Source organism: Facklamia sp. P13069 (genome assembly GCF_050409405.1).
Lineage (GTDB): Bacteria > Bacillota > Bacilli > Lactobacillales > Aerococcaceae > Facklamia.
In genome coordinates, this window is record NZ_JBNUPN010000006.1 from 1 (window position 1) to 57,671 (window position 57,671).

The window sequence follows — 57,671 nt, forward strand, 5'->3', positions numbered from 1 at the left end:
ATTTTTAGACATAAAAGGACCCCCAAAAGTTAGTTTTTAACTCGAACTTTTGGGGTCAATTCATAAGAATAGTTTTGAGTTAGTTTTTAATTTGTAGAACAAACTCCATACTTTTTAATAAAGTAGTAAAGAGCTCCCATTCTTCCAGCTTCATTACTATACTTTGCAGCTAGGATAGCTTTAGGCAGAAAAATATTATTTTCAATTTTTGCAGCCAATTTTTCTAAAATAATTGGTAACAATATTTTATGTTGATTCATAATACCGCCTCCTAAAACAATGTACTCTGGATTTATCAAATAAATAATTGGAAGTAATCCTTCTGAAAAGTTTTCAGCAAACCAGTTAATTGTTTCGATTGCGGCTGGATGATTAGTTTTATAGGCTTCAAAAATTATTTTTCCATTAGTATTACTTTCTCCAGTGAGCTGTTCAAAGTATTGACGCATAGCAGTCGTCGATGCTACATCTTGAAATCTTTTACCATTAACAGGTAAGTAACCAACTTCGCCGGCAGAAAAACCTTCTCCATGATACAATTGACCATTAAGGATTAAAGCCCCGCCAACACCCGTGCCAATAGTCAAACAAACTAATGAACTATTGCGTGCAAAAGCTCCAATTGAAAATTCAGCAAAAGCTGCCGCATTGACATCATTTAGAACAACACAAGGTAAATCAAAGTGATGGTTAATGGCTTGCTTAAAATCAGTTCCTACATAGTCAGGAATTGTATAACCTGCATAAACTATCTTTCCTTGTTCAGGATCGACTACCCCTGCTGAAGAAATAGCAACACCCTCTAACTTTTTGTTGATTTGCTTAAGACTTTTAATCGTTTCACCAACTAAATTTAAAACATATTCCATAATATGATTTGATTTTTTTAAGGAATCTATCGGTGTTTCCTCTTCTTTAAAATAATTAAAAGAATGTCCCTTTTCATCATAAACATCACTTTTTATCGTTGTACCGCCAATATCAATCGCTAGTATATGCATTTTTTCACTTCCTCTTATACAAAATTACAGTGATAGAAATAATATATCTTATTCTATTTTTAGAGTAGTCATCATTTAATGGCCTTATTACTAATTATTCATTTTTTTCCTTACCTACCACCTTAAAAATAGGGAAAAGACGCTTAGCCCTTTCCCTACTTAAAATGTTACACATTTTATATTTCCCCTTAAAAACAGCTTTTTTAATTGTTTCTATCTGTTCAACAATTTTGAACATCTTCACGATCAAAAACTAAGATTTGTCCAGGCTGAATGATTCATTCCGATAATGGTTGAGCGTGAGGTTTTAGCCAGCCATCCTTTTCTACATAATCTTTTCATTGAACATTTCCATTAAAGTTATGCCAAATTTTTTCCTGACCTTTAATAGGAACAAATACATCAAGATAGCTAGGATAACTTTGCCAAACTCTATGGTCATCTGTCGTAATCTCCTATTCTAAGATATTAAAATAAAAGTCATCGGAAATCATATGGGGCCAAGCTGGCAATCACTTAAGTCATTATTTTCTTTTAAAAGTTAATGACTCTTAGTATCGCTTCTCGCTTGATTTGATCTATTTGATTTAAATCATAAAGTTTCATTAATGTCTTACCAACCAGTCATTATTCGCTTTAATCTCAGAAATATCATAGACAGTGGTGAATTTTGGAGCAGTCGATGTCTCATCTTTAACCATTATCGATACAAGATAACCGACAATTAAAGATACGCCTATTGAAATAAGCGAATAAACCCAAATGCTTACCTTTTCTGCAGGAAGACCGTATTTAATGAAAATCATTACTAAACTTGAAACAATTAGTGCAGCATAAGCACCAATTTTGTTAGCTTTTTTAGAGAATACACCTAGCATAAAGACTCCGCCTAGAACCCCTAAAACGAGTCCCATGAATCCATTAAACCATTCATAGGCTGATTTAATATCAGAGTGTGCAAGAATAATTGAGATAATAATGGAGAAAATTCCAACGCCTAAAGAAATCCAACGCGCAATTTGAGTTCGTTTGGCGTCATCTAAATTCTTAGAAATCACCTCTTGTATGTCCAATGTCCATGAGGTAGCGACAGAGTTCAAACCTGTCGATAGAGTTGATTGACTGGCAGCAAAAATAGCTGCTAAAAGAACACCGGTAATACCAACTGGTAAACGATAGGCTATATAGTAAGTAAACACTTGATCTTGAGCTACTAAAGCGCCAGGATCACTCGGATTTTGTAATTGATAATAAGCGAATAATCCCGTCCCAATAAGATAAAACATAGTCGCAATAAAAATAGATAAGACACCATTGGTAAACATCATTTTATTCAATTTTTTAATATCTTGAGTGGTAGTGAACCGTTGCACGATATCCTGACTTGAAATATAAGATGACAGTGTATTAAAGCCAGCGCCAACAACTAGTAAAAAGATAGAAGATTTTAAAAGGTTCGGATCAAAAATCGGTTCGTGAGGGGCAATAAATTTGTCTTTAGCTAACAAATTCATGATTGGTTGGAAACCGCCGTCTAAGTCCTTGACTAAAAAGCCTAGAGTCACAGCAACACCTACTAACAAAACAGATCCTTGAATAAAATCGGTCCATAAAACTGATTTAATCCCACCAGTATAAGAATAAATAATCGCAATTACACCCATTACCACAATTAGCCAATTGACTGAGATTCCAGTTAATGTGGCTAAAGCAGCAGAGGGTAGATACATAATAATAGACATACGACCAATTTGATAGATAATGAACAAAATAGCACCGATTGCTCGCAAAAGTCTAGAGTTAAACCGTTGCTCTAAATAATCATAAGCAGTATCAATATCCATTCTGGCATAAATAGGCAGGAAAAATTTTATAGCAAAAGGAATTGCAATAATCATCCCTAATTGCGCAAACCACAATAACCAAGTTCCCTTATAGGAGTTACCTGCTAAAGTCATGAAAGAAATCGGACTTAACAAGGTTGCGAAAATAGAAACCGAAGTTACATACCAAGGGATTGAGCCATCTCCTTTGAAAAACTCTTTACCAATCATATCTTTCTTAGAAAACAGTAATCCTGCAAACAAAACAGCTACTAAATAAATAACTAAAATAATAAAATCGATTGTTGTAAAGCCTTCTTGTGCCATTATTAAACTCCTTTTCAATTTTACATGCTTCGTGAAGCATAACGCTATATAAAATATTCTTTAATTACCTAAGTCTTTTTAATTAATTATAAATAATTTTTAAAAATTCGTTCTGCTTCTTCTTTTTGGTCGGCTGTCATCGAAGCCATCGGTTTACGACTTAAAAACTCCCCTTTATTCGCACCCTGTAATTGTAAAATTCTTTTAAGAGTTGGATATAAACCGTTTGCTAGCACTGCTTCAATTAAATCATTACTCTCATTTTGTAGCTTAAGTGCTTTCTCATGGTTGCCCTCATTGACAGCTTCTAAAATGCCACGAGCTCGCAAACCATTTACGTTATATGTCGATCCGATTGCTCCATCAACATGATAGATAGCAGCTGGATAAAGCATCTCATCAAAACCTGAATAGATTAGTACATCTGGAAACGCTTTACGTAATCGTTCTAATAAGAAAAAGTCTGCAGCAGTAAACTTAACACCAACAATATTGTCTAATTCAAATAATTCCTTAAATTCTGCCATCCCCATATTAATACCTGTAAGAACTGGGATTGAATAAATAATTAAGTCATTATCAACAGCTTCTGTAATATCTTTATAATATTGTTTAACCTCAGCGAATGAAAACTTATAATAAAAAGGAGTTACTGCTGAAATTGCGTCATAATCCAAATCTGTCGCAAATTTACCGAGTTCAATTGCTTCATAAACATTGGGACCACCAACTTGTGCAATGAGTTTCACTTGGTCTTTCACTTCATCTTTAACAATTTCAAAAATTTGTTTTTTAATGGCCATATCTAATAAGAAATTTTCACCAGTTGAGCCTCCTACATATAGCCCTGCTACCTTCATATTATCAATATTATGACGGACTACTTGACGTAGCCCTGCTTCGTTAACTTTGCCCTTTGAATCAAAGGGTACCAAGAGGGCTGAGATAATACCTTTGATTTCTCTAGCTGTTTTTTTTGTCATTTTATTTCCCCCTATTAATCTATTGGTTATGAATAGCTTCGACAAATTTTTTTGTAATTAATTGAGGTCTAGTGATAGCTGAACCAACTACTACACTATATACCCCAAGCTCTAAAACGTGTCTTACTTTTTCAGGAGTATCAATATTACCTTCAGCAATAATTGGTTTGTTGATTGTTTCAACCGCTTGACGGATGAGTTGAAAATCATTGCTTTCTATCTTATCTTTCTTACTTTGTTGAGTATAACCTACCAAGGTTGTACCAATATAATCAAAACCAATTTGTTCAGCCATTTTCATTTCTTCTAAGGTTGAACAATCAGCCATCAGCTTTTGTTGGGGATAGTTTTCTTTAATCTTTACCATTAAATCACTTAATGATTCTCCGTATGGCCTCGTAGATGCAGTTGCATCAATTGCTATGATTTCCGGCCTTGCTTGCATTAACTCATCCACTTCAGTCATCGTAGGTGTAATAAAAGCATCAGCTCCATCATAAACCCGTTTAATAATGCCAATAATTGGCAAATCGACTTGTTCTTTAATTGCTTTAATATCTTCAACTGAATTCGAACGAATACCTTTAGCTCCACCTTCTTTAGCAGCTAAGGCCATTCGTGACATGATAAAAGAACTGTGCAAAGGTTCATCTTCTAAAGCTTGACAAGAAACAATTAATTCCCCTTTTATTCCTTCAATCATTCAATAACCTCCTTTATCAAAGCGCTTTCTAATTTAAAATTATACACATCACTTTGTAGCATTTCAATATTTTATGAAAAGACAGTGAGTTTTCTGAAAACAAAAACTTTTATTATACTTATTTAAAAAGATTTTAATTGATTATTTATCATAAAAGTAGCTTACTTACGTTCTCTAAAAGAGGTTGGTTCAAAATGAAAATTAATATTGCTTTATAGTAATAAGAAAAACCCATCTTTGAATTCTCAAAGATAGGTTTTTATGAACCGTTATTCTTTTATTCTTCATCCATTTGTAAGACAGCCATGAAAGCTTCTTGTGGAATTTCAACGTTACCGACTGATTTCATCCGCTTTTTACCTTCTTTTTGTTTTTCTAATAACTTCTTACGACGGGAGACATCCCCACCATATAATTTAGCTGTAACATCTTTTCGATAAGCCTTAATGGTTGTTCGTGCGATGATCTTATGTCCAATAGCTGCTTGGACAGGTACTTCAAACATTTGACGTGGGATAATCCCTTTTAGTTTTTCAACTAAAGCACGACCGCGATTATAGGCAAAATCTTTATGCACTATAATCGAGAAGGCATCAATGACATCAGAATTAAGTAAAACTTCTAATTTTACTAGATTAGACTCTTTATAGCCAATTAATTCGTAATCTAAGGAAGCATAGCCTTTGGTTGATGATTTCAACTTATCGAAGAAATCATACACAATTTCAGCCATTGGTAGTTCATAAATTACATTTACCCGGAAATCATCCAGATAATCCATCGTAATAAAGTTACCACGCTTGCGTTGAGATAGTTCCATTACAGCGCCCACATAATCATTTGGTACCATAATAGTCGCTTTTACATAAGGTTCAAAAATCTTATCAATCTCTGTTGGATCTGGCATTTCAGATGGGTTGTCAATCAAAAGCTCTTCCCCATCCGTCTTTTCAACACGGTAAATAACTGACGGAGCAGTGGTAATTAAATCAATATCAAATTCACGCTCAAGTCTTTCTTGAATAACATCCATATGCAGTAAACCTAAAAAGCCTGTTCGGAAACCAAAGCCTAGGGCTTGCGATGTTTCTGGTTCAAAGTGTAAAGAAGCATCATTTAATTGTAACTTTTCAAGTGCTTCCCGCAAGTCATTATAATCGGCCGAGTCAACCGGATAGAGACCGGCAAAAACCATTGGATTTAATTTGCGGTAACCATCCAAGGCCTCCTCAGCTGGATTATCCGCTAGGGTTATAGTATCTCCTACACGGGTATCTTGAATGGTCTTTATACCTGCGGTTAGATAGCCAACATCTCCTACCATCAAGAAGTCTCTTTTGAGAGGACTCGGTGAGAAAATTCCAACATCAATCACTTCAAACTCTTTACCATTACTCATTAGACGGATGGTGTCACCTGGTTTGACCATACCATTCATCACTCGAATATTTAAAACAACCCCACGATAAGCATCATAAGCAGAGTCAAAAATAAGAGCCTGTAAGGGGTCTTCTATATCTCCCATTGGTGCAGGAACTTTCTCAACTATTTGCTCTAAAATCTCATCAATACCGATGCCTGACTTGGCAGAAGCAAAAACCGCTTCTGAGGCATCGATGCCGATAATATCTTCAATTTCTTTTTGAACCCTTTCAGGATCGGCTGAAGGCAGATCGATTTTATTAATAACAGGCAATATTTCTAAATCATTATCCACTGCTAAATACACATTAGCCAAGGTTTGGGCTTCAATTCCTTGTGCTGCATCGACTACTAGAATGGCTCCTTCACAAGCAGCCAAAGATCTTGAAACCTCATAAGTAAAATCGACGTGACCAGGGGTATCGATTAAATGGAAAATATAATCAATGCCATCTTTAGCCCGATAAGTCAGTTCCACTGCATTCAATTTAATGGTAATTCCTCGTTCTCTTTCCAAGTCCATGGAATCTAACAATTGCTCTTGCATATCACGATCAGCCACTGTATGTGTTTGTTGTAAAATACGATCAGCTAGTGTGGATTTACCATGGTCAATATGCGCAATTATCGAAAAATTACGGATTCTTTCTTGTCTATTCTTCATTTCTTCTATATTCACTTGACTTCACTTCCTTTTCAAGCCTCTTATCAATAGCTAAGGTCTATCTTATCAAAAATGAGTGATTTTGAATAGTTTTCTTTCACTATGGTATTTTAATAAATGAACTACTCAATAAAATCTTTATTTATTCTTTAAAATTTCCTATCTAGAAGCTAATCAATCTTATTTTGATTCCAATTGATTTAAAACTTTTCTAAGCAAGTAAAAAGCATCAGAGCATATTGAATACCCTGATGCTAGCCTATTTTTATTCACCATGAAAAATATCACGCATCTTATTAAAGAAGCCACCTTCTTGCTCTTTAACATTAGCACCCATTTCTTTAGCTAACTGTTTAAATAATTCATGCTGTTTGTCAGTCAGTTTAGAAGGAGTAACGACTTTAACCGTTACTTGTTGATCTCCCGTATAACCTGAGCGAACACTCGGTGCTCCTTTGCCTTTTAAGCGGAAAGTGGTCCCTGTTTGTGTGCCAGCTGGAACCTTTAACTTCACCTTACCATGTACCGTTGGAACTTGGATTTCATCACCCAAGGCCGCTTGAGAGAAAGTGATGGGTAGCGTGTAATAGATTTCCGTACCATCTCGTTTAAATTCCTTACTTGGTTCAACATGGAAAACTACATAAAGGTCTCCATAAGGTCCACCATTTGAACCCGCCTCACCTTGTCCTGAAAGGCGAATTTGATTACCTTCTTCAACACCTGCTGGCACAGTCACTTTAACAGAATGACTAACGGATTCTATACCAGAACCATGACAAGTGGTACATTTTTCTTTAATTTCTTTACCTGTCCCACCGCAGACATCACATGTGGTTTGCGTCATCACACGACCAAAAGGAGAGTTTCGTTCTACCTGAATAGTCCCTGTGCCATGACACTTGTGGCAAGTAACGGGCTCAGTGCCTTCCTTGGCACCTGTTCCGTGACAGGTATGACATTCCTCATTACGATTATATTTTATGGTCGTTTCTTTACCAAAAATAGCCTCTTCAAAGGTTAAATTAATACGATATTGTAGGTCATTACCCTTACGAGGAGCATTGGCTCTTCGTCCTCCTCCAGCAGATCCACCAAAGAAAGTATCAAAGATATCTTCAAAGCCAAAGCCTGCACCACCAGAGAAGCCACCAAAACCACCACCGCCAAAGCCGGCTCCAAAGTTAGGATCCGTTGAAGCATGGCCGTATTGATCATAAGCAGCCCGCTTTTGACTATCACTTAGGACCTCATAAGCTTCTGCAACTTCTTTAAACTTTTCGTCAGCTCCTGCATCTTTATTAATATCCGGATGGTATTTTTTGGACAGTTTACGATAAGCCTTTTTAATGTCAGCATCACTGGCATCGCGAGATACACCTAAGACATCATAATAGTCTCTTTTATTTGCCATTTTGTCCCTCCTTACACATTTTAATTCTCCTGATAAAAGACAAGAGTCGAGGACTTAGCCTAGACTCTTGCTAAAGTATGTCTTAATTACTCGTCGACTTCTTCAAAGTCAGCATCGACAATATTATCATCAGAAGATGATTGAGCATCAGAGGCATCTGTTTGATTTTCTTGAGCAGCTTGAGCTTGTTGAGCAGCTTGCTCGTAAAGTTTAACGGATAGATTTTGAATCACTTCATTTAATGCATCACGTTTTGTTTTCATTTCTTCTAAATCATTTGCTTCAACAGCTGCTTTCAATTCATCACGAGCTGTTTCTGCTTTAGTCAATTCATCTTCAGAAATGTTATCATTATCTTTCAATTCATCGATAGTCTTATTAGTTGTAAAGATCATTTGATCGACTTCGTTGCGTAAATCAGCTTCTTCACGACGTTTCTTATCGGATTCAGCATTTGCCTCAGCATCTTTAACCATACGCTCGATTTCTTCATCGGATAAACCTGAAGAAGATTTTATAGTAATCGTTTGTTCTTTTTGAGTACCTAAATCTTTGGCTGAAACGTTCACAATACCGTTTTTATCAATATCAAAGGTAACTTCAATTTGTGGAATGCCACGAGGTGCTGCTGGAATATCAGTTAATTGGAAACGACCTAAAGTCTTATTATCTGCTGCCATTTCACGCTCACCTTGTAAAACGTGAACATCTACTGCTGGTTGATTGTCAGCTGCTGTAGAGAAGACTTGTGATTTAGAAGTTGGGATAGTAGTGTTACGGTCAATTAATTTAGTGAATACACCACCCATTGTTTCGATACCAAGTGATAATGGCGTAACATCTAATAGAACGATGTCTTTAACATCACCAGAGATAACGCCACCTTGGATAGCTGCACCCATAGCAACTACTTCGTCTGGGTTAACCGATTTGTTAGGATCTTTTCCAGTTTCTTTCTTAACGGCTTCTTGTACAGCAGGAATACGTGTCGATCCTCCTACCAAGATTACTTCGTCAATTTCAGATTTGCTTAAACCAGCATCTTTCAAGGCTTGACGAACTGGCCCTTTAGTTCTTTCTACTAAGTCATGCGTTAACTCATCAAATTTAGCACGAGTTAAAGTTGTTTCTAAGTGTAATGGCCCATCAGCTGTCGCTGTAATAAATGGTAAGCTGATTTGTGTAGAAGTCACACCAGAAAGATCTTTCTTAGCTTTTTCTGCAGCGTCTTTCAGGCGCTGTAAAGCCATTTTATCTTTAGAAAGGTCAATAGAGTTTTCTTTTTTAAATTCTTCAACTAAGAAGTCGATAACTTTATTATCAAAGTCATCTCCACCTAGTTTATTATCCCCTGCTGTAGATAATACATCAAATACGCCATCGCCTAATTCAAGGATTGAAACGTCAAAAGTTCCTCCCCCTAAGTCAAAGACTAGGACTTTTTCTTCAGCATCGGTTTTATCTAAACCATACGCTAAAGCTGCAGCGGTTGGCTCGTTAACAATACGTTCAACTTCTAATCCTGCAATACGTCCAGCATCTTTAGTTGCTTGACGCTGAGCATCGTTAAAATAAGCAGGAACAGTGATAACTGCTTTCTCAACCTTATCGCCTAAGTAATCTTCAGCAAATGATTTCAAGTGTTGTAAAATCATAGCTGAAATCTCTTGAGGTGTATAGCTCTTTCCACCCATTTCAGTCTTAAAGTTATCTTCTCCAATATGACGTTTGATGGAAGCTACTGTGTCAGGGTTTGTAACTGCTTGACGCTTAGCTACTTCACCCACTTGAATCTCATTATTTTTGAAAGCTACTACAGATGGAGTGGTACGGTTTCCTTCTGGGTTAGTAATAATCTTGGCTTCTCCACCTTCTAAAATGGAAACAGCAGAGTTTGTTGTACCTAAGTCAATACCTATAATTTTAGACATATAATCTACTCCTTTAAAAATTTATTTTGGTTAAAACTAAGTGCTTAATAATTAGGCGGACACAATTACCATGGCCGGGCGAATGATGCGATCATTAAGGATGTATCCTTTTTGTAGAACATTCACTACAATATCAGTGTCTTGTCCTTCAGCCGCTGGTTGGGTGGTTACCGCTTGATGATAATTTGGATCGAATGTTTCGTTTAAGGGATTGATCACTTCAATTTTTTCTTCTTTAAATGCTTGTAAGATTTGATCATACACCATTTGGATCCCTTTGTGGATTGCTTGACTCTCTTCTGAACTTGCTTTAATTTGCAAAGCGCGTTCAAGATTATCAATTGCATCAATTAATTTATTAGCTAAAGATTGAGATCGATATTTAGCAGCCTCTTGTCTTTCACGACTATTAGATCGTTGCATATTAGCAATTTCAGCCTGTAGGCGTAAATTTCGATCCTCCAAATTCTGAATACTTTCTCTTAATTCATCTTCAATGGAAGAAACTTCCTCTACTGGTGCTGCTTCAGTTTCTTCATTTACATCATTTACATCATTATTCAGACTATCCTGATTTTTTTCTGCTGAACTTTCAATGACTTCATCTTCTACTAACTTTTCTTTTTCATCGTTAAGTTCTGCAGAAGATTGCTTGTCATTCCTCTTTTTATTTTCTTCTGTCACTTGATGACCTCCTTTATTGATTAAATTCTTTTAATATCTGCTCCATAAGGACAATCATGCGTGAATAATGCATCGTCGAAGGTCCTAAGATACTTAAAGACATTTTGCTTAAGTCTTGTGTGAAGGTTCCCGTCACTAAAGATAATTGACGCATCCCTTGCGGAGCAAACTCTTGTCCGAAAAGAACTTCGATTCCATCTTGACGTTGTTCAAAGAGATCAAATAATTCATTCGATCCATCAATTAAATTGAATAATTTTTTGAATTCATTGTTGGAATAACGCTGATCCAAACAATCAAAAAGATTATTCTTGCCAGAAACAAAATAACGCGTTCCTTTAACTTGTTGAATTGACTTCTCAACTAAAGGAGAAAAATCAATCGAAGTTGACAATTGTCTTTGCATAATCATCGGAATAGTTAATTTAGTCCGCTGATAAGCATCTTCTAATGTAATACCTCGCAATTCTGAATTAAGAATTGAACGCATTTGACGTAAATCATCTTCCTCAACCGGATATAAGGTTTGGAACATTTTATTTTCCACATGTCCTTGATCCGATAATAAAATAGCCATTATTTGATGGTTACTTAAAAGCACTAACTTAAAGTCAGCCACTCGATGCTCTTCATTATTCTGTCCAAAAACCAAGCAAGGTAATCCAGTTAATGAGACCAATAAATCCGCAGCAATTTTCGCCATCTTAAAATTCTCTTGTCGGCGATTTAAGAAGATTTCGCTAACTGCTTTGAGATCTGCTTCATAGGATTGCTCCCATGAATCATTCTCAATTTTAGTGATCAGACGATCTACATAATAACGATAGCCTTCATAAGAAGGTATTCTACCACTTGATGTATGTGCCTTAACCAGAAAGCCGTTTTTTTCTAAAACAACCATCTCATTACGAACAGTTGCCGGACTTATATCAAGAAAACTCTCCTTGAGTAAAGTCTTTGACCCGATTGGTGCCTCTAAATTTGCATAAAGGCGAACAATTAATTCTAAGATTTGGTGTTGTCTGGCTGTTAATATGATCAATCACCTCACATTATTAGCACTTATTCATATCGAGTGCTAACTGTCTCTATCTTACTATCCTCCATCACTTTTGTCAAGGGAATGTGCCCATAAAATTAAAAAAATTAGCACTCTCAATTCGAAAGTGCTAATTATATCTATCGATCCGTGATTATTTAAAATAAGCCCGTGTGTGGTCTTGATCCTTTTCAAGTTGATTAATCAAACCTTCAATACCATCAAATTTAATCTCTCCACGCAAGTAATGATGCCACTTTATACGAACCTTTTCCCCATAAATCATGCGGTCAAAATCTAAAATATAAACTTCAATGGAGAGTTCTTTCACATCATCAAAGGTAATATTATATCCAATAGATGCCATGCCCATATACCATTGGCCTTGAACACAAATTTCGACAATATACACCCCTATGCCAGGTGTTAACTGACCATAATCCATTGCCACATTCGCTGTCGGAAAACCTAGTTTTCTCCCTCTTTTTAAGCCATTGATGACAAGTCCTCTGGTTTCATAAATGTAACCTAATTCTTGATTAGCTAAATCAATATTACCATTTGATAGCTGGTATTGAATTTCACTTGAAGAAATCTTATGGTCACCGATTGTCTTTTTAGGAATTTCGCTAATTTTAAAGCGTCCTTGACTATGGTCAACCAGAGTTTGCATATTAGCTATCTCTTTCAGACCGTAGGTATAGTCAAACCCCGCCACCACATGAACGGCATTCAAATTAACCATGTAGTTGTCCACGAACTCTTGTGGACTCTGAGCTCCCATGGCTGAAGTGAACTCAGCAATATATAAAATATCTACTCCATTAACCTCCATCAGTTCTATTTTACGAGGGTTATCACTTAAATAAAAGTAGTGATTCGGATGGATCTGTTGATAAACAAGACGAGGAGTATGGTTAAAAGTTAAGACGGCTAAAGGGACTTGATAATGATCTGCTAATTCGCGCCCCTTTTTGATAACTTCTTGATGGCCTAAATGAACACCATCAAAAAAGCCTAGAGCTAAAACGACTGGTTGGTCATATAGTTGTTCTTGATCGTAAGGATGTGCTAAATAAATTGTCTGCAAGGCTTAAACTCCTTCCATTGGAAACATCTTAATAGGTTTTATTAAATTCTCTTTGCTAGGATGTGGGCCGTAAATTGCTAACAAACGGTCTTGATAAAATAAGGCAGTTGGTTCAATAAGCCTGTCATTAAAATAATTAATGTCTAAAACTTTTCCATGTTTAATGTCTGTAAACTGTTCTGGATTTAGTTGGATTTTTGCATAGTCAGAAACTGCCGTTTCAATGGGGTGAACAGCTGTATTTAAGGAGTCTTTTTCTGCTAATTGCCTTAATTCATCTAAGCGATAACTATCCGCTTGACGATAACCCGCTGCTTGAGTTCGCACTAATTGGGACATGTGGCTAGGATATCCTAATAACTTACCGCAATCTACCGCTAAGGTTCTGACATAGGTCCCTTTACTGCACTTTACTTCAAAGGAGAAAGTTTGCCTTTTTTCACTGGTGTGATATTGTGACGGAGCTAAACGCTTGAAGTAGTCGATAGATACTTGACGTTCAGGCCTTTCTACTTCAATACCTGCTCGGGCATATTCATAGAGTCTTTTCCCTTTGACCTTGACCGCCGAGTAATAAGGAGGAATCTGCCTGATTTTGCCTGTTAATGAAGCCATAGCTTGATCAATAACTTGATCATCAACGGCTTGTTCTACTAATTTCTTTGCAATAACTTGTCCCTGGGCATCTTCCGTATCGGTGGCTTGACCTAAAGTGACTTCTCCTTGATAGATCTTTTTGCTATCCATTAGTATTTCAACTAACTTGGTTGCCTGTCCTAAACAGACAACTAAAACGCCCTCAACTTCAGGATCCAAGGTCCCACAATGGCCTACACGCTTCATTTGAAAAATCTTACGCATTTTAAATACTACATCATGACTCGTCATGCCCTTTTCTTTCCAAACAGCGACAATTCCGTTCATTCAAGCCAACCCCTTTATTAATAACAATTATGATTATACTTTAATTAGCACTTGCTTCCAAGCAAGATTCTTAATTCTACAAGAATAAAAGAGCTGTTTTACCGCCTCTCATTTAATGAGAGCAGTGAAAAAACAGCTCTTGATTTGTGAAAACTTAAGATTATTGCTCCGTCTGAACTGAGCTTGCTTCATCAAAAGATTCAGATTCATGTAATTGATTTAATAATGAATCGATTCGACTACCATAGTCTACTGATTGGTCTCTTTCAAATTTAACTTCAGGAACCTTATAAAGACTTAAACGACTTCCAAGTTCCGAGCGAACTTTACCTGTTATTGCTTTCAAACCATCACTTGTTTTTTGTCTTTCTCCGGCTTTATCACTTAAAGTAGAATAAAAAATTGTAGCATTTTGTAAGTCGCCTGTAAGCTCTACATCAGTAATAGTAACCCCTTCAACACGAGGGTCTTTAATCTCTTTTAGAAGAATATCATTAACTTCTCGCATTATTTCTTGACGAACACGTCCTATACGATATTTAACCATTTCATACTCCTTTATTTACGTTCAACTTCGACCATGCGATAGGCTTCAATAATATCATCGACTTTGATATCATTATAGCCTTCAATCATAATTCCACATTCTAATCCTTTGTTTACTTCTTTAGCATCATCTTTAAAACGTTTCAAACTGGCTAGATCTCCTTCGTAAATAACGATGTTATCACGTATCAAGCGTACCTTGCTCGTGCGTTGAATGAAGCCATCTAAAACAAATGAACCAGCGATGGTGCCTAATTTAGAAACAGAATAGGTTTCACGTACTACTGCTTGCCCTGTTACTTCCTCAACATACTCAGGGTCCAGCATTCCTTTCATAGCTGTTTCAATTTCATCAATTACATTGTAAATAATATTATGGAGACGAATATCTACTTGCTCTTCTTCTGCTTGTTGTTTTGCTTGAGGAGTTGGTCGAACATTAAATCCTACCACAATTGCTGATGAGGCATTAGCTAAAGTAATATCAGCCTCATTAATTGCTCCTACCGCCTGATGGACAATATTAACTTTTACTCCCTCCACATCTATTTTCATCAATGAAGCAGCTAATGCTTCTACTGAACCTTGTACATCTGCTTTTAGGATTACGTTAACTGATCTTAACTCACCTTCTTGTAAGGTTTCGAAAAGATTATCCAAAGTAACTTTCTTCTTAAGGTCTCTTTGTTGTTCTTGAGCCTTCTGAGCTCTTTCTTCTCCAACTTGACGAGCTGTTTTTTCATCTTCAAAGACCACAAACTGGTCTCCTGCTTGAGGAGCATCATTCAAGCCTGTAATTTCCACCGGCATGGATGGACCAGCTGAGCGAATACGACGCCCTTGATCATTGACCATTGTTCTTACTCTACCATAGGTGTTACCCACAACAATTGGGTCCCCTATATGTAGGGTACCATGTTGAACTAATAAAGTCGCAGTGGCACCGGTAGCTTTATCTAAGCGCGCTTCAATGACTGAACCTAAAGCTAAACGGTCTGGGTTAGCTTTTAATTCTTGAACTTCTGAAACCAGAAGAATCATCTCTAATAACTCATCCAAATTAGTCCCGTATTTAGCTGAAATATTAACAAAGATATGTTCGCCACCCCAGTCCTCAGAAATAATACCATGTTCAGATAATTCGGTCATTACCTTATCTGGATTGGCTTCAGGTTTATCAATTTTGTTAATCGCTACAATTATCGGTACATCTGCAGCTTTGGCATGATTAATCGCTTCAACCGTTTGAGGCATCACGCCATCATCTGCTGCAACAACAATAATTGTAATATCAGTCACATCTGCACCACGTGCACGCATGGTTGTAAAGGCAGCATGTCCTGGCGTATCAAGAAAAGTGATTGGCTTATCATTTAAAACAATTTGATAGGCACCAATATGTTGAGTAATTCCACCAGCTTCTCCTTCAGTCACTCTCGAATGGCGGAAGGAGTCCAAGAGACTGGTTTTTCCGTGGTCAACGTGACCCATAATTGTAACAACTGGTGGACGAATGCTTTGATTATCATCAGCAGCAGCTTCTTCAAAATAATGATCTAAGTCTGAAACTTCAACAACAACTTTTTCAATAGGTTCAACGCCATATTCTAAACAGATAATTTCAATCACTTCTTTAGAAAGTGCCTGGTTTTGATTGACCATTACCCCTTGTAGCAATAGTTTTTTAATAATTTCAGTTGCATCTCGGTGGAAGCCTTTAGCAATATCTTGTACATTCATTCCTTCAGTATAGTAGAACGCTTCTGGAAGGTCTTTATGCTTACGAGCTGTTAAGCCTTTAGACTCTTTTTGATAGTTACTATTTTGCTTACCACGACGGCCACGACGGCGATCGCCACGACTTCTTTTGGATCCACCAGTGGATTTATTTGAAGAATTACTTTGATTGCTTTGATTTGCTTTTTGACCTTCTACAGCTTGTTTACTATCAGTTGATTTCTTTTGCTTAGAAGCTGCCTTTTCATTAGGATTTTTAGACTTAGTGTTAGGGTTTGTATTATGACCTTGTGCTTGAGAATCTTTTTGAGAAGAAGGCTTTTTAGAAGCTTTCGACTTGTCTTCATCCTTGCGCTGCTTGGCATCTTTGTGTTGATTGTTTTTTTGATTTGATTCTTTAGTAGCTTCCGTCTTCTTAACATCCTTTTTGGTTTGTTTACCACTAGTCTTCTTATTTTGTAAAGCTTTCTTTAATTGTTCTTGTTGTTCTTGCGTTACCGAGGACATATGGCTATTAAATTCAAAACCATTATTTTCAGCAAGCACTAAGACTTCTTTTGAAGTCATATTGTTTTGTTTAGCAAATTCATATATACGAATAGTACTCATACAAACACCTTCCTATCTTGTATTATTGATTATTCATTGTATTTTCTCCTGTCACATAAGATAAAAATTTTTCAGCCATTCCTCGATCGGTTATGCCGCAAATTGTGCGTGATTTGCCGATTGCATGGCTGATTTGATATTTTGTAAAACGATGATTAATGGCTATTTTTTTTTCACTAGCCAAACGATGGTAGCGATCACTAGTGGAATCACTGGCATCAATCGCTAAAATCAAAAGTTTAACTTTTTTGTTCTTTGTGGCTTTAGTGACTAAATCGTCACCGGAAATTAACTTAGAGGCTCTTTGAGCCAAACCTAATAAATTGAGTTGTTTTTCTTCTGGGCTCATAGTAGTTCTTTTCGCGCCTTTTGGTGGTCTAGAAAGCGATAAAGTTCTTGATAAAACTCTTTATCAATCTCCATTTCAAATGTTCGATTAAAAACTTTTTTCTTTTCCGCTTGTATGGCTAACTCTGGATCCAAGGAGATATAGGCTCCTCGTCCATTCTTTTTACCAGTTGGGTCTATTTCAATGGTACCTTCTGGGGTTCTCACAATACGGATTAAATCTTTTTTGGGATGAGATTCACCAGTAACAACACATTTGCGCATGGGAACTTTTCTTTTTTTCGCTTGGCTCATTTCCATCCTCCTTTGATGTTAATAAATTAAGTGCTTATTCTTGCTCTGATTCTTCAGTTTCTTCAAACGCTTGCTCCAGCTCTTCATCAAGTGATTCCTCTGCCGATTCACGATATTCTAAATCAGCTTCTGCTGGATCGTCATCTAACTGGCTGGAAGTCTCTTGAAGCATTTCTTCAAGATTATCTAAATCCTCTGCAAGATTTAATTCTTCTTGTCCAGTTGATTCAACTGCTTTTTGTTCAATTAAATATTCTTGATAGCTAGTCTCAGACTTAATATCAATCTTATAACCAGTTAAACGAGCTGCTAAACGAGCGTTTTGTCCTTTTTTACCGATGGCTAAGGATATCTGATAATCTGGTACCACAACAATACAAGAATGATTATCTTCATCAAACACAACATTAATCACTTCTGCTGGATTCATAGCATTTTTTATGAAGGTAGAGGGGTCTTCATCCCATTGAATGATATCCATATTCTCACCATTTAATTCATTGACAATACTTTGAACTCGAGAACCTCTCGGACCAACACAAGTTCCAACTGGATCAATATTAGAATCACGCGAAGAAACTGCAACTTTCGAACGGTCGCCCGCTTCACGAGCAATTGAGATTATTTCCACAACACCTTCGTAGATTTCCGGAACTTCTTGCTCAAATAATCTTTTAAGGAAATCAGCATGTGAGCGTGAAACAACAATCTGTGGCCCCTTGCTAGTTTTATCTACCTTGACTACGTATACTTTTACCCGTTCATCCATTTGAAATTGCTCAGTTGGAATCTGTTCACTAGCCGGCATTATGGCTTCAACTTTACCTAAGTTCACATAAACATTGCGAGCATCTGAACGTTCGATGATTCCTGTTAAAATTTCATCTTGATGCACAATAAATTCATCATAAATAATATCTCTTTCAGCCTCACGTATTCTTTGCATAACGACATGTTTAGCGGTTTGAGTAGCAATTCTTCCGAAATCTTTAGGAGTCACTTCAAATTTAATCTTGTCTCCTATTTCATAGGCACGATTAATCTTCAAAGCTTCTTCTAGAGAAATTTCTAAAGTAGAATCATAATTGATATCCACAACTTCCTTAACTGAATAAACTTTAATATCGCCGGTTTCTTCGTTAAAAACAACTTCCACATTTTGTGCTTGATCATAATTTTTTTTGTAGGCCAAAATCAAAGCAGACTCTAAAGCTTCTTTAATAACTTCAGGCTTTATCCCTTTTTCTGCTTCAAGAACCTTCATGGCATTTACTAATTCTTTGCTCACACTTAACTCTCCTATCTCATCTTGCTAAAACTTAACAGCAAGTCTTGCCTTAGCGACACCCTTCTTATTAATTTCAAGTTCTTTAGTGACTGTTTTAATTGGAACCTTCAATAGATAATAATCCTCCGTCACATCTAAAAGAACGCCCTCATGTTGTTTTTCACCGTATTGAGGGGCATAGTAATCAAAGTGGACATATTCACCAATGGCTGACCGAATTTGATCTTCATTTTTCAAAGGTCTTTCAGCTCCTGGTGAGGAAACTTCTAAAAAGTAAGCTTCCGGAAAAGGATCTGGTTGCATAGTGTCTAAAACTTCAGAAATTTTTTCTGAAATTAAAGCACAATGATCTAAATCAATGCCCCCTTCCTTATCAGCATAGATACGGAGAAACCAATGCTTTCCTTCTTTTAGATATTCAATATCAATAAGTTGACAATCTAAGGATGCGATAATTGGCTCCACTAGCGGCTGAACTTTGTCTATCACAATACTCATCAATTCACCTCTTCATTTTTATTTTGGTTGAATAATAAAAGAGCGAGCGTTTCCGCCCACTCCTCCTCGAATAATTTGCTAAATAGAGTATATCATATTATCTATTCATCAACAAGTTAGAAGAGTGACAGCTGGTCTTCATCTGGTAAATCAGCTAAAACACCATTCTCTTCTAAATATTCCATAATTGTTTTTGAAACTTTACCACGTTTTTGTAAGTCTTCTTTAGAAATAAAGGCCGCTTGCTCTCTAGCTTCTACAATCGATTTAGCGGCCCCTATTCCCAAACCAGGAATTGTTCTAAAAGGAGGGATCAAACTCTCGCCATCGATAATAAATTTAGTGGCGTCTGATTTTTCCAAATTAATCATTTGGAAAGTTATCCCTCTTTCTAGCATTTCATTCGCTAGTTCTAAAACAGTTCGCAAGCTATTTTCTTTTACTGAAGCATCCATTCCCTTGGCCATAATTTCTCTTAAGCGATGTTTAACCATTTCCTTGCCTTGATGCATGGCAATGATATCAAAGTCTGATGCCCTTACCGAAAAGTAAGCCGCATAATAGAATTTAGGATAGTGAACTTTGAAGTATGCCACCCTCAGTGCCATCATGATGTATGCAGCCGCGTGAGCCTTAGGGAACATATACTTAATCTTCAGACAAGAGTCGATATACCATTCTGGAACATTATTCGCTCGCATTTCAGCTTGCCAGTCATCAGGAATTCCTCTTCCTTTACGAACATGTTCCATTATTTTAAAGGCTAAGGAATCTTCTAATCCATATTGCATCAGCGTCACCATGATATCGTCACGACAACCAATTACCTTAGCTAAGGGTACAATATTCTTTTGAATCAACTCCTCAGCATTGCCCAACCAGACATCCGTACCATGCGATAAACCAGAAATTTGTAACAACTCCGCAAAAGTTGACGGCTTGGTCTGAGTCAGCATCCCTCTGACAAAACTGGTCCCAAATTCTGGTACCCCTAAAGTACCTGTATCAGAAAAAATTTGCTCTTTTGTGACACCTAAGGCTTCAGGACCTGAGAACAAAGACATCACATCAGGATCAGAGAATGGAATATCTTGAGGATCAATACCTGAAATATCTTGTAAGAAACGTATCATGGTCGGATCATCGTGTCCTAATATATCTAATTTCAGCACATTATCATGAATAGAATGGAAGTCAAAGTGAGTCGTGCGCCATTCTGAATGAATATCTTCGGCTGGAAATTGTATAGGCGTAAAGTCATAAACATCCATATACTCAGGAATAACGATAATTCCACCTGGGTGTTGGCCGGTTGTTCGTTTCACCCCTTCAATTCCTTTAGCCAAGCGCTCTTTTTCAGCTTGAGGCACTTGGGTCATGGTATTTTCAAGATAACCCTTCACATAACCAAAGGCCGTCTTTTGTGCAACGGTGGAGATAGTCCCCGCACGAAAGACATGGTCTTCTCCAAATAAAACTTTAGTATAAGCATGAGCTTGCGGTTGATATTCCCCAGAGAAGTTAAGATCAATATCGGGTACCTTATCCCCTTTAAAACCTAAGAATGTCTCAAACGGTATATCCTGTCCGTCTCGCTTTAAATCTTTGCCACATGATGGACAGGCTTTAGGCGGTAGATCAAAACCTGATCCAACTGAGCCATCCTTAAAAAACTCGTTGTAATGACAATCCGGACAGTAATAATGTGGCACTAAAGGATTAACTTCGGTTATTCCAGTCATTGTCGCTACAAAACTAGAACCTACGGATCCCCTTGACCCAACTAGATAGCCGTCTTGGTTGGATTTTAGAACCAGCTTTTGCGAAATTAAATAAATAACAGCAAATCCATTAGAGATAATCGAATGTAATTCTTTTTCCAATCTTTTTTCAATTAATTCTGGTAAAGGATTTCCATACATTTCGTAGGCCTTGCCATAGGCCAAATCACGAATTTTTTGATCAGAGCCTTCAATATTTGGTGTGAATAGTTTTGAGTGGATCACTTCAATGTCGTCTTCGACCCAATCGGCTATTTTATTCGAATTAGTTACCACTAATTCATAAGCCAAATCTTCTCCTAAGAAAGAAAACTCTTCTAGCATCTCATTAGTCGTTCTAAAATGGAGTGGTGGGAAATGGAGGTCGCGATTAGCATTGCGTTTTAAAGACTTGAGTAATATTTCACGGTAAATCGAATCCCGTTCTTCTAGGTAGTGAACATCTCCAGTAGCCACTAGTAACTTGTTATGTTCATTGGCTAGCTTAACCATTCCTTGCATGATCTTAAATAAATCTTCACGAGATCTAATCAAGGTTTCTTCAATCAGGGTGTCATAGACAGAAGGGGGTTGAATTTCTAAATAATCATAATATCCTACTAATTCACTAGCTTCTTGATAACCCTTCTGCATCAAGGTTGTAAAAACTTCTCCATTGGAGCAAGCGGAACCGACAAGTAAATTTTCTCGATACTGATTTAAGACAGACCGTGGTATTCTGGGTTCGCGATAAAAATACTCCACATTGGAAATAGAAATCAATTTAAAGAGATCTTTGAGACCTGCTTGATTTTTAGCAATTAAAGTAGCATGAAAAGGTCTTATCTGTTTATATGCATCACCTTTACCCATCTCTTTATTCAACAGATTATGGTGGGTCATTTGATATTGCTCATTGGCTTGTTCTAGTAACTTAAACAAGATATGACCCGTTGTTTCCGAGTCATAAATAGCTCGGTGGTGTTGTTCTAAAGTTACACCGTAACGCTTGGCAAGATTGTTCAATCGGTGTCCTTTTATATTGGGGTTTACCAACCTTGATAGGGCAAGTGTATCAATCACTGGTAAATTATTCATAGCTATGCCATGACGCACATAGGCTTGATTAATAAAGCCCATATCAAAGGAAGCATTATGTGCCACCAAAATGGTGTCTTGTGTAAATGCTAAAAATTTGTCTATTACTTCTTTTTCACTTGGTGCATCTTCTAGCATTGCATCGGTAATGCCTGTCAGTTCTGTTGTAAAGGATGAAAGTGGATGACCAGGATTAATAAAGGCCTCGAAAGTATCAATTACATTCCCCTTGTGCATTTTAACAGCAGCTAATTCAATCATACGATCATAGACAGAGGATAATCCGGTCGTTTCCACGTCAAAAACAACATAATTAGCTTCTGAAAGATCATGATCACTTTCATTATAAGCAATAGCTTCACCATCATTAACAATATTAGCTTCAATACCGTAAATCACTTTAATATCGTTTTCTTTACCCGCATAATAAGCTTCTGGGAAAGCTTGAGCACCAGCGTGGTCGGTAATAGCTATAGCTGAATGTCCCCATCGAGCCGCTGTTTTAATATAATCTGAAACACTATTGGTCGCATCCATTTGAGACATATTAGAATGTAAATGGAGCTCTACTCTTTTTTGACCTTCAAAGCTATCTTGACGTTTTTTAGGATTTAACTTACGAATCGAACGAGGCCTAAAATCTAGTTCACCAGAATAATTATCTGGGACCATATCCCCTTCCATTCTCAGCCAGTCTCCTACTTGAAACTGATGAATTTGCTCCTTAGTTAAGCGTCGTCCAGAAATTAATTTGACAGCCACAGAGGAAGTATAATCCGTCACTTTCATGATGGATAAAATTTCTCCCGATCGTAAATCACGGATATCATTGGCGAAGACATAACCTTCGATTACTTGTTTGTATTGATTTTCTGGCAAATCAATAATAGGAGTAGCTGTGATATTAGGGATGTCTTTTCCTACTGGCTTAATTTCACTAATATTGACTGATTGTTTCTGCTTTTCTTGTTTTTTCTCTTCATTTTCAATCGCTTCTAGTAGGTTTTGATGATCCAATTCTTCTAAACGCTGTTTAGTTGTTAAATGAGTGGCATCGCTTAAGGATTGATCAACATAGTAAATGATTTTTATTCCTTTAAAGCCTACTTGATCAAAGTGTCTTTTAATTATGTGATCGTATTTATTATCAAATGTATCTACTTGACTCTGACTCGCTAAACCTATTTCAAATAGTTTTGTACTTGCATCATAAGAAATGGAGGCATCTTGTAAACAAACTCTTAAAAAAGGTGTCTCATTCATAATAACAGTTTTTATTTTTTCCCAATAATCCTCAATTAACTGACTATTATCAGTTTCAGCCTTATCAAAGTGCCACCATATTTCGGTTTCTACTATTTGAGCAAAAGCCTGTCGCATAGTAGTTAGTAATAAGTAATAGAGGTCTGGGTGAATCCGCTGTGGGAATCTCAAATGAAAAATCCAGCGTTGGCTGTCTGCTAAAACTTCCACTTGCTCAATTTGACCTCCTGCTAATGCACTTAGAATGTCTGGATCAGTAATGTTTAGTTGCTCCAATAAAACATCGAATAAAGTTTTTTCTTTGCTCATATGAATCCTTTCTTTTTACTTGTGTCGCATTTAATTTTACAATGCATCACTTAAAAAAACCCGTAAAAGACAGGGATTTTGTTCCTAGAAAAATGCTCGCATAATGTCATTCCAAGTAACTGCAATCATCAAAATCAATACTAAAACAACCCCTACCATGGTAACTAAACCTTCTTTTTCTTGGCTGAGAGCTTTACCTCTAACTAATTCAATTAAGTTCAGGACAATTTTTCCTCCATCTAATGCCGGTATCGGTAATAAATTAACAATTCCTAGATTGGTGGATAAGGAGGCAAGAAAAGCAACCATATCGATCAAGCCTTCATTAGCAACCGTGCTAGTTGCCTGAGCCATTGCCACAGGTCCTCCTAACATATTTAAATCAAAACCACGTGAAAATAATGTGGCCAAGGCCGAAAGGACCATGATGAAAGTTCGATAGGTAGCTGTAAAACCAAAAAACAAACGATCTTTAAGCGATGTCGATTGACTGACGGTAATTCCTAATGAACCATATCCCAATTCATTCTCCTCCAATTGGAGTTCTTTTTTAATGACTTGGTCTTGTCTTTGAATTTCTAATCGTACTGTCTCTTTAGGGTATTGGGCAATTAAATCCACTAAGCCTTGCCAATCTTTGGTCTCTTCTTCATTAACTTTAGTGATTCGATCCCCAGCTTGCAAACCAGCTCCTGCAGCAGGACTGCCCTCAACTACTTGACCTATTTGATTGGTAGTGGTAGGAATTCCTGGAAGCATTAAACCGACTATCGCAAAAGCAACAATCGATAAGATAAAGTTATTAAGTGGCCCACCAAAATTAGTGAGAATCTTATGCCAAACTGGAACTGATTCATAACGCGTTGCTAAGGGGGCTACACGAATAATGGTTCCATCTTTTTCAATGATTTCTGCTTGAGGATGGACATGATAAGTTTTAAGAAATTCTTCCCCTTGTTCATAAACTTCAAGAGTCATCTCATTTACCAAATCGGCCTTATCTAATCGAACAGGTAGTTCATTGATATCACTAGTCTCACTAAGGTTAATTTTAATAACCTTATTTTGTTCATTGAAAGTTAAACCTAAAGATTGTCCCGGTTGAACTTCAGCTTCTTCATTTAAACCAGCTAAACGAACATAACCTCCCATTGGTAAAGCACGAATAGTGTAGGTGGTCCCATCTTCGGCTTGTTTTGAAAAGATTTTAGGTCCCATCCCTAGTGAAAATTCTCTCACTAAGATGCCTGCTTTTTTAGCCCAATATAAGTGCCCAAACTCATGAATAATCACAATAATCGAAAAGATAATTAAGAAAACTAAAACTGTTTTTAACATCGCTTACTCCATTTCTAATTAAACACCTAAAAAGTTATTCCATACAACAAACATGATGCTGGCAAATATTGTTGAATCAAAACGATCCAATACTCCCCCATGTCCTGGAAGTAATTTGCCCGAATCTTTCACACCAAAGTCTCTCTTATAGGCGGATTCTACTAAATCACCGAACTGACCAGCTATAGAGATAAGAATGGTTAAAAAGCCAAGATATTGTGGGTTTTTTATTTCAACAGTAAAAAAGAGACTGTAAATACTAGCGACTACAAAAGCGGTTGCTACGCCACCCAAAGCTCCTTCTACTGTTTTGTTAGGACTTATTCTGGGAGCCAGCTTATTCTTCCCATACTTTCTACCTATTAAATAAGCTCCAGTATCCGTTGACCAAATCACCAAAAGAACATATAGAATAGTCGTTAAACCAAGGTCTCTAATCATTATTAAATAACGAAAGCCAAAACCTATATAAAGCGAAGCAAAAATTAAAGTGGATGCATCTACAAAATTAAAACGTTGATAATTATAAACCGTCAAAATCAACAATAACATTCCTGCTAAATAAAAAATCATCAAGGGGTCTGCTTCAGAAAAAATAGGACCAAAATATTTCTCTGGTAAGAGGACCGAGGCTAAGGCTAAAGTTGATATTAAGCCTATTTCATTTAAATAATCGATTTTTTTCATCTCAGCCATTTCGTACAAGGCTATTGCACCCAACAACATTATACAATAGCTAAACCATTTCCCACCCAAGATGACAAATGGTAGATAAATAGAGATCCCAATAATTGCTGTAATGATTCTTTGTTTCATTTTGATCCCTACTCCTTTCTAACATTTAAGAGATTTTACCGAATCTTCTCTGTCTTTCACTATAAGCTGCAATCGCTTGATCAAAGTCTTCAGTTGAAAAATCAGGCCATAAGACCTTTGTAAAATAGAATTCACTATAAGCTAATTGCCATAATAAGAAATTGCTGAGTCTTAATTCACCAGAAGTTCGAATCATCAAGTCTGGATTTGAGTATGAAGCAAGATCTTGAGTCATTAGAGACTGATCAACTAATTCTTCGGTAATTTCTTCTGGCTTTATTTCATTTTTTAAAACTGCCTGACTAATACTTTGAATGGCTTGAACTATCTCTTGACGTCCACCATAATTTAAAGCAATGTTTAAAATCAATCCACTATTATCCTGCGTTTTTTCTACTGCTCGATCTAAGATTTTCTTAGTTTCTTCAGGTAAACGATTAGCATTACCAATATAGGTAACTTTAACATTATTTTCCATTAATTGAGGCATGAAGGATTCAAAAAAGTCTTTTGGCAAAGACATTAAGTAATCCACTTCATCCTTGGGACGCGCCCAATTCTCTGTAGAAAAAGCATAAACCGTTAATACCTTGATTTTAAGTTGATGTGCACGAATGGTAATTTTTTTGATGGTCTCGACTCCCTTTTTATGCCCCATTACTCGAGGTAAAAAACGCTTTTTAGCCCAGCGACCGTTACCATCCATAATAATTGCAACATGGTTAGGGATCTTCATATTATCTAAATTCATGGTTGTTTCCTTTCAGTAGCATAAATACCTTTTAATTATAGCAGAAAGAAATTGTATATTAAAAGAAAACTAGAAGAAGTTGTTTAATCATAAAATTCTAATCATTCATAATAAAAAATCAAGTCAAGACTTCTTGACTTGATTTTTGGTCGGTTTTTAGTTATTTCTGATTTCATCTTCTTTAACTGAAGTTAGGCGATCAATTTCCTTAGTCGCATTATCAGTTATTTGCTGAATATCCTTTTCATAACGTTTTAATTCATCTTCAGTAATTTCACTATCTTTTTCAAGTCGCTTAGCTTCATCCATTGCATCTCGACGAATATTTCTTACTGAAACTTTTGCATTTTCTTGTTCTTTACCGATTACTTTAACTAATTCTTCTCGTCTTTCTTTAGTCAATGCAGGTATCACAAGACGAATAACTTCACCGTCATTTGTAGGTGTAATTCCCACATCACTCATCATGATTGCACGCTCAATATCTTGAAGCGAACTCTTATCATAAGGTGAAATTACTAACATTCTTGCTTCAGGTGTATTAATTGAAGCTAACTGGTTTAATGCCGTAGGTGTTCCATAGTATTCAACCATGACACGGTCTAAAATACTAGCATTAGCAACTCCAGCGCGAATAGTTCCTAATTCACGTTGAAAAGCTTCAATTGATTTTTGCATTCGGCTTTCAGTATTTTTTAATATATTATCAGCAGCCATTTTCTTCCTCCTATATGATCCATAGTTATTTTATTATACCATATTTAAGCATTGTAAGAAAAGTTAGAACTAATCATGATTAGTTCCAACAGTTGTTCCAATATTTTCACCAAGAATGACACGTTTAATATTCCCAGGTTCGTTTAAGTTAAAGACAACTAATGGAATGTTGTTATCCATAGACAAGGAAGAGGCCGTAGAATCCATTACTTTTAAGCCTTTAGAGATAACATCCAAGTGGGTTAAATTTTCATATTTAGTAGCTGTTTCATCCGTCTTTGGATCTGCACTGTAAACACCATCCACATTGTTTTTAGCCATCAGAATAACGTCTGCTTCAATTTCAGCCGCTCTCAAAGCAGCAGTGGTATCTGTTGTGAAATAAGGGTTACCAGTACCACCAGCGAAAATAACTACTCGACCCTTTTGAAGATGACGAATCGCACGTCTGCGAATATAAGGCTCAGCTACAGCACGCATTTCAATAGATGTTTGAACTCTTGAGGGGACATCCAGATTTTCTAATGCATCTTGCAAGGATAAAGCATTCATTACAGTTGCTAACATACCCATATAATCTGCTTGTGCCCGGTCCATTCCCATTTCAGCACCAATCGATCCACGCCAAATATTTCCGCCCCCTACAACAATAGCTATTTCAATGCCTAATTGATAAACTTCTTTAAGTTGTTGGGTAATTGAACGGACTGTCGCAGGGTCAATGCCAAATCCATTTTCACCTGCTAAAGCCTCTCCACTCAGTTTTAGAATTGCTCTTTGATATTTTGTTTTAACCATTATTCTCACCCTTCTTTTCCTTTAAAAAGACCCCAGCAAAAACTGGGGTCTCTATTAAATGTTGTAAATTACTTGCCCATTTGAGCGGCTACTTCTTCAGCAAAGTTATCTTTACGTTTTTCAATTCCTTCTCCAACTTCAAAACGTACATACTCAGTAACTTTACCCCCTTTAGCACCAACATAATCTGCAACTTTTTGATCGCCATCTTTAACGAAAGCTTGCTCGTTCAATACGATTTCGCCGTAGAACTTATTCATACGACCTTCAACAATCTTGTCGACAATCTTTTCAGGCTTGCCTTCGTTTAATGTTAGCTCGCGTTGAACAGTTTTTTCGCGTTCAATTACTTCAGCATCTACATCTTCACGATTTAGGTATTTAGGGTTGATTGCAGCAACATGCATCGCAACGTCTTTAGCTACATCTTCATCTTTAGAATCTGCAACGACAGTTAAAACACCAATCCGTCCTCCTTGGTGAGAATATTCACCGAAGACATCATTATCCCCTTTATTTAAAAGGGCAAAGCGACGGAAAGAAAGTTTTTCACCAATTACAATAGTTGATTCTGTAATTAATTCTGCGATTGTTTGTCCATTAACTTCCAAGGCATTGGCTGCTTCCATATCAGCTGGTTTACCTTCAGCAACAGCTTTTACAATATCATTAACTAATGTAATGAACTTGTCATTTTTTGAAACAAAGTCTGTTTCAGAGTTTACTTCAACTAATGCAGCAGTATTTCCATCAATATAGCTTGCAGTTAAACCTTCTGCAGCGATACGGTCTGCTTTCTTAGCAGCCTTTGCAAGTCCTTTTTCACGTAATAAGTCGACTGCTTTGTCCATATCTCCATCAACTTCAACTAAGGCTTTCTTAGCATCCATCATTCCAACACCAGTCATATCACGTAATTCTTTTACTTGTTTTGCAGTTACTTTTGCCATCTATAAAATCCTCCTTGGAAATATCATTCAATAATGTGCTACCTTAATTATTATATCAAAATTATTCAGCTTGCTAAAGCCTAATGTATGTATTTTCATAAAAAAGCTGTCTAAAGATGCTTGGCAACTTTTGACAGCTTTTCTTAATTTATTTATTCAGCTTCAGTCGCTGGAGAGCTTTCAGCTTCTTCTGATTCTGTATTTTCTTCCTTGTTGTCAAATAAGTTATCAAAGAATTGGCTATCCCCTTGCTCATCAGTGTCCACGTCAATTTGACCTTGATTTGCTTCAATTGTTGCTTCTGCCATAGAGCTTGTAATTAATTTAATGGCACGAATGGCATCATCGTTTGCTGGAATAACATAGTCAATCTCATCAGGGTCACAGTTAGTGTCCACCATCGCAACAATTGGAATATTTAATTTACGAGCCTCTTGAACCGCGATACGCTCTTTGCGTGGGTCTACGATAAAGATCACGTCAGGTATTCTTGGCATATCTTTGATGCCACCTAAGAATTTTTCTAATCGATCCCACTCTTTACGTAATTCACCGACCTCTTTTTTAGGAAGCACATCGAAAGTTCCATCTACTTCCATTTGCTCTAAAGCTTTTAGACGACGAATACGTCCTTGGATGGTATCCCAGTTTGTTAATAAGCCACCTAACCAACGGTGGTTAATGTAGTACTGACCTGCTCTTTCAGCTTGTTCTTCAATTGCTTGCTGAGCTTGCTTTTTAGTGCCTACGAACAAAGCAACGCCACCATCAGCAACTGCATCTCGCATGAAATTATATGCTTCATCTACCAACTTAACCGTTTTTTGTAAGTCGATGATGTAAATACCGTTACGTTCTGTAAAGATGTAACGTTTCATTTTAGGATTCCAGCGACGTGTTTGGTGTCCAAAGTGCACACCAGCTTCTAACAATTGTTTCATTGAAATAACTGCCATATTATAAACTCCTTTTGGTTTTGTATTTTCCTCCGCTAGTTTCATTTAGCTATTAGACTCATGAGAGCACCCTAGTAACTATCCACTAACGTGTGAATTGTGCCTAAGCACTCTTATAAATATAAGCTATTCGATCAAAAAATGCAAATGAATTTTTGCTTTTAAACTATTTTAATTCAACTTTACTTTTTTCACTCATACATTTGCTTTATAACGCTCCATTCAGCTAAACTAAGAGCTAGGAGGTGTCAGCATGTCATCATTATATACTTATTTAGAGCAATATGGTCAATTAAGCTTTCAAGAGGAACCCTTTAATGAACTAGATGCTGCGATTATCTTAGAACTAACCTACCTCCCTATCGATCGGTTTTTTACCGATTCAATGGATTTTAAAGATGGTTTAACTTTTAAGCATCTAGCTAGACTATACCAACCCTTTAACCAATATTTTCAAGAAACCGATCAAACAATGGCCAATCCTTTTAGGAGTCAACTGATTAAAAAAATCGCAGACTATCGTCGGTTTAAAAATTTAAGAATTAGTGGTTTTTTAAACTCAATAGACTTTAAATTAGAAACTCAGTCAGCCTTTCTATTAGTAGATTTAGGAAACAACTTCCTTTTCGTTTCTTTTCGTGGCACTGATGACATGATAGTAGGTTGGAAGGAGGATATCATCCTCACCTACCAATCATCCATTCCGGCACAAATTATTGCGAGCCAATACCTTGAAAAAGTCATTCAAGCTCATCCGACCAGTCATTTAATAATAGGAGGACATTCTAAAGGAGGCCACTTAGCTCTCTATGCAGCTAGCCAAATGTCTCTTGAAACTATTAGTCAGATTAAATTAATTTACACTTTGGATTCACCTGGCTTTCATACCGTTAACTTGCGTCAAAATAAGATGAAACGTGTGAACCAAAAGCATATCCGTATTATTCCTGAAGATAGTATTATTGGTAACTTGCTTTTCCATGATCAAAAAGCCATTATAATTAAAAGTAAAAAGCGTGGACTGATGCAACATAATCTAGCAAATTGGAAAATTGAAGGGAAACAATTTCAACGAGCGAAACAATTAACAATCACCAGCCAAAGTATCAATCAAATCAATAAAAACTGGATCTTGCGAAACTCTCCCGCTAGACGAAAACGTATTATCTCTGCTCTAATTGACTTAATTGATGCCTGTGAAGCGCAATCGATTAACCAACTCATTAATCAGCCAACCTATTATCTTAACAAAGTTCATTACCGTTTTAGACAATTTGACCCATCCTTGCAAAAGGATTTGCGTGATTTTGCTAAACAGTATATTCAATTTTTTAGAAATGATTTAAGACAATATCATTTAATAAATCTCAATCAATCGATTATCGAAGCGCGAAAGAACTTTAAACAAATGGTAAAAGTATTTTATAATGCCTTTGGCAGCGATAAAAAAAAATCCTATTCTGATAAATAACAGAATAGGATTTTTTTATTTTCTAGACCTAGGCGGTCCTAGAATTTCTGACCATATAATGGCTTCTTTTAACTGATTGGAATGGTTGGTAGAATCCTCTCGAGAGCTTAATCGTTGAACCTGCATTGGTTGACTAAACTCAGCTAACTCTTCCCCTTCAATAATGAATTGTTCCATTTCATAGTCCATATCAGAAAAATCATTAAAATCTTGGGTAACCGTTGAAGATTTAGCGATTAAATCTCCTTTGCTAGGATGCTCTTGAAATTCATTCACAAAATCCTCGTAGTATTTAGCAATTTCTAATAATTTTTCACGGTTAGGGTGATATGCCGACAATTGAATAGCTTTATCTTTAACTGCTTGAGGACCTTGCTCAATCAATTGATTTACTTGTTTTTTTAAATCGTTAGAAAAAGATTGTATATCCTTTCGATATTTTCTTTTTAAACGATCGATTGTTTGAGAATCTACATCAATCTTTCCTTCTTGAATTTTATTAACTTCTGATTCAAATTTTTTCTCTGATTCTTCATCGGTCTCAAAGAAATTATCGAGATTGGGATACTTTTCATGATAAGTAGTTATTTCTAATTGATCTAAACTTTGAAACATTTTATCCTTAATGGAATCAAAAGAACCATTCTGACGATTCATTTTTTTTATTTTTGAACCGAAATAGTTGATAATAAATCCCAGAATTATTATTTCAAAAAATCCCATTATAATCACTCATTTTCATTATTATGTGGCGTACCACTTTTTGCAATCGATTCACGCATTTGTGTATCTGATTGAATATTTTCTAAATCATAATAATCCTTAATACCGATACGCCCATTACGGAAGGCTTCAGCAACAGCTAGAGGAACTTGAGATTCCGCTTCAACCACCTTGGCACGCATTTTCTGAACTTCGGCAATATTTTCTTGCTCTTGAGCAACGGCTACTGCACGACGCTCTTCAGCCTTAGCTTGAGCAATCTTCTTATCTGCTTCCGCTTGATCGGTTTGTAATTTAGCTCCAATATTACGTCCGACGTCAACGTCAGCAATATCAATCGAAAGTATTTCAAAAGCAGTTCCTGAGTCTAAACCTTTTCTAAGGATTGTTTGCGAAATGGAATCGGGATTTTCCAATACAATGGAGTGGGTCGAAGCTGAACCTACAGTCGTTACAATACCTTCCCCTACACGGGCAATGATTGTTTCTTCACCCGCACCACCTACTAATCGTTCAATATTAGCACGTACAGTAACTTTAGCTTTGGCTTTAACTTCAATACCATCCATAGCTACACCTGCAATAACCGGTGTTTCAATAACCTTCGGGTTAACTGAAACTTGAACGGCTTCAAAAACATTTCGCCCTGCTAAATCAATAGCGGCAGCTTGTTCGAACTCTAAATCAATATTAGCACGCTGGGCAGCTATCAAGGCATCAACCACTTGGTTAACGTCTCCACCTGCTAAAAAATGAGCTTCTAATTGATCAGTTGTAATCGGTACACCGGCTTTGGTGGCTTTAATTAAGGGATTAACAATATAAGCAGGCTTAACTCTTCTTAAGCGCATCCCTATTAAATCACCTATTGAAACTTTAGCGCCGGAAAAATAAGCAGTTACCCATAAGCCAATTGGAACAAATCTTAAGAACACTGAAATCAAGAAAATCAGTAATAAAATAATAACTACAGTCATCACTATGGGTGACCCTTCATCCAGATAAAAATTATCCATTCATTTCGCTCCTTACATAAATTTTTTTGTCAACAACTTTGACAATTTTAATCGGTTGGTTAGCAGCTATCATCTCTTCTAGACTGTATGCTTCAAAATAATGATCATCGACTTTTATTTTACCAACCGGCCTCAAGCCTCCTACCGTTATTCCTTCTTTACCAACTAAGCTTGCAAGATAAGTATGATCCTTAGTCTCTGAATTGGAATTTGCATCTTTGTTAATTGCTTTATCCAAGATAAAATCGGGACTAAACTGCAAATTGTAACCCATCTTATTAAAAATCAAGAATAAAATGAGAACAATCGCTAAGCTAGCTAATACAATTAGAGTAACAGTCGATAAATCTTGAAACTTTAGCCATAAACCTAAAATAAAAGCGATTAAGCCAACTGATCCTGTTAAACCTAAATCTGGTATATACACCTCAAGAATCAGCAATATGACACCAATCATAAAGATTAAATAGTGCAATATTGCCTGGCCTTCTATCCCAAAAAACATGGCAAAAAGAACAGCTGCAATGGACCATAATAACCAAGTCCAGCGCGTATATAATGATACTACTAAAGCACTAATTGCTAGAAAAAAACTTATAAGCATGAAACCACCTCCTTTAGTTAAATTATATCATGAAATTGCTTTCATTAGTAGCAAAATCATGCGAACTAAAGTCTTATAATTTCATATTTAAATAAAAACTCCTAATTAAGGGTAGGCACTGCACCCCATAAATAGGACAGAATAAAAACACCTTTGTTAGGCTGCTTGTTGGCGTTTTAATTCGATTTTGAGTGGATTTATCTCGCTAAGTTCTTCGAATCCTTTGCCATAAGTCTATTGTTTACCGCCGGCTTGATTGAAGCGCTAGGTTTGACTTTAACGATCCCAAGGCCAGCAAATTTTTACTTGAGACGTGTTCTTAATGTTTCATTCATCTATTATTTGATTATTAGTCCGGCCTTCATTTTTCATTTCAATACATTTCGATTTTGTTTCTGCAGAGTAAGCTAGGTGATTAACCCTAATCAAACACCTCCATTAAATTCATTTCACACGAATTCAACGGAGGTGTTTTTATGTTTGCCTCACTATTTGGGGTCAGTGCCTAAATCAGGGAGGGAGTTTAATAAAATTAATTAAAATCTTGATTTGACTCTTGATTATCATCAGCTACTTGCTTAAAAGAGTCGTATTTAGCAATATGTAATAACTTTTGTCTTTCTTCGTAAGAATAAGTCTCACGCTCTAGGACATCGCGCTTAATTATTTTGTAGATAGCGGAAGCTATCGGAACTCCTAGCAACATACCAGCTACTCCGTATAGTCCCCCGCCAATGGTTACAGCGAATAAAACCCACATACCTGGCAATCCTATCGATCCTCCCACAACTCGTGGATAAATGACATTTCCTTCGAATTGCTGGATGAGAATGATAAAGATAATAAACCATAATGCCTGGGGAACCGATTGCACTGAAATTAATAAGGCACCAATAGCTCCTGAAATATAAGCGCCTAGCATAGGAACCAAAGCAAAGAAACCAGTTAGAGATCCAATCATTCCAGCATAAGGAAATCTAAAGATCCACATACCTACGGTAACTAAAAAACCTAATATGATTGCTTCAATCACAGATCCTGTAAAGAAATGTTTAAAAGAGTCATTCAATGTCGTTAACACATAAAATATTCTGCGTGATACCGGCTTACTAGTATAAGTGGTAACGATTCTTAAAAATTGGTCCATTAGTTTTTCTTTCGATAACAGTAAATAGATAGAGAAAATGAAGGCCAATACTCCATTAATAATAATAGAAGTTAAAGAACCGACCGTAGAGAGGGTGGTATTTACTACTCCAGTGATAAATCGATTTCCCATATCTTGAATACTTTTAAGAATATCAGCCCAATTTATTTCAAAACGGTCTAAGAATTCCATCGATTCTGCTGGTAACATTTTCTCAAGATTGGTAAGTGCTTCTTCTATGCGAGTAATTTGAAAGGGAACAGCTGTAATAAACTCTGTAATTACATTGTAAACTTGTGGTAAGACCAAGCCTAAGACAAATAACAATACTAAAATAATTGTTATAAGAGACAAAAGAATGGCGATCGGGCGTCGGTAGGGTTTAATCCAACTTTTATCTGAGACTTTCTTTAGCAAGTCTTCATAACGCACCATTAAAATATTTAAAACATAAGCAATCGCGAGGCCCGAAAGAATCGGTAAAAAAACTTGGCCTAAACGATTAATCCATGAAAAAATCACATCATAATTAAAGATTGCTAAGACTAAACCAGCAATTAAAAAGATGTAGCGAACAACAATTTTATCTAATCTATCAATTTGTTTCAAAAGCATTCCCCTTTCTCATGCATTCTATTCTAGCATCTTTTAGTCCTTTTTACACCATTTAGAAGGTATGTTTTCACTAGTTTAATTGTAAAAAAGGCCCTGATAATCAATCAGGACCCTAACTTATAGTAAAAGATTTAATTAGAAGATTTGGCAATTAATTACCGGATGCTAACCCTTCAAATTGCAAATGATCATTAGCTAAATCCACTTTTACAAGTGAGTTTGGCAGAATATCACCCGCTATAATCGCTTTAGCTAATGGATTTTCCAATTCTTTAGTAATAAAACGTAATAAAGGACGGGCTCCATAAATCGGATCATAACCTTTATCCGCTAGCCAATTGATGGCTTCTGAGGTTAATTGGAGTTCAATTTCTTGATAAGCCAAACGATGACGTAAATCTTTTAAGAATTTCTCTACTACACCTTGTAAATCTGCTCGAGTTAAAGGTTTAAAGAGAACGACATCATCAATTCGGTTGAGAAATTCAGGTTTAAAGTGGTTGCTTAAGGCTTGATTTACTTGTGTTTCTACTTCAGCTAGAATTTCTCCCTTATCACTCACTCCTTCTAATAATAAATGAGAAGCAATATTAGAAGTCATGATTAAAACAGTGTTTTTGAAATCTACAACACGACCTTTAGAATCAGTCAGACGGCCATCATCTAAAACTTGTAAGAGAATATTAAAAACATCTGGGTGAGCTTTTTCAATCTCGTCTAATAAGACAATGGAATATGGACTACGTCTTACAGCTTCTGTTAATTGGCCACCTTCTTCATAACCAATATAACCTGGAGGGGCCCCGACTAAACGAGAAACGGAATGCTTCTCCATGTACTCAGACATATCGATTCGAACCATGTGGTTTTCATCATCGAATAAGACTTCGGCCAAGGACTTGGCTAATTCTGTTTTACCAACACCGGTTGGACCTAGGAAGAGGAAGGAACCAATTGGTTTACGTGGATCTTGCAAACCAGCTCTTGATCTTAGGATAGCTTGTGTTACTTTTTCTACCGCTTCATCTTGCCCCATCACTCTTTGATGAAGCGTTTGATCCAAGTGCATTAACTTGGTTCTTTCTCCTTCAACTAAGCGACTGACTGGAATACCAGTTAATCTTTCAACTACTTTGGCTATTTCAACATCAGTCACACGTTCTTGAGTTAACCGTTCAGTATCAGACTGTAAAGTTTCTTCTGCTTTAGCCTCTAACTCTTTTAATTCTTGCTCTAAATGCGGAATTTCGCCATGCTGTAAGCGAGCCGCTGCTTCAAGATCATAATTACTCTGAGCTTCTTCTAACTGTCTACGCGCATTATCTAAGGCTTCTCGCTTATCTCTTAAAGCGTTAGAAGCTTCTTTTTCTACTTCCCAACGCATTTTCAGTTGATTGGCTTCTTCTCTTAAATCAGCCAATTCTTCTTGAAGATTTTCTAAACGTTTCTTAGAAGCCTCATCAGATTCTTTTTTCAAGGCAGCCTCTTCAATTTCTAATTGCATTAACCGTCGGTTGACAGCATCCATTTCAGTTGGCATAGAATTCATTTCTACGCGAATAGTAGCAGATGCCTCGTCAACTAAGTCAATTGCCTTATCTGGTAAGAAACGATCGGTAATATATCGATGTGATAAGGTTGCAGCGGCCACTAAGGCATTATCATGGATATTGACCCCATGGTGAATCTCGTAACGTTCCTTTAGACCTCTTAGGATAGAAATAGTATCTTCAACTGTTGGTTCTTGGACTAAAACGCGCTGGAATCGACGTTCTAAGGCCTTATCTTTTTCAATGTTTTCACGATACTCGTCTAAGGTTGTCGCACCAATACAGTGCAATTCTCCCCTTGCTAGCATCGGTTTTAACAAATTACCAGCGTCCATCGATCCTTCTGTCTTACCTGCACCAACAATGGTATGAATCTCATCAATGAAGAGTAAAATTCTCCCTTCGGATTCTTTTACCTCTTTAAGAACGGCTTTTAAACGTTCCTCAAATTCTCCACGATATTTTGCTCCTGCTATTAAGGAGCCCATATCTAAGGAATAAAGTTCCTTATCTTTTAAGTTTTCGGGAACATCTTTGCGAACAATTCGATGGGCCAATCCTTCGATAATGGCTGTTTTACCTACACCTGGCTCACCAATTAGAATCGGATTGTTCTTGGTTTTTCTAGATAAAATTCTGATAACATCACGAATTTCTTCATCACGACCGATTACTGGATCCAGCTTATTATTTTTAACCGCATCATTAAGATTCGTTGCATATTTATCTAGAGACTCATAAGTCTCTTCTTGGTTTTGTGATGTCACACGATCTCCCCCTCTTAATTTCTCAATTCTTTCTCTTAGTAGGGACTCATTAATAGCCTTTTGGTTTAACCATTTGGTCAAAGGATTATTTTTTTGCTTATATAAAGCTAGTAGAATCACTTCAGTGGCTAAGTATTCATCCTTATATTTCTTTGCTATTTGACTGGCGTCATTCAATAACTGAGTAAATCTTTGACTAAAGTGTTGGCCATATTGAATATTTTGACCGGCAACTTGAGGTAATTGATCAATTTCTCCTTCAATCACTGCTTGAAAAGCCGACCGATCAACACCTATATCTTCATATAATTTTGCAGCATAATGGTCTGCTTGAATAAATATACGCCATAAATGCGGGATATCAATCTCTTGATGCTGTCTTCTAATAGCAATTTGTTGCGCTTCAGCTATGGCGCTTTGCAAAGTGGTTGTCATTTTTTCTATCATATTCTCACTCCTTAAGGTCAGAATTGGTCAAATTATTTAATCTATATTAAAAGCTCTCTCAAAGAGCTTAAATTGAGTATAACCTATTGGTCAGGAATGGTCAATAGGTTGGGGCAAAATTTTTAGGAAAAAATAAACTTCTACTAAATTACTTAAATTATTTTAAAAAGTAATTAATTTCCACTTGTATAGAATCTAAATCAATCAATGAATGATCCTGATAATATTTCTTAATAGTCTTTTGACTCTGATCAATTATAAAATTTAATTGATGCCAGTCTGAGAGGTCAAGTGCATATTCTTCAATTAATAGAGAGATTCGTTGTAAGACTATATCCTTAATTCGATTCCTTTCGATACTGATTAAGAGAGGAAAGCCACTACGAATATCTGTGGCGATCATTGAGGAGGGTAAAAGAAGAATCAGTTTGAAAACCAATTGATTGATTTGGTCTTGGCTAACTTTTTCAATATAAGAACTTAAATCCACCCGATGGTCTAACCATTGTTTAGTTTTTTGCAAGCAATCACCTTTCTTATTATTCAAAAAAATCTTTTCTTTCTAAAGATAGCTTTTCTACGTACTCCCATATCTGATCGGACTCTTTAAGAGAAGCTGCCTTTAAAAAGCTGGCCATCTTAACAATTTCTTTAAATGGAACCCGATGATAAGCAGGTTCGTGGTTGAAGTATGTATTTTGACTATAGGGTTGATCGATGATGGATTCCACAAATTCTACCGTATCTTGATAAGGAACAAGCGGATCATTTTCGCCATGCCAAATATATAAAGGGCGATTGGCTATCTTTTCGGCTTGCTTACTTAAATCTGACTGATAAATAATGGCAAATTCTTTATGTGTTTCTTTTAAAAGTTGATTATTCGTTAGACTTTGATTAGATGATGACTGGTTATTAATAATATTTTGATCAATCAACTTAGAAATGTGCGCACTCCCCATTAAGGAAACGGCTGCTGAAAGAAATGGGTGTCTACTGAGTAAAAGTAAAGTGGTCATTGCTCCCATTGACATTCCCGAAACTGCCACAAAATTATCCTTAGTCGTCGATTTAAAATGGTCGAATAATAATGGAAATTCTTCTATATTAGCTCGAAGAGCCATTAAAAAACCTTGCAATTCTAGCGACTTTCTATCCCCTCTTTTCCCATGTAAATAGGCATCTGGCATGACTACTCGAAAGCCTTGTCGGGCAATTTCCATACCATAATGTAAATGTTCACCAGCTGAGTTGGTCCACCCATGATAGAAAAAAACAAGTGGTAAGGGCTGATTCACTTGCTCACTAGGAGATAGAGTCCGTCCTGGAAGAGGGCCAAATGGCCCATCTTCAATCACAAAATCAGAAACCATGACATCCATTACATCACTCCTAAAGCTATCTTGGCATAGCGTGATAATTTATCTAAAGACCAGGGTGGATCAAAAGTAATAGTAACTTCAACATTATTAACTTGAGGAACATCTTCGAAAGTTCCATTTAATTCATCCACAATAACATCTGCCATTGGGCACATTGGAGTAGTTAGAGTTAATAAAATCTTTAAAATCCCCTCTCCAGTTAAATCGGCTCGATAAATCAAACCTAAATTAATTAAATCGACCCCTAATTCAGGGTCAATCACATTCGATAAACGATCCACAATCATACGTTCTTCATCATTTAAACTTTTTGTGTCGCGCATTTTTTCTAAATCCATTCAAACGCCTCACTTTCTTTGTTTTCATTCTACATCAATTCAAGCTTTTAGCCAATAATCATGAATAGTTGCCCTTAAGCTTTCATCTTTGCTATAATCGAAGCAATCTCTAAAGGAGGCGAATTAATGAGCCAACATATGATTGCCATTGATTTAGATGGCACTACTCTAAACAATCAATCCAAACTTACTCCTTTAACGATTCAAATATTGCAAAAATTAGATCACATGGGTCATTTAGTTTGTATCGTTACTGGAAGACCTTATCGGACTAGTAAAGAAATTTATCAAGTCTTAAACCTCGTTACACCTATGGTTAATTTTAACGGTGCCTATTGTCACTTCCCTGACCGACCTGAGTGGCTAGCAAGTTACTACCATGAGTTAGATCGTGAAATAGTCTTTGATTTATTTAACCGGCAAGATGAATTAGGCATTCAGCTAGTTTGTGCCGAAGGTAAGGAACGTCTTTATACTTCCTCAATGAATCTTCCTGAGTCACCCTATTATCCAGCCGAAGACGCAAGCTATCAAAAACTTTCTCGACAAACTCTCATTCATAATCCGATTGCTGTAACCCTTTTCACTTCGGAAGCAGACCAAATACCTATTCAAAAGAAAATCATGGCTAGCTATCCAAATCAAGTTTCTGTGCGAACTTGGGGGGGTGAAATACCCGTTTTAGAAGTGGTTAGTAAAAATTTACACAAGGCAGTGGGTGTTAAAACCATTGCTGACTTCTATCATATTCCTCGTCAAAATATTCTAGCCTTCGGTGATGAAGATAACGACTTGGAGATGATTGAATTTGCAGGTCATGGCGTGGCAATGAGTAATGCCATCCAACCCCTCAAAGATATTGCTAACGATATTACTGAGCATTCCAATGATCAAGATGGTCTGGCTCATTATCTTATCGATTATTTTAATCTTTCTTTTAACTAATAATAAGTTATTACTTTATTTCTGGCTTCACTTTGATATAATTTATTTGAAGAGAAAATTCTAATCTTGCTTATTGAAGGAGGCGTTATGATGTTGAAGCAACTTTTCAGTTTGAAAAAATTCAGAAGCTGCATTCAATCACTCTTTCTGAATAGAAACTCTTCCACTCAGCCTGCATTTCTTGGAGGTAACTTCTCAATTAAAATAATCAACTCACATACCCCCTAACCAATTTTTGGTGGGGGTATTTTATTTTATGTCAAGTAAGTGCAGAGACTAATTTGTGAAAGGAGTGTTGGGATTGTCATTAACTCAAACTAAAAAGAAAGGTTAAGGTGATCCAAATGCTTAAATTGCACGTATCTCGCTCCTAGGCGTTAATAGGAATAAAGTAAACCATCCTTTTAGCAAAAGTAATCAGAAACTAAAAAAGAGCAAAGGAAGAATGTACTGACTCCCGAAAGTTGGATTTCATGGTCCAACTTCTTGGGGTCACTATATCCCTTGCTCTTTTACTTTGTTTAGAAATCGTCATCCTCATGCTCGATTCCATCATATAATTGATCAAATTCCATCGGCAGGTTGAAAAAGCTAAAGTCTTCAGATTCCTCTTCTAATGGTCTGTCGACTTGAACTTGTTTCCTCATAGCCTTTTGTTGGTCTCTACTAAAGAAATGTCCTACCACTTTATTCGAACGAATAAAGTTAATAAAAGCTTTAGGGTCTGTTTGTCGAATGGCTTGCTCTAAGGGGAACATTTCATAGCGGTTTAAAACAACCATTAAGACATCTCGTTTATCACGCGAGTAGCCACCTTGTCCTTCAAGAATAGTTACTCCTCGAACAATTGACTTATAAATAGCGTTGACTACTTCATCCGTATTATTAGTAACTACTAAAGCTGTAAGGCGTTGCTCATTGGTATGAATGGCATCAATTGTTTTAGCTAAGGCATAAATGGAGATCAAGGTATAAAGGGCAAATTCCCAATCATATAATAAGCCAGAAGCTAAAATAATTAATGAGTTGATGGCAAAACCAATGAATGCCACATTCATATCAGTAGCACGAGAAATTACCAAAGTAATAATATCTAAACCACCACATGACATACCATATTTAATAGTTATCCCAGAACCAATGCCACAAATCACTCCACCTATAATCGCATTAAGCAACGGATTAGAAGAAATGACTGTTAAAGGAATCATATTAGTTGCTAAGGAAGATACAAAAACAACAATTAAGGTCCAAATAGTAAACTGCTTTCCTAATTTCACCCATGAAAGAATAATAATCGGAATATTAAATAGAAAATAGATATTCCCTACTGTCATATAAGGACCTATAACTGGGATATTCACTGCAAAGTAGTTTAAAATTTGTGCTAAACCAGAAGTACCTGATGAGAAAATATTTCCAGGCATTAAAAAGAGTTTTAAGCCAATACCTATACATAAGGCAGCTGTTAAGGCCACCGTCAGTTCAAATAAAAAGTTTAGCCAAGGTCTTTGTTGTATATATTCAATGATCAATTTATTTTTCCTCCATTAAATCATTGGATTAGCAGATTCGCCTAATTTCTTTTCCAATTCAACAAGTAATGCACGCGCAATACTAGAACCCATTACCAATACTTCATAAATTAAAGTAGGGTCTTGAGTGGCTCTTAGTAGGTTACGCAGGTAAATTTCACCATCTCCTGCCAAATAAAGGTTATAATAACCTGTTTTAGCTTCGTTTAATTCATTGATTGCTTCTAATGCTTCAGGGCGCTGATTATAATCTTTTAATAAATGAACATGACGGTAAATAATCTGAGCATCTAAATGAGCGCCTTTAGCATTTTGAATAATCACTTCTACAACAAGTCTACGCTCTTTACTCACCTTAAATTGAAAACGATATAGGTGGTTTCCGTCTTGAATTTCTTGGTAATTAGCAGGTAATTTCTTTTCTTTTAGTAAAGCATCAAATCTTTCTTTAAATTCTGACATTAATTTCCCTCTTTCCTCACAATAAGTGTAATCGAATTTAAGTATATCAAAGTTTGACTTTGAAACAAAGGATTGACTTTCACAATTAAATTGCATAGCTTATAGATAGAATCATAAAAAATTTATATTATTTGAAAAGAGGTAGGAAATGGATAGATTAGAAAAAGCTCAAACTGTTGAAGATTTAATCGAAATTATAAATCTTGAGGCTATTAAGCAGTTACCTAAAGCAACCGAACATTTTATTTCCGATTTACATGGTGAATTCGAAGCCTTTGATCATTTGCTACGGAACTGCTCAGGTGTTATTTCAATTAAGGTCGATGACCTTTTTCATGATACTCTAACTAAAGATGAAAGGTTAGAATTGTGTTTCAATATTTATTACCCAGAAGACTTGATATTAAATGCCAAAAAAACAAAAGATGAATGGATGACACTCCTAGATCAATTAGTTCAAATTACGCGCCATGTTTCTAGTAAGTATACCCGTTCCAAGGTAAGAAAAGCTCTACCAAAATCCTATGCCTATATTCTAGAAGAACTTATTTATCAATATGACGAAAAAGATAATAAGTCACGCTACTACCACACTATTTTTAACACCGTTATTGACCTCAATCTTGCTGACCACTTTGCCATGGCTTTAGCTCAGTTAATTCAACGTTTTGTGGTTGACCACCTCCATGTATTAGGAGACATCTACGATCGAGGACCAAATCCGGATAAAATCGTAGACCGCCTAATGGAAATTCCTTCGCTTGATATTCAATTAGGCAACCATGATATTATCTGGATTGGTGCCTATTCAGGATCATTAGCTTGTTTGACCAATGTTATCCGTATCCAGCTGCGCTATGGTCATAGTCAACTCTTGAAAGATTATGGAATTGACTTAAGTCGCTTAGCCAAATATGGCCATCGCTATTACCAAGACAATCCAGCCTTTCACCCTCGCGGAGATAATTCCGAATTAAGCCAAGAGGAAATTGATGAAATCACACTCATGCATCAAGCTATTTCGATTATGCAATTCAAAGTGGAAAGTCAAATTATCCAACGGCGTCCTGAATTCAATATGGAAGAAAGACTCTTACTGGATAAATTATCCGCTGACCGTCAAAGTGTCGTGGTTGAGGGCGTTGAATACCCAATTAAGAACGGTTGCTTCCAAAGGGTCGATTCTGCAGAACCCTTTGAACTGACTTTAGGCGAGGAATTAGTACTCTTAGACTTATTGCATCAATTCCAAAATTCTGAAAAGTTACAACGTCATATTAACTTTTTAGTCTCAAAGGGAACCATGTATAAGTGCTACAATGGCAACTTACTTTTCCACGGCTGTATCCCCACTCATCAAGACGGGGAATTTATGAAAGTCACCCTAGATGGTAAAGAATATAGTGGACGCAGTTTGATGGAAAAGTTTGGCGAATCGATTACACGAACTTTTCTAGATAAGAACTCTATGGATGATTTTGATACCGATTTAGTATGGTATTTATGGTGTGGTCCTGTTTCTACACTCTTTGGTAAACATGCCATGAAAACATTTGAACGTTACTTTCTTGAAGATAAAACAACCCATAAAGAAATTCAAAATCCATATTATGAGTTAAGGAATGATGAAGATTTTTGCCTAAAAATGCTGGCAGAGTTTGATTTAGAACCGACCGGCTATATTATTAACGGACACACACCTGTTAAAGCCGTCGCAGGTGAAAAACCGGTTAAAGCCAATGGAAAAATGTTAGTCATCGATGGTGGCTTGGCAAAACCTTATCAAAAAGTAACCGGCATTGCCGGCTATACCCTAGTAGATAATTCATTTGAAATTTATATCTGTGCTCACCAGCCATTTACAAGCAGAGAAGATGCTATTGCCTCACGCTTTGATATCCTACCAAAGAAATATGTAGTGACTGAAAAACCAAAACGTTATTATGTTGCCGATACTGATATTGGATTAAGCTTGACTCGGCAAGCTAATGAATTAAAGAAGAACTTACCTACATATCGCTCGGATATCTTTGAACAATAAAATAGTTTCTCATTTAAATGTAGAGAGGAGACCCTCAAAAGAACGTTTTAAACGCTAACTTTTGGGAGTCTCCTCATGTTTATTTTAAATGAAAAAAATTTCCTAACAAAAAAAGAAAGCCTACAGAATAGGCTTTCTGAGTCTTTTCTAACGTCCGCGTTCTCTGATACGTGCTGCTTTTCCAGACAATGAACGGATGTAGTATAACTTAGCACGACGTACTCTACCTTTACGTGTTACTTCTAATTTAGCGACACGTGGTGAATGTACAGGGAATGTACGTTCAACACCTACTCCATTAGAAATTTTACGAACAGTATATGTTTCACTGATTCCAACACCACGACGCTTAATTACTAAGCCTTCAAAGATTTGAATACGCTCACGTTCACCTTCAACGATCAGGGCATGAACACGAACATTATCTCCAGGACGGAAATCAGGAACATCATCACGTAATTGAGTTTGGGTAATTTTATCGATTAAATTACTCATTTTCATTTCTCCTTCCAACAAATATTCTTAAATAGTCTTTCTATTTAGCGGAATATCGTTAATTCGGGTCAATAGACCACTTAAACAATTATACAAGAAATAAAACACTTGTAAAGGCTCAATTGCTTAATTTTGAGCCAAATTTTTAAATTCTTCTAGCCACTGCTCTTCTTGCTTACTTAAGCTACGTTTTTTTAACATATCGGGTCTTCTTTCAACTGTTTTTCTCAAACTTTCTTTTTGACGCCATTGGTCAATTCGCTCATGATGACCACTCAATAAAACCTCTGGCACTTCCATTCCGCGAAAATTTTGCGGTCTTGTATATTGAGGGTATTCTAACAAATGATCTTGAAAAGACTCACTGACAATGGATTCAGCATTCCCGACAACTTCCGGTATTAACCTTACTGTCGCATCAATCATCACCATAGTCGGTAACTCCCCGTTGGTTAAAACATAATCACCTAAGGAAACTTCTTGAGAGACATAAGAACGGATCCGTTCATCAAAGCCTTCATAATGGCCGCAAATAAAAACCAACTCATCTTTTGTCGACCACTCTTGCGCCATAGTTTGCGTAAAGGGTTCGCCAGTAGGATCCACCAAGATAATCGGTGTCTTTGAATCTAAGTCGAGACTTTCTAAACATTCCACTATCGGTTCAGGACGCAACAACATACCTGCTCCACCACCATAGGGATAATCATCGACATGACCGTGCTTATTAACGGCAAATTGGCGAAAATCAAGGGTGGAAAACTCAAGAATCCCCTTATCTTGAGCAGCCTTCATTAATGACTCCTGCATAGGGGCAAACATTTGCGGAAAAAGCGTTAATACTTTAACCTTCATCAACAAGTCCCTCCATTAACTCCACCGTTACTTTTCCTTGAGCTAAATCCACTTCTTTAACAACATCATCAATAAAAGGAAGTAAGATATCTTTTTGTTTAGCTTTTTCAGCTTTAACCACCCAAACATCATTAGAACCTAAGGCCATGATTTCTTTAATCTTTCCTAATTTTTCACCTTGATTTGTATATACACTTAAACCAATAATTTGGTGGTGATAATAAGCCCCTTCTTCTAGTTCTTGCTGGTCATCAGCAGGAATAGCTAAAGTTAGCCCTTTAAAGCTTTCAACTTGATTAATATTACTAAACTCTTTGAATTTCACAAGATAAGAACCCTTATGTTCTTGGAAGGATTCAACAGTCACTTGCTGGATACTTTTTCCGTCTTTCATTACAAATAAACGATTCTCTTTAGCAAAACGTTCCTCTATGAAGTCGGTGTCCATCAATAATTTTAATTGCCCTTTAATACCAAAGGTATTGACAATCCTTGCAACTTGATAATATTCCATATGTGTTCCTCCTGTAAATTCATTTGTAAGTTAAGGGTATAAAAAGTTGTGTTCTTTGTCTAAAGTTTTGAGTACGAGTTTACTCAGGGCACATACAAAAAGACACTAACTTAAGTTAGACTCAGTTTAGTGCCTTAAGATGGAATAAATAATAAGTTACCCTATTATTTTACTCTTCTTCATTATCATTGAGGTCATCAGCAATGACGATACGTGAGCGTTTTTGATCACGTAGACGAACACTGTAAACAATTGTTCGAATTGCTCGAATGACACGGCCTTTTCTACCAATAATTCGTCCTACATCATCAGGATGTAAGATTAAATGATACTCCATAAATTCTTCAGTATCATGAAGTTCAATTTGAAACTCCTCTGGGTGGTCTATTAAAGGTTCCACAATAGTTTGAATTAAACGTTCAATTTTTTCTGTCATTGAGAGCACATCCTTATCTTTTGACGCTATTGATTAGGCTATTTGCTTAATTTAGATTCGTGGAATTTTTGCATAATTCCTTGACTGGATAAAAGGTTACGAACGGTATCTGAGGGTTGTGCCCCATTTGCTAACCATTCTAAAGCCTTCTCTTCATCAATTACTAATTCTCTTGGTTCTGAAACAGGATTGTAAGTACCGATTTTTTCGATAATACGACCGTCACGTGGAGAACGTGCATCTGCTACCACGATACGGTAGAAAGGACGCTTCTTAGCTCCTGAACGCTTTAAACGAATTTTAACTGCCATGTATTTCACCTCCATAAGTTCTATCACAGTTATGAATAATAACAGAAAAAAAACAATCTGTAAAGGGTTTTTCCTTTACAGACTAAAAATTTATTTACGCTTGCGTTTTTTCTTCAACAGACGGGCAATTTTCTTTTGTTCTTGCTCTTTTTGAATCTGCTCTGGCGATTGTATTTTACCCAAAGAAGGTATGCCCATATTTGGCATTCCACCCTTTTGTCCTCCTTGTTGCAATTGATTCATCATTTTGTTCATGCCCCCCATTTTACCATTGGACATTTGACTCATCATTTCACGCGATTGGTTGAATTGCTTAATTAATTGATTAACTTGTTGTAAGGATTGACCACAGCCAGCCGCAATCCTGCGTCGACGACTTTGGGAAATGACATCTGGATTGGTTCTTTCATAAGGAGTCATGGATTGAACCACTGCTTTGACTCGATTCATCTCTTTATCATCGATATTAAAATCTTCCAGACCAGGAATTTTATTCATACCAGGGATCATCTTAAGTAGGTCTTTAATAGGCCCCATTTTACGAACTTGATCCATTTGATCAATAAAATCATTAAAATCAAAGGAAGCATCTTTAATTTTATCAGCCATCTTAGCTGCTTGTTCTTCATCAAAATCTTGTTGAGCCTTCTCAATAAGGGTCATCATATCGCCCATACCGAGAATTCGTCCTGCCATACGATCCGGATGGAAAGGCTCAAGTGCACTTAATTGCTCACCTTGCCCGGTATATTTTATCGGTTTGTCGATAATGGCACGAATAGAAAGCGCGGCTCCTCCTCGTGTATCACCATCTAATTTGGTAATAACAACACCGGTAATATCTAGCGAGTCGTTAAAGGCCGCTGCTACGTTTACAGCATCTTGACCGGTCATAGCATCGACGGTTAAGAGGATTTCATCGGGCTGAACAGCTGCTTTAATCTGACGCAGCTCTTCCATTAATTCTTCATTTACGTGAAGACGACCCGCCGTATCGATTAAGACCACTTCGTTACCATTTAAACGCGCCTGTTGAAGAGCTTCTCTAGCAATCTCGACCGGATTTGCTTGCGTTCCTTGACTGAAAACATCAAAACCAAGTTGTCGACCAATCGTTTGGAGTTGGTCAATGGCTGCTGGACGATAAACATCCCCAGCAACTAGCAAGGGTTTCTTTAAACCTTGCTCTTTTAAATGTTTCGCCAATTTACCCACCGTAGTTGTTTTACCAGCCCCTTGCAAACCAGCCATCATAATTACGGTTGGTGGTTGTTTAGAGATATTAATCGGGGTATGCTCGCCCCCCATTAATTCGGTTAATTCTTCATTAACAATTTTAACCACTTGTTGAGCCGGTGACAGTGAGTCTAGGACTTCTGATCCGAGGGCTCTCTCATTTACTTTCTTTACAAAAGTCTTCACTACCTTGAAGTTAACGTCCGCTTCCAGTAAAGCAAGTCGGATCTCACGCATCATTTGTTTAAGGTCGGCTTCGGTAATTTTTTCCCCTTTACCGACAAATGAAATGGAATTTTGTAATCGTTCGGATAATGCTTCAAATGCCATAATATTGCTCCTTTTTAGCTTTCTAATTGAATTAAATAGTCAATTTTTTCTAATATGTCATCTTGATCTGCCACCATTGAGCGAATTTCTTTTAAATGTTTCAGTCGGTCATTGCTTTTGGCTAAAATACGTAACTTTTCCTCATAGCTTTCTAATATTTTTTCTGAACGTTTTAGAATATCATGCACAGCCTGGCGACTAATCTCATAATAGTCTCCGATCTCCGATAATGATAAATCTTCTTCGTAATAAGATTGCATCATGGATAATTGACGATCCGTTAGGAGAGAACCATAGTAGGAAAGTAATTGATTGAGATAGATTGTTTTTTCAAGTGACATCTTAAGCTCCCCTATTGATTAATAACTAGCTAGAATAAGTAACAGTCTTTAAAAAAAATACTTAACATTCAATCGCGACTTTTAAATAAATTTACTCCTCCTATTTTAGCATGATTTCAGCCGTCTCACAAATCGATAAGTGAAAAGCTGGGATTAAAGAAAAAGATGTCTTCTATAAGTTGCTTTGGCTTTCTAAAACTTAGATAATGTCTTTCTTAAAATTATTTCTTTACTAGATGTTCCATGTTCAAAGGCCTTATAAAAACGGCTCGCCGCTTGATTCTCTGCCTGGATTAAAAAGTACTGATTTATTTCTTCTTGTAAGCAAATATTCTCAAATGCTTTAAATAATGACTGAGCCACTCCCCTGTGTCGATAGTCTGGCAGTGTATAGACCCAATTGACATAGGCCATCCTATAAGAATCTTGAATGCAAAGATAAGAATGAAACTCCAACCTACCCACAATCTGATGGTCCTCATAAGCTAATAAAGAGCGACTTAGTTCGTTGGGTTGATTGGAAACCACTTTAATTATCGCTTCTTCATCTATATCATCCGTTGTCATCCTATCCGGTTCTATTGCCAATGCTTTGTTCAAATAAATGATAAACTCTTCTACGTTTTCTTTTGAAAGTTCTTTGATTTCCATTTTTCTCCCCTTAATCTATAAATATACTATGCTGAATCATCTCTCTATTTTATTAAAAACTATCTGTCCTTAAGACTGTTGTCCATAAACTAGATTCAATCAAGACTTCATCTGATAGCTTAAGCTTAACAGAATAGTCTTTGTTAAACAGTAAAAATAAAGATAAAATAAAAAGAATAGAGCAAAAAACGAACTCCATTCTTTAAGATTCCATTTATTCAACTATTCAGTCTGTTTTAAGAAGTACACCGAAGATCAACACCTACTTAAATTAGCCAAAGTAAAATAACTCTTCAAATTTTTTATCTAAAGCAATGCAAATAATAAGCGCTAATCTTGCGGATGGATTAAATTGTCCTTTTTCGATAGCACTAATAGTTTGTCGAGAAGCCCCCACTAATTTGGCTAATTCTTCCTGAGTCAAACTTTTCTCTGCTCTAGCAACTTTTAAGCGATTTAGTAAAACTAATTCTTCTTTTTTTCCCATATTTAAAAAACTCCGTAACTACTTAATAATGAGGCAAATCCTAATATAATAGCTAATATAGCTATGATCCCACTTACCAAATAGAGCTTTTTATCTGGCATTTTAGAATACTGATAAAATGAAGCCGCAGCTACTTGAGCCATTAAGATTATCATAATGTCTATGGCTGATTCATTAAAGATAACCCTCAAAACAATAAGAAGTAACATTACAACCGATACTCCTACCCACCCAATTTGAAAAGCTTTCGTATTAATGGCTTCGTCCCTTTCGTCTTTTTGTGCTCGCTGTGCTTTTTTTAAAACATCCTCTTTTTCCATAGTTTGCTCCTCCTTTAACTATTATCTAAATAATAACATTTCAAAAGAGATATGTAAAGTATTGTTGTCACCATGTAAAGTTTAATTGCTTTTGTGTTTTCACATTCCTGTCTTTTATGTGGTAGATTGCAAAATTCTATCCATATCGCCTAGTATTCTAACCATAACCCTATAGCCTTAGTAGGGCTTTCAAACAAAAACAAAAGAACAGAGTTAGAACTAGCTCTATCCTTAACGGTCAATTGATTCAGCTGTTCAGTTGATTTTAAGAATTAGATCGAAGATCACTCAGAAATTAAAATGGGTATTGAATTTGATCAAGGTGACTACTTTTAATCATTAGTTCTTTATACAAACGATAAGCCAAAATTTCGCCTAAATAAGCAAAGGCTGAAGACAAAGGCATTACAACAAGGATAGCGTTAAGAGGTAAGATGAGTATGAAAAGACTCATCATTTTTCAGTTAATATGGACTAGACAGTTCGCAAGTCGAGGGAAATAGATTATTCCTATTAAGACAGGTCATAACATTTTCTTAACTAAATGTTCTGGGGCTTGTAGAAATAATGTGATATCAAGTGGTGTCAATAAGCTGATCACTAAGAGTTTTCTTTTTGTGTTCTTCATAAAATTCTCCTTGTTTAGTCTGCCAACTTCCTACTCTCTATAATATACGTACCATTCAGATACACTACCCCCTTTCAAGATTGACTGTCATCTTTAAAAGAGTTTATAAATCAGCTAGTTTGACAGCTTAAGTTGTTTAATTTACTTTTTCTTGGCAAATAAAACAAAAAAACAACTACTTCCTAAGTCTAAAAGTAGATTTAGAAAAAAGTTGTTTTAAGGATTATAAATAGAATGACTAAGGATTAACTAATTACCTTTAAATAAACTTGCTTCATTGAAATAAACGATTTAGGGCATAAAATGCCCCCACCCTTTTCCAATTGCATAGCCGGCACCATAGAAAAAAGCAACAATCAGTAACCCATAAACGATCATTTTTAAAATCTCTGTTATTTTTTGGTATTTTTCCAATTCATTTGCATCTTTTTCAACTTTTTTCATCAGATCAACATCCCCTCTTAACATATAATCTATAGATATTTGATAAAAATTACTAATCTTAATCAAGGTTGGAATATCAGGAAAGCTTTTTCCTACTTCCCAACTAGACAATGTTTGTCGTGTGACATTCAACGAATCAGCAACCTGCTGCTGAGTAAGTTTAAGTTCTTTTCTCTTTTCCTTTAAGATCTCATTGAGCATCGTCTTCACCTCCTAAATTTAAGATAGGCTTTATCAGAGTTTTGGCCTAGCAATTTGAAATTGCAAGTGATCATATTTTGGCAAATATTCTTTGCATGGCGATTATATCAGGGATTGCTTTGAATTTATATCATTCAAATGAATTGTTAAGACTTTCAACTGTCCTATTTATTTTTAGCAAATAATATGAATTCCCATATTTAAAAGAGACTCGAATGGTTCTCTTTTATAGTTCTTAATATTTTTCATAATTTTCTGACTAAAAGCAAAAGATTATTTAAATTTAAATTAAAAGTTTTATTTTTATAATTTCTAACATAATTCTATTATAAATCTCTAATTTTCATTTTTTCAATTTGGGAAGAAATTTTTAATTGCTTTCTCATAGCAAAATATATAGCTAATAGAATAAAGGTAGGTATATTGTTTACTAAGAGTGTCGATACAAAATCCATTAAACTTTTCATGTTATCGGATTGTTCCAGGGGGGTGATGGTTAAAACAAGTGATAAAGACATAGAATAGACAAAACTTAAAGAGGGCAGTATCAAGCCAAACCATTTATTTTTAAGTTTAGATAATAATATTTGTAAGATAATAATTAATGCCCCATATACAATAAACATAATCAAAGCAGCTCTCATATCATTCAACTCCTTTCATCTTTTTATACTCTGAAACCAAAATTTTAGCTGTTTCAAAATCAAGCTTATCATTAACAGCCAATCGTTTAATTAAAGAGATATAAGGTTCATTTGCAATATCATCGCTCATTTGAATTTTTTGGATAAGCCTATCTAACCTTAGTCTTACTGTCGGATATGTAACCTCATATTGTTTAGCGATTTCTTTTAAAGAGCCAGATGCTAATATAAATCTTTTGATAAAAGATAAATCTTCTTCTTCAAGATTTGCCATCCATTCAGGAATAATATTAATTTTCATTTCACCCTCCTTCTTTAATTAAGTTAAAGTTATCATTTAATATTATTAAAGTCAATCTTTATCCTATACTTTTACATTATTTAAATTAGGTTTATATAAAAACTGTTTTTAGTGATAAAATGAAGCTTAACTCAACAATTGATTCTAGTGAGACTACTATTTAGGAATTAAACTAAAAGCTAGCTTTAATTTTAGTATAAAGTTTAACTATTAGCCTGAGATAATTATTATATCGGCCTCTCTTAAAAACAACTTCATTATTGCTAAAAAAGAGTAAGTTATAACACTTCATAACTTACTCCTTTTTTTATATTTGATTTAAGAAAGCTAGTCATACTAACTCATAGCTCTTTGCTAACTGATTAGAGAAAAAAATTCAGCAAAATATTCTGCGAGTGTAGTATCAAATAAATATATTGATAGACCATTGACCATGGCACTAAAAATATAAAACAAAAACAAAAAAGAATAGTTTCTTTAAAGCACTTTTAATAGTCTTATTCATATTTATCCCTTATGTTATAAAATTTTATCGCATGAGATAATTGATCGTTATCCATTGTTAAGAAGACAACCTTAATAGAGCTTATCCCCTTACAAGATAATTGAAATTCCTAACTTAGAATTAACTAATTAGAGATTGACATATATCCATTCAAAACAACATAGCTCTAAAACCTAGCAATTCTTCATTATCTTCGAACTCGAGTCTTATATCCATTCAAAACAACATAGCTCTAAAACATTCATAAATAACTTAGCTTTAATTTTAAAGTCTTATATCCATTCAAAACAACATAGCTCTAAAACAGATGTGTTTCATAGGCTCCAATTCCTAACGTCTTATATCCATTCAAAACAACATAGCTCTAAAACATGTTTTCTCTTAATCGTTTAATCAAATCAGTCTTATATCCATTCAAAACAACATAGCTCTAAAACTGTTTGGTTACCAATTCAATCGAGATAATGGTCTTATATCCATTCAAAACAACATAGCTCTAAAACTTAGCAAAGGACTTGATCCTGAACTTCCTGGTCTTATATCCATTCAAAACAACATAGCTCTAAAACACAAGTATCTATTAAACTATAAAAAAACATGTCTTATATCCATTCAAAACAACATAGCTCTAAAACAGTGATACATATATATATAGAAAAGATATAGTCTTATATCCATTCAAAACAACATAGCTCTAAAACTTGAGAATGACCTGTACCAGTTTTTACTATGTCTTATATCCATTCAAAACAACATAGCTCTAAAACCAGATTCATTGTTTACTTTATACATTCAAAGTCTTATATCCATTCAAAACAACATAGCTCTAAAACAATATTAGCGGCTATGGGTCCAGTTTTATTGTCTTATATCCATTCAAAACAACATAGCTCTAAAACTTAACACGTTTCTCTAAAATAACACCTTGAGTCTTATATCCATTCAAAACAACATAGCTCTAAAACCGCCCGTTTGAACGCCCCCAAACTTTTCATGTCTTATATCCATTCAAAACAACATAGCTCTAAAACTTACTATCAATAACTTTTACATCACGATCCGTCTTATATCCATTCAAAACAACATAGCTCTAAAACACGGTAACAGTTTTATAAGAACTAATAAAGGTCTTATATCCATTCAAAACAACATAGCTCTAAAACTTAGCATTTGTATTATAATCTGCTTCATCAGTCTTATATCCATTCAAAACAACATAGCTCTAAAACTGTACTTGTGTTTTCTTTTAGGTTTAAATTGTCTTATATCCATTCAAAACAACATAGCTCTAAAACTACGATCTTCTCATAACTAAATTCCTCATAGTCTTATATCCATTCAAAACAACATAGCTCTAAAACATGGTATAGAAATAGAAATTGAGACAAATAGTCTTATATCCATTCAAAACAACATAGCTCTAAAACGCAAGGGTATATTATTGAGGCTATCTAAAAGTCTTATATCCATTCAAAACAACATAGCTCTAAAACTAGGATAGCCAGTATCAGATTCGATACCGAGTCTTATATCCATTCAAAACAACATAGCTCTAAAACAGGGAATGGTGGGAAGTGGGGGAAGTGGTGGTCTTATATCCATTCAAAACAACATAGCTCTAAAACATAATATAAATATCAAGTCGATAATAAATTGTCTTATATCCATTCAAAACAACATAGCTCTAAAACGTCTATATCTTAACACGAACCGAAAAACATGTCTTATATCCATTCAAAACAACATAGCTCTAAAACTCGGTAAAATAGTAAGGCGTTTAGTGATACGTCTTATATCCATTCAAAACAACATAGCTCTAAAACTATACACACAAAAAAACTACTTTAAAAAATGTCTTATATCCATTCAAAACAACATAGCTCTAAAACTCATAGTTGACATATTAAACAATGAAGCAAGTCTTATATCCATTCAAAACAACATAGCTCTAAAACACTCTCTATCTATTGTTCATTCTATCTAATGTCTTATATCCATTCAAAACAACATAGCTCTAAAACAAAATGACGAATTTTATTGGGACAGTCAAGGTCTTATATCCATTCAAAACAACATAGCTCTAAAACACTAATCCGTTCTTTGACAATTGAATAACAGTCTTATATCCATTCAAAACAACATAGCTCTAAAACAGCACCTAGCGTTAAACATAAAAGTTAAAAGTCTTATATCCATTCAAAACAACATAGCTCTAAAACGGGGGAATGTTCAGAGTTTTGTTAGCGGGAGTCTTATATCCATTCAAAACAACATAGCTCTAAAACAGTCAACTACGTATGATAATGCTTCTTTGAGTCTTATATCCATTCAAAACAACATAGCTCTAAAACCTAGCTTAGGTTGTTTACCATGCGTTTTTAGTCTTATATCCATTCAAAACAACATAGCTCTAAAACTATTGTTCTCAATGCGATGTTTTTCAATCTGTCTTATATCCATTCAAAACAACATAGCTCTAAAACTTTATACGTTCAATCAATCTATTAGATAGAGTCTTATATCCATTCAAAACAACATAGCTCTAAAACATTATGATAAACCACACAAAGCATATGATGGTCTTATATCCATTCAAAACAACATAGCTCTAAAACGCGTCCACGGATTTCTAAATTTTTAACTATGTCTTATATCCATTCAAAACAACATAGCTCTAAAACACCCGCTACAATAACACACAACTTATGCAAGTCTTATATCCATTCAAAACAACATAGCTCTAAAACTTATGCTTTACCTGGACCCATCGATGACCCGTCTTATATCCATTCAAAACAACATAGCTCTAAAACTCGCAATGCCTGGAGACCCTATTATGAAGCTATTTGTTTTTGCGAAAACTTCAGTTTTGAATGGGTAATTTTTTATTCTTCAAATTTATAAACATAATATTCTGAATCTATTACATATTGAGGGTATCCATATAACTTTCGTGGTTCTATAAAAAGTGTACGTAACCCATAACTAGTAATGTATTCAAATAAATCATGGACTTGATCTTGTGTTAAATAAGAAAGTGAATTGATAATGATTAATAACTTCTTTTTTTTCAAATAATTAACTACTTGAACTATATCATAAAAGCGTTCATTTATCGAGTGATAATCAGTAGCAATTGTCACATTAAATAACTTCAAAACTGCTTTTATATCCACTTCATTAGCTATTAAGTCTAGCTCTGAATCTATTAATACATCGTCTACTTGTACTAGTAATTGGTGCAGAGTTTGCTCTAATTGATTCTTTTTTTCAGGCGTCTCATTTAATTGATCTATTATATCTTGATAGATTATATTTAAGAAAGTGGTTGAATTAATTTGATACCCTAGTATATCTGTGATTATAACCATTTCATTGGCTTTTAAGTTATTGTTTTTATGGTCATAAAATTTTAACTCTGCCTCTTCAGTGTAAGAGTATATTTGTTCAATAATGTTTGAAAAAAGTTTGACCTCCTCAATTACCAATAGTGTAGGACATTCAATTAAAAGCGGTTGATCGAGCATTTTAAAATTAATCTTCACTCTAATCTCCCTCCCCTAAAATCACAATACGATCTGTTCGATTCGCAATGGATACGTCTGATTCTCCTACCAAATATATCATCCTTGAAAATTGTTTTTCAGTCACTGTTAAAAGTGTGACTAATCCTTCTTCTGGAATATGTTTTTTTAAACGATTAATTTGCGCCGCTTTAGCCGTTGAATTAAGTAAAATCTTACTATAAATTGAGTACTGATGCATAATAAAACCTTCATCAATTAAAAATTTTCTAAATTTACGATAGTCTCTTTTTTGCTCCAAACTAGCAACGGGCAAATCAAACA

54 protein-coding genes and 1 CRISPR repeat array (1 of these 55 running past the window's edge) are annotated in these 57,671 nt (G+C 35.7%); of the genes, 3 read left to right on the plus strand and 51 right to left on the minus strand.

Annotation, left to right across the window (positions count from 1 at the left end; all coding sequences use genetic code 11):
* Positions 1 to 86: 86 nt before the first annotated feature.
* From ACQV2T_RS02660 to rpsB, 25 genes are all read right to left on the minus strand, one after another.
* Positions 87 to 1,001 carry an ROK family protein gene (locus tag ACQV2T_RS02660; protein ID WP_428893206.1) on the minus strand — a complete coding sequence of 305 codons (915 nt, stop codon included), beginning with the start codon at positions 999 to 1,001 and terminating at the stop codon, positions 87 to 89.
* Positions 1,002 to 1,606: 605 nt separating this feature from the next.
* Positions 1,607 to 3,151 (minus strand): sodium:solute symporter, encoded by a 1,545-nt coding sequence (locus ACQV2T_RS02665; protein ID WP_428881751.1) that lies wholly within the window; start codon positions 3,149 to 3,151, stop codon positions 1,607 to 1,609.
* A gap of 86 nt (positions 3,152 to 3,237) precedes the next feature.
* A complete protein-coding gene (locus ACQV2T_RS02670; protein WP_428893207.1) occupies positions 3,238 to 4,134 on the minus strand; it encodes an N-acetylneuraminate lyase in 897 nt (298 codons plus the stop codon).
* A gap of 19 nt (positions 4,135 to 4,153) precedes the next feature.
* Positions 4,154 to 4,837, minus strand: coding sequence for an N-acetylmannosamine-6-phosphate 2-epimerase (locus tag ACQV2T_RS02675; protein WP_428893208.1), 684 nt, complete (start codon positions 4,835 to 4,837; stop codon positions 4,154 to 4,156).
* A 277-nt stretch (positions 4,838 to 5,114) separates the two neighbouring features.
* On the minus strand, positions 5,115 to 6,938 hold the full coding sequence (lepA, locus tag ACQV2T_RS02680; protein ID WP_428873951.1) for a translation elongation factor 4: 1,824 nt from the start codon (positions 6,936 to 6,938) through the stop codon (positions 5,115 to 5,117).
* Between the two features lie 250 nt (positions 6,939 to 7,188).
* The gene (gene dnaJ, locus ACQV2T_RS02685) at positions 7,189 to 8,337 is read right to left on the minus strand and encodes a molecular chaperone DnaJ (protein WP_428873950.1); all 1,149 of its coding nucleotides are present in this window, start codon (positions 8,335 to 8,337) and stop codon (positions 7,189 to 7,191) included.
* An 86-nt stretch (positions 8,338 to 8,423) separates the two neighbouring features.
* Complete coding sequence (gene dnaK / locus ACQV2T_RS02690) at positions 8,424 to 10,268, minus strand: molecular chaperone DnaK (RefSeq protein ID WP_428875319.1); 1,845 nt, start codon at positions 10,266 to 10,268, stop codon at positions 8,424 to 8,426.
* Between the two features lie 51 nt (positions 10,269 to 10,319).
* Positions 10,320 to 10,952 carry a nucleotide exchange factor GrpE gene (gene grpE / locus ACQV2T_RS02695; protein WP_428873948.1) on the minus strand — a complete coding sequence of 211 codons (633 nt, stop codon included), beginning with the start codon at positions 10,950 to 10,952 and terminating at the stop codon, positions 10,320 to 10,322.
* 13 nt (positions 10,953 to 10,965) lie between these two features.
* The gene (gene hrcA / locus ACQV2T_RS02700) at positions 10,966 to 11,994 is read right to left on the minus strand and encodes a heat-inducible transcriptional repressor HrcA (protein WP_428873947.1); all 1,029 of its coding nucleotides are present in this window, start codon (positions 11,992 to 11,994) and stop codon (positions 10,966 to 10,968) included.
* A gap of 151 nt (positions 11,995 to 12,145) precedes the next feature.
* Entirely contained in the window at positions 12,146 to 13,081 is a 936-nt protein-coding gene (ribF, locus tag ACQV2T_RS02705) for a riboflavin biosynthesis protein RibF (RefSeq protein ID WP_428873946.1), read from the minus strand.
* 3 nt (positions 13,082 to 13,084) lie between these two features.
* Entirely contained in the window at positions 13,085 to 14,005 is a 921-nt protein-coding gene (gene truB, locus ACQV2T_RS02710) for a tRNA pseudouridine(55) synthase TruB (protein ID WP_428893209.1), read from the minus strand.
* 160 nt (positions 14,006 to 14,165) lie between these two features.
* Positions 14,166 to 14,552 carry a 30S ribosome-binding factor RbfA gene (gene rbfA, locus ACQV2T_RS02715; protein ID WP_428873944.1) on the minus strand — a complete coding sequence of 129 codons (387 nt, stop codon included), beginning with the start codon at positions 14,550 to 14,552 and terminating at the stop codon, positions 14,166 to 14,168.
* An 11-nt stretch (positions 14,553 to 14,563) separates the two neighbouring features.
* The gene (gene infB / locus ACQV2T_RS02720) at positions 14,564 to 16,897 is read right to left on the minus strand and encodes a translation initiation factor IF-2 (RefSeq protein ID WP_428876532.1); all 2,334 of its coding nucleotides are present in this window, start codon (positions 16,895 to 16,897) and stop codon (positions 14,564 to 14,566) included.
* A 22-nt stretch (positions 16,898 to 16,919) separates the two neighbouring features.
* Positions 16,920 to 17,246 (minus strand): L7Ae/L30e/S12e/Gadd45 family ribosomal protein, encoded by a 327-nt coding sequence (locus ACQV2T_RS02725; protein ID WP_428873942.1) that lies wholly within the window; start codon positions 17,244 to 17,246, stop codon positions 16,920 to 16,922.
* A complete protein-coding gene (gene rnpM, locus ACQV2T_RS02730) occupies positions 17,243 to 17,539 on the minus strand; it encodes an RNase P modulator RnpM (protein WP_428873941.1) in 297 nt (98 codons plus the stop codon). Before rnpM ends, ACQV2T_RS02725 begins: the two co-directional genes overlap by 4 nt.
* A 34-nt stretch (positions 17,540 to 17,573) precedes the next feature.
* The gene (nusA, locus tag ACQV2T_RS02735) at positions 17,574 to 18,827 is read right to left on the minus strand and encodes a transcription termination factor NusA (RefSeq protein ID WP_428893210.1); all 1,254 of its coding nucleotides are present in this window, start codon (positions 18,825 to 18,827) and stop codon (positions 17,574 to 17,576) included.
* Between the two features lie 24 nt (positions 18,828 to 18,851).
* Positions 18,852 to 19,325, minus strand: a complete 474-nt coding sequence (gene rimP, locus ACQV2T_RS02740) for a ribosome maturation factor RimP (RefSeq protein WP_428873939.1) — start codon at positions 19,323 to 19,325, stop codon at positions 18,852 to 18,854.
* A gap of 116 nt (positions 19,326 to 19,441) precedes the next feature.
* Entirely contained in the window at positions 19,442 to 23,755 is a 4,314-nt protein-coding gene (locus ACQV2T_RS02745) for a PolC-type DNA polymerase III (RefSeq protein ID WP_428893211.1), read from the minus strand.
* A gap of 84 nt (positions 23,756 to 23,839) precedes the next feature.
* Positions 23,840 to 25,093, minus strand: a complete 1,254-nt coding sequence (gene rseP, locus ACQV2T_RS02750; protein WP_428875326.1) for an RIP metalloprotease RseP — start codon at positions 25,091 to 25,093, stop codon at positions 23,840 to 23,842.
* Positions 25,094 to 25,111: 18 nt separating this feature from the next.
* Positions 25,112 to 25,909 (minus strand): phosphatidate cytidylyltransferase, encoded by a 798-nt coding sequence (locus ACQV2T_RS02755; RefSeq protein WP_428873936.1) that lies wholly within the window; start codon positions 25,907 to 25,909, stop codon positions 25,112 to 25,114.
* A gap of 25 nt (positions 25,910 to 25,934) precedes the next feature.
* On the minus strand, positions 25,935 to 26,660 hold the full coding sequence (locus tag ACQV2T_RS02760) for an isoprenyl transferase (protein WP_428873935.1): 726 nt from the start codon (positions 26,658 to 26,660) through the stop codon (positions 25,935 to 25,937).
* A 156-nt stretch (positions 26,661 to 26,816) separates the two neighbouring features.
* Positions 26,817 to 27,377 (minus strand): ribosome recycling factor, encoded by a 561-nt coding sequence (frr, locus tag ACQV2T_RS02765; RefSeq protein ID WP_428873934.1) that lies wholly within the window; start codon positions 27,375 to 27,377, stop codon positions 26,817 to 26,819.
* 69 nt (positions 27,378 to 27,446) lie between these two features.
* Positions 27,447 to 28,175, minus strand: a complete 729-nt coding sequence (pyrH, locus tag ACQV2T_RS02770; RefSeq protein ID WP_428893212.1) for a UMP kinase — start codon at positions 28,173 to 28,175, stop codon at positions 27,447 to 27,449.
* 68 nt (positions 28,176 to 28,243) lie between these two features.
* Complete coding sequence (tsf, locus tag ACQV2T_RS02775; RefSeq protein WP_428873932.1) at positions 28,244 to 29,125, minus strand: translation elongation factor Ts; 882 nt, start codon at positions 29,123 to 29,125, stop codon at positions 28,244 to 28,246.
* A gap of 152 nt (positions 29,126 to 29,277) precedes the next feature.
* Positions 29,278 to 30,081, minus strand: coding sequence for a 30S ribosomal protein S2 (gene rpsB / locus ACQV2T_RS02780; protein ID WP_428873931.1), 804 nt, complete (start codon positions 30,079 to 30,081; stop codon positions 29,278 to 29,280).
* 253 nt (positions 30,082 to 30,334) lie between these two features.
* On the opposite strand from rpsB, the gene ACQV2T_RS02785 reads away from it, so the two are divergent.
* On the plus strand, positions 30,335 to 31,552 hold the full coding sequence (locus ACQV2T_RS02785) for an Mbeg1-like protein (RefSeq protein WP_428893213.1): 1,218 nt from the start codon (positions 30,335 to 30,337) through the stop codon (positions 31,550 to 31,552).
* Positions 31,553 to 31,567: 15 nt separating this feature from the next.
* Here ACQV2T_RS02785 and ACQV2T_RS02790 read toward each other — a convergent pair whose 3' ends face one another.
* From ACQV2T_RS02790 to ACQV2T_RS02825, 8 genes are all read right to left on the minus strand, one after another.
* Complete coding sequence (locus ACQV2T_RS02790) at positions 31,568 to 32,209, minus strand: hypothetical protein (protein ID WP_428893214.1); 642 nt, start codon at positions 32,207 to 32,209, stop codon at positions 31,568 to 31,570.
* 71 nt (positions 32,210 to 32,280) lie between these two features.
* A complete protein-coding gene (gene floA, locus ACQV2T_RS02795) occupies positions 32,281 to 33,252 on the minus strand; it encodes a flotillin-like protein FloA (protein WP_428873958.1) in 972 nt (323 codons plus the stop codon).
* Positions 33,253 to 33,283: 31 nt separating this feature from the next.
* Positions 33,284 to 33,895: an NfeD family protein gene (locus tag ACQV2T_RS02800; protein ID WP_428875442.1), complete on the minus strand. Its 612-nt coding sequence runs from the start codon at positions 33,893 to 33,895 to the stop codon at positions 33,284 to 33,286.
* Positions 33,896 to 34,427: 532 nt separating this feature from the next.
* Positions 34,428 to 35,651 (minus strand): AI-2E family transporter, encoded by a 1,224-nt coding sequence (locus ACQV2T_RS02805; RefSeq protein WP_428873927.1) that lies wholly within the window; start codon positions 35,649 to 35,651, stop codon positions 34,428 to 34,430.
* Positions 35,652 to 35,808: 157 nt separating this feature from the next.
* Positions 35,809 to 38,421, minus strand: a complete 2,613-nt coding sequence (clpB, locus tag ACQV2T_RS02810; protein ID WP_428873926.1) for an ATP-dependent chaperone ClpB — start codon at positions 38,419 to 38,421, stop codon at positions 35,809 to 35,811.
* 157 nt (positions 38,422 to 38,578) lie between these two features.
* On the minus strand, positions 38,579 to 38,944 hold the full coding sequence (locus ACQV2T_RS02815; RefSeq protein ID WP_428873925.1) for a hypothetical protein: 366 nt from the start codon (positions 38,942 to 38,944) through the stop codon (positions 38,579 to 38,581).
* A gap of 16 nt (positions 38,945 to 38,960) precedes the next feature.
* Positions 38,961 to 39,803: a serine aminopeptidase domain-containing protein gene (locus ACQV2T_RS02820; RefSeq protein ID WP_428893215.1), complete on the minus strand. Its 843-nt coding sequence runs from the start codon at positions 39,801 to 39,803 to the stop codon at positions 38,961 to 38,963.
* Positions 39,803 to 40,141, minus strand: a complete 339-nt coding sequence (locus ACQV2T_RS02825) for a metal-sulfur cluster assembly factor (protein ID WP_428893216.1) — start codon at positions 40,139 to 40,141, stop codon at positions 39,803 to 39,805. Before ACQV2T_RS02825 ends, ACQV2T_RS02820 begins: the two co-directional genes overlap by 1 nt.
* Positions 40,142 to 40,267: 126 nt before the next feature.
* Here ACQV2T_RS02825 and ACQV2T_RS02830 point away from each other — a divergent pair, with 126 nt between their 5' ends.
* The gene (locus ACQV2T_RS02830; protein WP_428893217.1) at positions 40,268 to 41,086 is read left to right on the plus strand and encodes a Cof-type HAD-IIB family hydrolase; all 819 of its coding nucleotides are present in this window, start codon (positions 40,268 to 40,270) and stop codon (positions 41,084 to 41,086) included.
* 521 nt (positions 41,087 to 41,607) lie between these two features.
* Here the strand turns inward: ACQV2T_RS02830 and ACQV2T_RS02835 are convergent.
* Together ACQV2T_RS02835 and ACQV2T_RS02840 are read right to left on the minus strand one after the other, a co-directional pair.
* Complete coding sequence (locus ACQV2T_RS02835; protein WP_428873921.1) at positions 41,608 to 42,621, minus strand: YitT family protein; 1,014 nt, start codon at positions 42,619 to 42,621, stop codon at positions 41,608 to 41,610.
* Between the two features lie 15 nt (positions 42,622 to 42,636).
* Positions 42,637 to 43,083: a hypothetical protein gene (locus ACQV2T_RS02840; RefSeq protein WP_428873920.1), complete on the minus strand. Its 447-nt coding sequence runs from the start codon at positions 43,081 to 43,083 to the stop codon at positions 42,637 to 42,639.
* Positions 43,084 to 43,231: 148 nt separating this feature from the next.
* Here ACQV2T_RS02840 and ACQV2T_RS02845 point away from each other — a divergent pair, with 148 nt between their 5' ends.
* On the plus strand, positions 43,232 to 45,124 hold the full coding sequence (locus ACQV2T_RS02845; RefSeq protein ID WP_428875445.1) for a fructose-1,6-bisphosphatase: 1,893 nt from the start codon (positions 43,232 to 43,234) through the stop codon (positions 45,122 to 45,124).
* A gap of 147 nt (positions 45,125 to 45,271) precedes the next feature.
* Here the strand turns inward: ACQV2T_RS02845 and rplS are convergent, their stop codons facing one another.
* The 16 genes from rplS to cas2 form a co-directional block, all read right to left on the minus strand.
* The gene (gene rplS, locus ACQV2T_RS02850; RefSeq protein WP_428873918.1) at positions 45,272 to 45,619 is read right to left on the minus strand and encodes a 50S ribosomal protein L19; all 348 of its coding nucleotides are present in this window, start codon (positions 45,617 to 45,619) and stop codon (positions 45,272 to 45,274) included.
* Between the two features lie 126 nt (positions 45,620 to 45,745).
* On the minus strand, positions 45,746 to 46,474 hold the full coding sequence (trmD, locus tag ACQV2T_RS02855; RefSeq protein WP_428873917.1) for a tRNA (guanosine(37)-N1)-methyltransferase TrmD: 729 nt from the start codon (positions 46,472 to 46,474) through the stop codon (positions 45,746 to 45,748).
* Positions 46,464 to 46,988 carry a ribosome maturation factor RimM gene (gene rimM / locus ACQV2T_RS02860; RefSeq protein ID WP_428873916.1) on the minus strand — a complete coding sequence of 175 codons (525 nt, stop codon included), beginning with the start codon at positions 46,986 to 46,988 and terminating at the stop codon, positions 46,464 to 46,466. Before rimM ends, trmD begins: the two co-directional genes overlap by 11 nt.
* 169 nt (positions 46,989 to 47,157) lie before the next feature.
* Positions 47,158 to 47,424 (minus strand): KH domain-containing protein, encoded by a 267-nt coding sequence (locus ACQV2T_RS02865; protein ID WP_428873915.1) that lies wholly within the window; start codon positions 47,422 to 47,424, stop codon positions 47,158 to 47,160.
* Between the two features lie 38 nt (positions 47,425 to 47,462).
* Positions 47,463 to 47,735, minus strand: coding sequence for a 30S ribosomal protein S16 (rpsP, locus tag ACQV2T_RS02870; protein WP_428873914.1), 273 nt, complete (start codon positions 47,733 to 47,735; stop codon positions 47,463 to 47,465).
* Between the two features lie 90 nt (positions 47,736 to 47,825).
* A complete protein-coding gene (ffh, locus tag ACQV2T_RS02875; RefSeq protein ID WP_428873913.1) occupies positions 47,826 to 49,301 on the minus strand; it encodes a signal recognition particle protein in 1,476 nt (491 codons plus the stop codon).
* A 14-nt stretch (positions 49,302 to 49,315) separates the two neighbouring features.
* Positions 49,316 to 49,642: a YlxM family DNA-binding protein gene (ylxM, locus tag ACQV2T_RS02880; RefSeq protein ID WP_428893218.1), complete on the minus strand. Its 327-nt coding sequence runs from the start codon at positions 49,640 to 49,642 to the stop codon at positions 49,316 to 49,318.
* 192 nt (positions 49,643 to 49,834) lie between these two features.
* Positions 49,835 to 50,293 (minus strand): N-acetyltransferase family protein, encoded by a 459-nt coding sequence (locus ACQV2T_RS02885; RefSeq protein ID WP_428875470.1) that lies wholly within the window; start codon positions 50,291 to 50,293, stop codon positions 49,835 to 49,837.
* Between the two features lie 271 nt (positions 50,294 to 50,564).
* Positions 50,565 to 50,780, minus strand: coding sequence for a helix-turn-helix transcriptional regulator (locus tag ACQV2T_RS02890; RefSeq protein ID WP_428873910.1), 216 nt, complete (start codon positions 50,778 to 50,780; stop codon positions 50,565 to 50,567).
* A 2-nt stretch (positions 50,781 to 50,782) separates the two neighbouring features.
* Entirely contained in the window at positions 50,783 to 51,100 is a 318-nt protein-coding gene (locus ACQV2T_RS02895; protein WP_428873909.1) for a DUF6442 family protein, read from the minus strand.
* A gap of 295 nt (positions 51,101 to 51,395) precedes the next feature.
* Positions 51,396 to 51,557 carry a hypothetical protein gene (locus ACQV2T_RS02900; protein WP_428893219.1) on the minus strand — a complete coding sequence of 54 codons (162 nt, stop codon included), beginning with the start codon at positions 51,555 to 51,557 and terminating at the stop codon, positions 51,396 to 51,398.
* Positions 51,558 to 52,019: 462 nt separating this feature from the next.
* Positions 52,020 to 52,373: a helix-turn-helix transcriptional regulator gene (locus ACQV2T_RS02905; protein ID WP_428873907.1), complete on the minus strand. Its 354-nt coding sequence runs from the start codon at positions 52,371 to 52,373 to the stop codon at positions 52,020 to 52,022.
* Positions 52,374 to 52,699: 326 nt separating this feature from the next.
* Positions 52,700 to 53,017, minus strand: a complete 318-nt coding sequence (locus ACQV2T_RS02910; RefSeq protein WP_428892900.1) for a hypothetical protein — start codon at positions 53,015 to 53,017, stop codon at positions 52,700 to 52,702.
* A 1-nt stretch (position 53,018) separates the two neighbouring features.
* Entirely contained in the window at positions 53,019 to 53,318 is a 300-nt protein-coding gene (locus tag ACQV2T_RS02915) for a DUF2089 family protein (RefSeq protein WP_428873905.1), read from the minus strand.
* 642 nt (positions 53,319 to 53,960) lie between these two features.
* A CRISPR array of direct repeats spans positions 53,961 to 56,636; the repeat unit is 36 nt; unit sequence GTCTTATATCCATTCAAAACAACATAGCTCTAAAAC.
* Between the two features lie 72 nt (positions 56,637 to 56,708).
* Positions 56,709 to 57,368 carry a type II-A CRISPR-associated protein Csn2 gene (gene csn2 / locus ACQV2T_RS02920; RefSeq protein WP_428873904.1) on the minus strand — a complete coding sequence of 220 codons (660 nt, stop codon included), beginning with the start codon at positions 57,366 to 57,368 and terminating at the stop codon, positions 56,709 to 56,711.
* Between the two features lies 1 nt (position 57,369).
* Positions 57,370 to 57,671, minus strand: the 3' portion of a protein-coding gene (cas2, locus tag ACQV2T_RS02925; protein WP_428873903.1) for a CRISPR-associated endonuclease Cas2. The gene runs 31 nt beyond the window's last position; only the last 302 of its 333 coding nucleotides appear in the window; its start codon lies off the right edge, out of view — the gene reads right to left on this strand; its stop codon occupies positions 57,370 to 57,372.

What these genes read in the sequence shown, in the direction of transcription:
- ACQV2T_RS02885 (WP_428875470.1), bottom strand. Translation starts at nt 50,293, where the DNA reads ATGGAAATCAAAGAACTTTCAAAAGAAAACGTAGAAGAGTTTATCATT.
- ACQV2T_RS02660 (WP_428893206.1), bottom strand. Translation starts at nt 1,001, where the DNA reads ATGCATATACTAGCGATTGATATTGGCGGTACAACGATAAAAAGTGAT.
- ACQV2T_RS02895 (WP_428873909.1), bottom strand. Translation starts at nt 51,100, where the DNA reads ATGGAAAAAGAGGATGTTTTAAAAAAAGCACAGCGAGCACAAAAAGAC.
- rplS (WP_428873918.1), bottom strand. Translation starts at nt 45,619, where the DNA reads ATGAGTAATTTAATCGATAAAATTACCCAAACTCAATTACGTGATGAT.
- rnpM (WP_428873941.1), bottom strand. Translation starts at nt 17,539, where the DNA reads ATGAGCCAAGCGAAAAAAAGAAAAGTTCCCATGCGCAAATGTGTTGTT.
- floA (WP_428873958.1), bottom strand. Translation starts at nt 33,252, where the DNA reads ATGACTGTAGTTATTATTTTATTACTGATTTTCTTGATTTCAGTGTTC.
- ACQV2T_RS02900 (WP_428893219.1), bottom strand. Translation starts at nt 51,557, where the DNA reads ATGATGAGTCTTTTCATACTCATCTTACCTCTTAACGCTATCCTTGTT.
- infB (WP_428876532.1), bottom strand. Translation starts at nt 16,897, where the DNA reads ATGAGTACTATTCGTATATATGAATTTGCTAAACAAAACAATATGACT.
- ACQV2T_RS02755 (WP_428873936.1), bottom strand. Translation starts at nt 25,909, where the DNA reads ATGAAACAAAGAATCATTACAGCAATTATTGGGATCTCTATTTATCTA.
- rpsB (WP_428873931.1), bottom strand. Translation starts at nt 30,081, where the DNA reads ATGGCAGTTATTTCAATGAAACAATTGTTAGAAGCTGGTGTGCACTTT.
- ACQV2T_RS02725 (WP_428873942.1), bottom strand. Translation starts at nt 17,246, where the DNA reads ATGAGCCCAGAAGAAAAACAACTCAATTTATTAGGTTTGGCTCAAAGA.
- rimM (WP_428873916.1), bottom strand. Translation starts at nt 46,988, where the DNA reads ATGGAATATTATCAAGTTGCAAGGATTGTCAATACCTTTGGTATTAAA.
- ACQV2T_RS02865 (WP_428873915.1), bottom strand. Translation starts at nt 47,424, where the DNA reads ATGACAGAAAAAATTGAACGTTTAATTCAAACTATTGTGGAACCTTTA.
- ACQV2T_RS02845 (WP_428875445.1), top strand. Translation starts at nt 43,232, where the DNA reads ATGGATAGATTAGAAAAAGCTCAAACTGTTGAAGATTTAATCGAAATT.
- ACQV2T_RS02790 (WP_428893214.1), bottom strand. Translation starts at nt 32,209, where the DNA reads ATGAATCGTCAGAATGGTTCTTTTGATTCCATTAAGGATAAAATGTTT.
- ylxM (WP_428893218.1), bottom strand. Translation starts at nt 49,642, where the DNA reads ATGTCACTTGAAAAAACAATCTATCTCAATCAATTACTTTCCTACTAT.
- trmD (WP_428873917.1), bottom strand. Translation starts at nt 46,474, where the DNA reads ATGAAGGTTAAAGTATTAACGCTTTTTCCGCAAATGTTTGCCCCTATG.
- ACQV2T_RS02910 (WP_428892900.1), bottom strand. Translation starts at nt 53,017, where the DNA reads ATGAGAGCTGCTTTGATTATGTTTATTGTATATGGGGCATTAATTATT.
- dnaK (WP_428875319.1), bottom strand. Translation starts at nt 10,268, where the DNA reads ATGTCTAAAATTATAGGTATTGACTTAGGTACAACAAACTCTGCTGTT.
- pyrH (WP_428893212.1), bottom strand. Translation starts at nt 28,175, where the DNA reads ATGGTTAAAACAAAATATCAAAGAGCAATTCTAAAACTGAGTGGAGAG.
- ACQV2T_RS02665 (WP_428881751.1), bottom strand. Translation starts at nt 3,151, where the DNA reads ATGGCACAAGAAGGCTTTACAACAATCGATTTTATTATTTTAGTTATT.
- clpB (WP_428873926.1), bottom strand. Translation starts at nt 38,421, where the DNA reads ATGATAGAAAAAATGACAACCACTTTGCAAAGCGCCATAGCTGAAGCG.
- dnaJ (WP_428873950.1), bottom strand. Translation starts at nt 8,337, where the DNA reads ATGGCAAATAAAAGAGACTATTATGATGTCTTAGGTGTATCTCGCGAT.
- ACQV2T_RS02670 (WP_428893207.1), bottom strand. Translation starts at nt 4,134, where the DNA reads ATGACAAAAAAAACAGCTAGAGAAATCAAAGGTATTATCTCAGCCCTC.
- ACQV2T_RS02915 (WP_428873905.1), bottom strand. Translation starts at nt 53,318, where the DNA reads ATGAAAATTAATATTATTCCTGAATGGATGGCAAATCTTGAAGAAGAA.
- ACQV2T_RS02825 (WP_428893216.1), bottom strand. Translation starts at nt 40,141, where the DNA reads ATGGATTTAGAAAAAATGCGCGACACAAAAAGTTTAAATGATGAAGAA.
- ACQV2T_RS02760 (WP_428873935.1), bottom strand. Translation starts at nt 26,660, where the DNA reads ATGAATTTAGATAATATGAAGATCCCTAACCATGTTGCAATTATTATG.
- rbfA (WP_428873944.1), bottom strand. Translation starts at nt 14,552, where the DNA reads ATGGTTAAATATCGTATAGGACGTGTTCGTCAAGAAATAATGCGAGAA.
- ACQV2T_RS02840 (WP_428873920.1), bottom strand. Translation starts at nt 43,083, where the DNA reads ATGTCAGAATTTAAAGAAAGATTTGATGCTTTACTAAAAGAAAAGAAA.
- truB (WP_428893209.1), bottom strand. Translation starts at nt 14,005, where the DNA reads ATGAACGGAATTGTCGCTGTTTGGAAAGAAAAGGGCATGACGAGTCAT.
- ACQV2T_RS02890 (WP_428873910.1), bottom strand. Translation starts at nt 50,780, where the DNA reads ATGGGAAAAAAAGAAGAATTAGTTTTACTAAATCGCTTAAAAGTTGCT.
- ACQV2T_RS02830 (WP_428893217.1), top strand. Translation starts at nt 40,268, where the DNA reads ATGAGCCAACATATGATTGCCATTGATTTAGATGGCACTACTCTAAAC.
- ACQV2T_RS02675 (WP_428893208.1), bottom strand. Translation starts at nt 4,837, where the DNA reads ATGATTGAAGGAATAAAAGGGGAATTAATTGTTTCTTGTCAAGCTTTA.
- rimP (WP_428873939.1), bottom strand. Translation starts at nt 19,325, where the DNA reads ATGAGTATTGTGATAGACAAAGTTCAGCCGCTAGTGGAGCCAATTATC.
- ffh (WP_428873913.1), bottom strand. Translation starts at nt 49,301, where the DNA reads ATGGCATTTGAAGCATTATCCGAACGATTACAAAATTCCATTTCATTT.
- tsf (WP_428873932.1), bottom strand. Translation starts at nt 29,125, where the DNA reads ATGGCAAAAGTAACTGCAAAACAAGTAAAAGAATTACGTGATATGACT.
- rpsP (WP_428873914.1), bottom strand. Translation starts at nt 47,735, where the DNA reads ATGGCAGTTAAAATTCGTTTAAAGCGTTCAGGAGCTAAGAAGCGTCCT.
- ACQV2T_RS02820 (WP_428893215.1), bottom strand. Translation starts at nt 39,803, where the DNA reads ATGGATGTCATGGTTTCTGATTTTGTGATTGAAGATGGGCCATTTGGC.
- frr (WP_428873934.1), bottom strand. Translation starts at nt 27,377, where the DNA reads ATGGCTGCTGATAATATATTAAAAAATACTGAAAGCCGAATGCAAAAA.
- ACQV2T_RS02785 (WP_428893213.1), top strand. Translation starts at nt 30,335, where the DNA reads ATGTCATCATTATATACTTATTTAGAGCAATATGGTCAATTAAGCTTT.
- ACQV2T_RS02800 (WP_428875442.1), bottom strand. Translation starts at nt 33,895, where the DNA reads ATGCTTATAAGTTTTTTTCTAGCAATTAGTGCTTTAGTAGTATCATTA.
- ACQV2T_RS02745 (WP_428893211.1), bottom strand. Translation starts at nt 23,755, where the DNA reads ATGAGCAAAGAAAAAACTTTATTCGATGTTTTATTGGAGCAACTAAAC.
- rseP (WP_428875326.1), bottom strand. Translation starts at nt 25,093, where the DNA reads ATGTTAAAAACAGTTTTAGTTTTCTTAATTATCTTTTCGATTATTGTG.
- ACQV2T_RS02905 (WP_428873907.1), bottom strand. Translation starts at nt 52,373, where the DNA reads ATGCTCAATGAGATCTTAAAGGAAAAGAGAAAAGAACTTAAACTTACT.